Consider the following 57671-nt stretch of genomic DNA (forward strand, 5'->3'; position numbering starts at 1 on the left):
ACACGCCGAAAAGGGGGATCGGCTTTCGCGCGGGTGCAAGCACCGTCCGGCGCCCAAGAAGATCAGGGGATCTCCAGCCGAACCGGAGGGATCTCCGGCGTCTCGCTGGAGGAAAGATCAGATCGGCCGTGCCCGGCCGGATGCTCGAACCTGTGCGGCTCGGAAGAGGCCGGCTGTTTCGCGGGGCGGGGGGATGCCCTCACGTCGGCCGGACCATGTGTAACGACCACCGGCCCGCCAACATTCCGGGCCCCGGGGCCCGCCATCGCGTCGGGGCGGCATCGCCTTGGCGCTCGCCCGCCGGGGGGGGGGGGGCCTGGCGTGTGGCCTTGCTCGGTCGTACGCAGGGTGTAACGACCCCACCCCCGCCACGATTCCGCCCCCACGATGCCCCCGACCACACCCCCAAACCGGACACCACCAGCCAACCGAACCTGCACACCGCCAGACCCGACCAAGCCATCCGGACACCCCGCCACGACACCGGACACCCCGCGCATTCGGATGCGGCGGCGACTCGCCGCAGATCTTGGTAGATACCGGCCCCTGGAGGGGCACGTTCCTACCAAGATCTTCCCGGACCCGGACCCCGACCCGTCGCAGCCGTCCGACGCCCGCACCCGCCGACACGACACGCGCCCGCGCAACCCACCCGAGCGGCGTAGCGCAACCGTGAAGAGGACAGGGGTGACCGCCGTCACATAAGATACGAGCCGGTTCCGTATCGATAATCGCCCGCCTACGCTCACACCCGGATTACGAGTCTGGCCCGTATCGAAACGGGGCCGGGGGGAGAACGCTGATGCCGCCGCACGAGCACACGGGACACCCGAGGAGGTGGGCGATCCTCGGGGTGCTGGTGATCAGCCTGCTCGTGGTCGTCCTGGACAACACGATCCTCAACGTCGCGCTGCGTACGCTCGCCGACCCGGTGCACGGCCTCGGCGCGAGCCAGGGCGAGCTGGAGTGGTCGATCAACTCCTACACGCTGGTCTTCGCCGGCCTGCTGTTCACCTTCGGCGTCCTCGGCGACCGCGCCGGGCGCAAGCGCTTCCTGCTGATCGGTCTGGTGCTCTTCGGGCTGGCGTCGGTGCTGTCGGCGTACGCGCAGAGCCCCGCGCAACTGATCGCGGCCCGCGCGCTGATGGGCGTCGGCGGTGCGGCCATCATGCCGGTGACGCTCTCGATCATCTCCAACGTGTTCGACCCCCGCGAGCGGGGCCGGGCGATCGGCGTCTGGGCCGGCGCGGTCGGACTGGCCGTGGCCATCGGCCCGATCCTCGGCGGCGCCCTGCTGGAGCACTACTGGTGGGGCTCGGTGTTCCTGATCAACGCGCCGGTGGTGGCGCTCGGTGTGGTGCTGGTGGCGCTGCTCGTGCCGGAGTCGCGGGACCCGGATCCGGGCCGCGTCGACGTCGTCGGCGTACTGCTGTCGGTGGTCGGGCTCGTGGCGTTGACGTACGGCATCATCGACGGCGGCGAGCACGGCTTCGGCCGCCCGGTGGTCTGGGCCGCGATCCTCGGCGGGCTGGCGGTGCTGGCCTGGTTCGTGGCGTACGAGCGGCGCAGCGACCACCCGTCGTTGGACGTATGGCTGTTCCGGGTGCCCCGCTTCGCCGCTCCGGTGGCCATCGTCGGGCTGATCTTCTTCGCCGCGACGGGCGTCATGTTCTTCAGCTCGTTCTACCTGCAACTGGTGCGCGGGTTCAGCCCCCTGGAGACCGGCCTGCTCTACCTGCCCTTCGCCGCGGCCCAGCTCATCTTCGCCCCGAGCAGCGCGGCGATGGTCCGCCGCTACGGCGGCCGGGCGGTCGCGACGGTGGGGCTGGCACTGACCGTGGCCGCGCTCGGCGTGTTCGCCTTCGTCGACGCGACCACCCCGATCTGGGTGGTGCTCGTCGTCTTCTTCCTCCAGGGCACCGGGATGGCCAACATCATGCCTCCGGCCACGGAATCGATCATGTCCGCGCTGCCCCGGGAGAAGGCCGGCGTCGGCTCGGCGGTCAGCAACACGATCCGGCAGGTGGCCGGCGCGCTCGGCGTGGCGGTGCTCGGGTCGGTGCTCTCCGCGGTCTACCGGGCCGATGTCGAGTCCGCCCTGCGGGACCTGCCCGCCGGGGCGAGCGAGGCGGCCGGCGAGTCCATCTCCGGCGCGTACGCCGCCGCGGGTCAGCTCGGGCCGGCGGCGCCGCAGCTGATCGCGGTCGCCGACGACGCCTTCCTGGCCGCGATGCACTGGGCGGCGGGCCTCGCCGCCGCTACCGCCGCCCTCGGCATCGTGGTGGTGCTGCGCTGGATGCCCGGCCGTCCCGCCGCGCGGCCGGGGGAGCCGGCGCCGGTGGGGGAGGCCGAGTTGGCCGGCACCGCCTAGCCTCGCCACAATGTCCGACATGACTTCCCCCGCCGACGCTCCCCGGCCCCCCGGGCGGCCGAGGAGCGTCCGCGCGGACGAGGCGATCGTCGAGGCCACCCTCGACCTGCTGGCCGACGGCAGCACGATCGAGGCGATCTCGATCGAGGCGATCGCCGCCCGCGCCGGGGTCGGCAAGGCCACCATCTACCGCCGCTGGCCCGGCAAGGAAGCGCTGCTGCGCGACGCCCTGCGGAGGCTCAAGGGCACCCCGCCGGAGCCCGCCGGCCACTCGGTGCGCGACGACCTGATCCTGCTGGTCGGGGCGGTCGGTCACCACATCGACCCGCGGGCGGCGCGGATCATGCCCTGCCTGGTGCCGGAGGTCAACCGCAGCCCCGAGCAGTACCAGCTCTACCAGAACATCATCGAGCCCCGGCGCGAGATGATGCGCGAGGTGCTGCGGCGCGGCGTGCGCTGCGGCGAGCTGCGCGCCGATCTCGACGTCGAGGTGGTCATGGCGATGCTGACCGGCCCGATGCTGGTGCAGCGCGTCATGCGGTGGCACCCCGACCTCGACGAGCCGACCCTGCCGCAGCGCATCGTCGACGGCGTACTGGACGGCATCCGCGCCCGCTGACGGGCCGCCGCGCGGCGAGGCGGCCGGCGCTCAGGTGGGCCGGCGGTCAGGCGCCGCCGGCGGGTGTCAGGCGGCGGGTGGTCAGGCGGCGGGCGTACGCAGGCGGTGCAGGCGCAGGGCCAGCTGCACCTCCAGCGCCCGCTCCGGCTTCTGCCAGTCCGCGCCGAGCAGCTGCCCGACCCGCTCCAGCCGCTGGGTGACGGTGTTGACGTGCACGTGCAGCAGCTCGGCGGCGCGCGCCAGGCTGCCGCCCACCCCGAAGTACGCCTCCAGCGTCTTCACCAGCGCGGTGCCCCGCCGGGCGTCGTAGTCGACGACCGGCCCGACGGTGGCGGTCAGGAACCGGTTGACGTCCTTGTCGCCCCCGTCGCCGACCGCGCCCAGCAGCAGCCCGACGAAGCCCAGCTCGGCCGTGCTCGCCCCCTGACCCGAGCGGCCCAGCGCACCGAGGGCGGTCAGGCACCGCTCCGCCTCGGCGAACGTCGCGGCCAGCGACGCCGGGCCCGTCGACGGGCCGCTCGCCCCGGCGGTCACCGGCCGCCCGGTCACCCGCGACAGGTCCCGGGCCACCGCCCGCGCACTGCCGCCCGCGTCCTGACCGGGCAGCATCAGCACCACCCGCCCGTCGCGGGCCGCCGCCAGCCCGCCGCGCGTCGAGGCGTACGTGGTGGCCCAGGAGAGCACCCGCTGCCGGGCCGAGCCGGTCGCGGCGATCGCGTCGTCGCCGACCGCCACCAGCACGTGCGGGGCGTCCAGGTCCACCCCGAGGCGGCGGGCCCGGCTACGCAGCGCGTCCGTGTCCCGCAGCGGCCGGGCGATCAGGTCGTCGAGCAGCTCGCCCCGGACCCGCCCCTCCGCCTCGGCGACGGTACGCCGGAACAGCAGCAGCAGCGCCGTCACCAGCGACGCCCGCTCCAGGATCCGCTGGTCGGCGTCGACCAGCTCGTCGTCGGGGCGCAGCACCAGCGCGCCCAGGTTCTCCGCCCCCGCCACCACGGCCGCGTACCAGAGCCGGCCCCGGCGCACGCTGCGGCCCTCCGTACGCGACGCGGCCACGGCCTCCACCATGTCCGCCCGGTCCGGCTCCTCGATCTCGCCGACCCGGGCCAGCAGCCGGCCCTCCGCGTCGAGCGCCAGCAGCGCCCCGCCGAGCACGTCGGTGACCGCCGAGGCGACGTCCTCCACGCCGCCGCCGCGCAGCACCAGCGCGGTCATCCGGTCGTGCGCCGCCGCGGCCCGCTCCACCGAGCTGCTGTGCGCGCGGATCGTGGTGTTCGCCGCCGACAGCTCCTCCAGCGCCGCCCGCGTCTCCGCGAGCAGCCGTGCGGTGTCGATCGCCACCGCCGCGTGCGCGGCGAGGGACACCAGCAGCGCCACCTCCTCCCGGACGAACGGCCGGGCGGAGCGGTTGGCCGCGTAGAGCACCCCGATCGACGTCGAGCCGAGCCGCAGCGGCACCCCGAGGATGGCCACCAGGCCCTCCTCGCCCACCCCGGCGTCGATCTCGCCGGTGTGGTGGAAGCGGTCGTCCTCCGGGTAGTTCGCGGTGACGTACGGGGCGCCGGACTGGGCCACCAGGCCGCCGAGGCCGGCGCCCATCGGCAGCCGCAGCTGCTGGAAGCGGGCGGAGACCGAGCCGTCGGTGACCCGCATGTAGGTGTCGCCGCGTTCGTCGTCGTCGAGGGTCATGTAGGCGACGTCCGCGCCGAGCAGGTTGCGCGCCCGGTGCACGATCGCGCGCAGCACGTCGTCCAGGTCGCGCAGCCCGGCCAGGTCGCTGACCGTGTCGTACAGCCCGGAGAGCTCGACCTCCCGGCGGCGGCGACGCTCCAGCAGCGCGCGGACCCGCAGCGCCACCGTCTTGGCCTGCTCCAGCTCGGCGAGCCGATCCGGCGGCACGCCGGCGGCGCGCGCGGCGATGAGCGGCCCCTCGAACTCCACCGCGGCGGCCTCGCGGGCGAGCAGCTCCAGGAACTCCACCGGTGACGACATGACCGACATTGTGCGGCTTGCCACTAGTTGGCCGTCCAGCCCCCGTCGAGCGCGATGGACGCGCCCGTGATGAACGCCGCCGGCGGGGAGCAGAGGTACGCCACCAGCTCGGACACCTCCTCCGGCTCGATCAGCCGCTTGATCGCCGCCCGCGCCAGCATGATCTTCTCGACCACCTCGGCCTCCGGGATGCCGTGGCTGGCGGCCTGGTCGGCGATCTGGCTCTCCACCAGCGCCGTGCGCACGTACGCCGGATTGACACAGTTGGCGGTGACGCCGTGCGGGGCGCCCTCCAGCGCGACCACCTTCGACAGCCCCTCCAGCGCGTGCTTGGCGGAGACGTACGCCGACTTGTACGGCGAGGCGCGCAGCCCGTGCACCGAGGAGATGTTCACGATGCGGCCCCAGCCCCGGGCGTACATGTGCGGCAGGGCCCGGCGGATGATCAGGAACGGCGCCTCCACCATCACCCGGTGCAGGTGGGCGAAGCGCTCCGCCGGGAACTCCTGCACCGGCGCCACGTGTTGCAGGCCCGCGTTGTTCACCACGATGTCCACGTCGGCGTCGAGCCGGTCCACCGCGTCCGGGTCGGCCAGGTCCACGCCCTCGGCCCGCCCGCCGGCCTCCGCCGCCACCGCCTTGGCCGCCTCGATGTTGCGGTCCACCACCAGGACGTCGGCGCCGGCGGCGGCCAGCCGCAGGGCGCACGCCCGGCCGATGCCGCTGCCGCCCCCGGTCACCAGGGCGGTACGACCAGCGAGGTCGACGTGTACGACGTGGGGGACCGCCACGGGTTCTGCCGTCATGGCGCATGAAGTTACGAGCTGTGTGTGCGGGCGCACATGGGCCGGCGACACATACTCGGCGGCCGGAGTGTGTGGCTGCCGCGCTCCCCGGGCGGCGTGTCGGCGCGCCCGGCGTGTCCCCGGCGGCGGGGTGTCGCCCGGCTCGGTAGGGTGTCGAACACACGTACTGCTGGCGGCTGGGGGAGGAGGCGGCGTGCGGGTGCTGGGCGTCGACCCGGGGCTGACCCGGTGCGGGGTCGGCGTGGTCGAGGGCGTGCCGGGGCGACCCTGCACGCTGGTCGCCTACTACGTCGTCTACACCGACCCGGCCGACGAGCTGCCGCTGCGCCTGCTGCACCTGGACCGCTCGCTCACCGACCTGGTCGCCGAGCACCGGCCCGACAGCGTCGCGGTGGAGCGGGTCTTCAGCCAGCACAACGTCCGCACGGTGATGGGCACCGCCCAGGCCAGCGGGATCGCCGTGCTCGCGGGCGCCCGTGCCGGACTGCCCGTGCAGACCTACACGCCCAGCGAGGTGAAGGCGGCCGTGACCGGTTCCGGCCAGGCCGACAAGGCGCAGATGACCGCCATGGTGACCCGGCTGCTGCGGCTGGCCGAGCCGCCGAAGCCGGCCGACGCCGCCGACGCCCTCGCCCTGGCCATCTGTCACGTGTGGCGCGGCGGGACGCGCTCCAAGCTGGCCGCCGCGGCCGACCGGGTACGACGAGGAGGAGCCAGATGATCGCCAGCGTGCGCGGGGTGGTGACCGCGACCGGTCCGGACCACGCCGTGGTGGAGGTCGGCGGGGTGGGCCTGGCGGTGCAGTGCGCCCCCGGCACCCTCGCCGACCTGCGGATCGGCCAGCCCGCCCGGCTGGCCACCAGCCTGGTCGTGCGGGAGGACTCGCTGACCCTCTACGGCTTCGCCGACGACGACGCCAAGCAGCTGTTCGAGCTGCTCCAGACCGCCAGCGGCGTCGGCCCCCGGCTGGCCCAGGCGGTGCTCGCCGTGCACACCCCCGACGCGGTGCGCAAGGCGATCGCCAACGCCGACACCGCCGCGCTGACCCGGGTGCCCGGCATCGGCAAGAAGGGCGCGGAGCGCCTGGTGCTGGAGCTGCGCGACCGCGTCGGCCCGGTGCCGGTCGGCGCCGACGGCGCGGCCGGGGTCACCGGCGGGGCCTGGCCCGAGCAGGTCCGGCAGGCGCTGGTCGGGCTCGGCTGGACGGCCGGGCAGGCCGACCAGGCGGTGGCCGCGGTGGCGGAGACCGTCGACGGTGACGTCCCGCCGGTGCCGGTCCTGCTCAAGCAGGCCATCCGGCTGCTGGGTCGCACCCGGTGACGGGCCCCGACGGCGGGCTGGTCTCCGCGTACGTGCACGACGCCGACCTGGACGCGGAGGCCACCGTACGGCCGAAGCGGCTGGAGGAGTTCATCGCCCAGCACCGCGTGCGCGACCAGCTCGACCTGCTGCTGCAGGGCGCGATGCGGCGCGGCTCCCCGCCCGACCACATCCTCCTGTCGGGGCCGCCCGGCCTGGGCAAGACGACCCTGGCCAACATCGTCGCCGCCGAGTTGGGCTCGGGCATCCGGGTGACCAGTGGCCCGGCGATCGAGCGTTCGGGCGACCTGGCGGCGATCCTGACCAGCCTCGCCGAGGGCGACGTCCTCTTCATCGACGAGATCCACCGCATCGCCAAGCCGGCCGAGGAACTGCTCTACAGCGCGATGGAGGACTTCCGGGTCGACGTGATCGTCGGCAAGGGCCCGGGCGCGACGGCGATCCCGCTCGACGTCGAGCCGTTCACCCTGGTCGGCGCGACCACCCGCTCCGGCCTGCTGACCGGCCCGATGCGCGACCGGTTCGGCTTCGTCGCGCACCTCGACTTCTATTCGCCGGCCGACCTGGAGGTGCTGCTGCGCCGCTCGGCCCGGATCCTCGGCGTGCCGATCACCGACGACGGCGCCGCCGAGGTGGCCGGCCGCTCCCGGGGCACGCCCCGCATCGCCAACCGGCTGCTGCGGCGGGTCCGTGACTTCGCCGAGGTCCGGGCCGACGGCGTGGTCACCCTGGAGACCGCCCGGGCCGCCCTCACGGTGTACGACGTCGACGCGCTGGGGCTGGACCGGCTGGACCGGGCGGTGCTGACCGCGCTGGTCGACTCGTTCCGGGGCGGGCCGGTCGGCCTGTCCACCCTGGCGGTGGCGGTGGGCGAGCAGCCCGACACGGTGGAGGAGGTCTGCGAGCCGTTCCTGGTCCGGGCCGGCCTGCTGGCCCGTACGCCCCGGGGCCGGGTCGCGACCGAGGCCGCCTGGCGGCACCTGGGCCGTACGCCCCCGAATGGTACATTTGGCACTGATGCCCCCCCCGTGCCCGATCTGTTCTCGGTGGACGCCGATCAGCCGTGATGTGAACGTGATCTGTGCCGCATTCGGCGTTCCCAGGTGCAGGGATTAGACTCGCGCCGGTCTGTACAGGACGTGAGAATCCGCCTCCGCTCCGGCGCGCCCGCGCCGGGACGGCGGCCAATGGGAAGGTCTTTCACCGTGCTTTACGCAGCAGAGGGCGGCGGGGGTGCCGGCAGCCTGACGCCGATCCTCATGATCGCTCTGCTCTTCGGCGTCATGTACTTCATGATGATCCGCCCCCAGCAGAAGCGCCGCCGTGAGGCGGAGTCCATGCAGTCCGCCCTCGCCCCGGGCGACGAGGTGGTCACGATCGGTGGGCTCTACGGCACGGTCACCGGCGTGGACGACGACACCGTCCTGCTCGAGGTCGCGCCCGGTGTGCAGACCCGCTACGCCCGTCCGGCCATCGCCCGGGTCGTCAGCCAGGCGGAGCGCCCGGCCGACGAGCCGGTCACCGAGGACGCGGACGTCGTCAAGGAGTGACGGTCGCTCCCGCCCGCACGGGGGTGGTGGTCGCCGCACTCCGGTGACGACTTTCCCCGACGGGGCAGCGGAGGCGACGTGAAAACTGGATAGTTGGGCCCGACGCCGGAAGCCGGCTCGTCCCGTTCCGCCCGGCGCCCCCGCGCCGAGCCCCGGAGCCGGATGCCGGCCTCCGACGCCGGCCCGTCGGACCCGCCGGCCGGACCGGCCGACACCCGCCGCACCAGCGGCGCGACCGTACAGGGAGACAGGACAGCCGTGGCACCACCTCAGGGACAGATGCGCCCCGGACGGCAACTGGCCGTGCTCGGGCTCATCTTCGTCGTCCTCTATCTTTTGGTGTTCTTCGCGGGCGGCGCCAGCGGCGGCTTGAAGGACCGGCTCGAGCCCAAGCTCGGCCTGGACCTCGTCGGCGGCACCCGGCTGACGCTGGAGGCGACCAACAGCGTCGACGGCCAGCCCCCCACGGCGGAGAACCTCGAAGAGGCCCGCCAGATCATCGAGAGCCGCGTCAACGCCTTCGGCGTCGCCGAGGCCGAGGTGGTCACCGAGGGCAACCGCAACATCGTGATCTCCCTGCCCGGTGAGAACCGCGACCTGACCGAGGTGGGCAGCGCCGCCGAGCTGCGCTTCCGCAAGGTCCTCAAGGCCGCCGACGGCAGCGGCGCGGCCACCGCCCCGCCGCCCGCCGCCACCCCGGCCCCCTCCGGAAGCGCCACCCCGGCCCCGTCGGGCAGCGCGAAGCCCTCCGGCAGCGCCGCCCCGTCGGGCAGCGCCGCGCCGAAGGCGACCGCGTCGCCGAGCGGCGGTCAGGGCGGCATGGCGCCGGCCCCGAGCGCCAGCGCGTCGGCCGCGCCGAGCACCACCCCCTCGGCCGGCGCCGCCACCCCGACGCCGAGCGCCAGCGGCGAGCCCGTGCCGCAGAGCGTCGAGGAGCAGCGCAAGGCCGTCCAGCAGAAGGTCGGCGCCGCCGCCTGGGCCGCCGCCAGCGGTCTCCAGGCCCCGGCCGACCTGACCGCCGACCCGTCGCTGGCGGAGAAGCTCAAGCCGTTCGCGGGCCTCGACGCGCGTGAGGTCGCGGTGCTGCCGGCGACGATGCAGTTCAACGTGCCGCAGATCGGCTGCGCCCAGCTCGACAAGCGCCCGCCGGCCTCCATCTCCGCCCCCGACCAGCAGGTGGTGGCCTGCGAGGACGGCGCCGCGAAGTACCTGCTCGACCAGGCGAAGGTGCTCGGCACCGACGTCGAGGACGCCAGCGCGGTGCTGGACCAGACCAGCCAGTGGGTCGTCAGCCTCGACTTCAGCGGGGCCGGCCAGGACAAGTGGACCAACCTGACCCGCGAGGCGTTCAACAACGAGGGCCAGGCCTGCGACGCCACCGCCCTCGGCCAGGACGGCAAGTGCCGCGTCGCCGTCGTGCTCGACAACGAGATCGTCTCCTCGCCCGAGATCCAGGGCGTGCTGACGGGCAACTCGCAGATCACCGGCAACTTCACCCAGAAGGACGCCAGCACCCTGGCCGGCCAGCTGCGCTACGGCGCGCTGCCGGTGACCTTCGAGCCGCAGGAGCAGCAGAACGTCACCGCCACCCTGGGCGCCAGCCACCTGCGGGCCGGTCTGCTCGCGGCGGGCATCGGCATGGCGCTGGTCATCATCTACTCGTTCTTCTACTACCGCCTGCTCGGCTCGGTCATCTTCCTGAGCCTGATCCTCTCGGCGCTGCTGGTCTTCGGCGCGCTGGTGGTGCTGGGCCGGCAGATCGGCTTCACCCTCACCCTCGCCGGCATCGCCGGCATGATCGTCTCGCTGGGTGTGGCGGCGGACTCGTTCGTCATCTACTTCGAGCGACTCAAGGACGAGATCCGGGAGGGCCGCAGCCCGCGCAGCGCGGTGCCGCGCGCGTGGATCCGGGCCCGCCGCACGATCATCTCGGCCAACGCGATCACGCTGATGTCGGCGGTGGTGCTCTACGTGGTCTCGGTCGGCGCGGTGAAGGGCTTCGCCTTCGCCCTCGGCCTGGCCACGGTGCTGGACCTGGTCGTGGTCTTCCTCTTCCGGCACCCGATCATGACGATGTTCGCCCGCACCTCCGCGTTCCTGTCCCCACGGGTCAGCGGCCTCGGTCGGGCGCTCCCGCCGCGGACGGCCGAGCCGGCCAAGCCCCGCAACCAGCGCGTGAAGGAGGCCTGAGATGGCAAAGAGTGGTCTCGCGAGCCGCCTCTACCGCGGCGAGGCCGGCCTCGACATCATCGGCCGGCGCAAGGTCTGGTTCAGCGTGGCGCTCGCGCTGGTCCTGCTGTCGGCGCTCAGCTTCGGGCTGCGCGGCTTCAGCCTCGGCATCGAGTTCGCCGGCGGCAACTCGTTCCAGATCCCGGCCAGCGTCGGCACGCTGGAGCAGACCGAGGTGAAGGTCCAGGAGGCCTTGGCCGCGGCCGGTGGCGACGCCAAGGTCGTCACCACGCAGAAGGTCGGCGGCACCGGCGGCGAGTTCTACGAGGTGCGCACCACCCAGCTCGACACCGAGCAGGCCAACGCCGTCAAGACCGAGATCGCCGACGAGTTCGGCATCGACGCCGCCACCATCAGCGGCAACCAGGTCAGCGAGGCGTGGGGCAGCCAGGTCACCTCCCGGGCGCTGCTCGGTCTGGTCATCTTCATCGCGGTGGTGATGATCTACCTGATCCTGCGCTTCGAGTGGCGGATGGCGGTCGCCGCCGTCACCTCGCTGATCATGAACCTGATCCTGACCGCCGGCATCTACTCGCTGGTCGGCTTCGAGGTCACCCCGTCGACGGTCATCGGCTTCCTCACGATCCTGGGCTTCGCGCTCTACGACGTGGTGGTGGTCTTCGACAAGGTGCAGGAGAACACGCGCGGCATCACCGCCAACAACAACCAGACGTACGGCGAGGCGGCCAACCTGGCCATCAACCAGAGCCTCATGCGGTCGCTGAACACCTCGGTGGTCGCGCTGCTGCCGGTCGGCGGTCTGCTCTTCATCGGTGCCGGCCTGCTCGGCGCGGGCACCCTGAAGGACCTCGGCCTGGTGCTCTTCGTCGGTATGGCGGTGGCGTTCCTGACCTCGATCCTGCTGGCCACGCCGCTGCTGGTGCTGCTCAAGAACTACGAGCCGCGCATCCAGGCGCACAACAAGCGGGTGCTGGCCCGCCGGGGTGCCGTCGCCCGTGGCGAGGTCACCCCGAGGGGCGCCGCCCCGCGCACCGCGGAGGCCGACGACGAGCCGGTCGACCCGGAGTCGGCCGAGCTGGCCGGTGCCGCGCCGCGAGTGGGTGCCCGACCGGCCGGGAAGCGCCCGACCGGCGCCCGGGGCGGCCGGCCGGCCGGCGGCGGTGGCAACCGCCCGGGTGGCGGCAAGCGGCGCTGAGCCGGGCCGGGCAGACCCGGTAGGAACCGATCCGACGGCGTCCTTCATGCTGTGCGAGCAGCATGCAGGACGCCGTCGTCGTGAAGGGAAACGGAACTGCCGTGACGGAGACCCACAGCACCGGGGTACGGGGAGACAGCGGCCCTAGCGCCGCCGCGCTGGTCGCCAGCCGGGTGCTCGACGTGCCCGACTTCCCGAAGCCCGGCGTCATGTTCAAGGACCTGATGCCGCTGTTCGCCGACGGCGACGTGTTCCGCGAGGTGATCGACGGGATCGTGGCGTACCACGGGCGGGACTCGTTCGACGTCGTCGTCGGCATCGAGGCGCGCGGGTTCGTGGTCGCGGCGGCCATCGCGTACGCCAGCGGGGTCGGGGTGGTGCCCGTGCGCAAGGCCGGCAAGCTGCCCCGCCCGGCGCACTCGGCCTCCTACGCCCTCGAGTACGGCGAGGCCACGCTGGAGGTGCACGAGGACGCCTTCACCGCCGGGCACCGGGTGCTGGTGGTCGACGACGTGCTGGCCACGGGCGGTACGGCCGAGGCGACGCTGGACCTGGTGGAGCGGGCCGGCGGGACGGTGGCCGGTTTCACCGTCCTGCTGGAGCTCGGCTTCCTCGGCGGCCGGGAGCGGCTGGCGCCGCGTCCGGTGCATGCCCTGTTGACCGTTTGAGCCGGCCGACCGTCGGGCCGACCCGGCGCGGACCGTCCGGCGGAGCGGCGGGGCACCGTGCGTGCGGGTAGCATTGCCCTTTGCTGACCGGGCGGGACCCGTCCGGGCGGCGCGAGACCAGGCCGGCCGGCTCACGGTCGGTGACTTCCCGGCGAGCGGTGAGGAGGCCGGTGTCCCACGATGTCGCCCCTCCGGTGGAGGGCACGGTGCACCCGACAGGCGACGCGGACGGCTCGGTGACCGCACGGAACGGTGACGCGCAGGCCCCGGAGAAGACGTCCGGCGCGACCGGCGCGGTCGATCCCGTACGCCCCGACACGCCGCTCGCGGCGGGCGGCGACGCGGGCGCGGCGACCGAGGGGGTCGTGCTCCCGTTCCCCGCCGACGTCATCGGCGACCACATTCCGAGCGCCGGCTTCGCGCTCTCCACCGCGCCCACCGGCCGCCGGGTCCGGGCGCGGCTGGCGCGGTTCAACGCGCCCTGGCAGTCCTCGCAGGTCAGCGAGGTGCTGGAGCCGCTGATCTCGACCCACCGCGACGCCCACCCCAAGGCGGACGCGCGGCTGCTCCAGCGCGCCTTCGACACGGCGGCCCGCTGGCACTCCGGGCAGTACCGCAAGTCCGGCGACCCCTACATCACCCACCCGCTCGCGGTCGCCACGATCCTGGCCAACCTGGGCATGGACACCACCACCCTGGTCGCCGCGCTCCTGCACGACACGATCGAGGACACGGAATACACCCTCGACCAGATGCGCGCCGACTTCGGCGGCGAGGTGGCGCTGCTGGTCGACGGGGTGACCAAGCTCGACAAGGTCAAGCTGGGCGACGCGGCCAAGGCCGAGACCATCCGCAAGATGGTCGTCGCGATGGCCAAGGACCCGCGGGTGCTGGTGATCAAGCTGGCCGACCGGCTGCACAACATGCGTACCCTCACCTTCCTGCCCCGCCCGAAGCAGGAGCAGAAGGCGAAGGAGACGCTGGAGATCCTGGCCCCACTGGCCCACCGGCTGGGCATGAACACGATCAAGTGGGAGCTGGAGGATCTCGCGTTCGGCACGCTCTTCCCGAAGCGCTACGAGGAGATCAACCGCCTCATCGGGGAGCACCAGCCGCAACGCGAGGCGCTGCTGCGCCAGGTCACCCAGAAGGTGCAGACGGACCTGAAGGCCGCCAAGATCAAGGCGGAGACGACCGGGCGGCCGAAGCACCTCTACTCGATCTACCAGAAGATGATCGTGCGGGGTCGCGACTTCAACGACATCTACGACCTGGTCGGGGTGCGGATCCTGGTCGACACGGTGCGCGACTGCTACGCGGCGCTTGGCGTGATCCACGCCAACTGGCAGCCGGTGCCGGGCCGGTTCAAGGACTACATCGCGATGCCCAAGTTCAACATGTACCAGTCGTTGCACACGACGGTCATCGGGCCCACCGGCAAGCCGGTCGAGATGCAGATCCGCACGTACGCGATGCACCGCACCGCCGAGTTCGGCATCGCCGCGCACTGGAAGTACAAGGAGCACAAGGGCACCCAGATCGTCGGCCCGCCGGCGCACATCGACGAGATGACGTGGCTGCGCCAACTGCTGGACTGGCAGCGGGAGGCGGCCGATCCGAGCGAGTTCCTCGACGCGCTGCGCTTCGACCTGTCCAGCCAGGAGGTGTACGTCTTCACCCCGAAGGGCGACGTCATCCCGCTGCCGACGGGTTCGACGCCGGTGGACTTCGCGTACGCGGTGCACACCGAGGTGGGACACAAGTGCATCGGGGCGCGGGTCAACGGCAAGCTGGTGCCGCTGGAGTCGACGCTGTCCAACGGCGACGTGATCGAGATCTTCACCTCGAAGTCCGACACGGCCGGCCCGACGCAGGACTGGCTGGGCTTCGTCAAGAGCCCGCGGGCGCGTACGAAGATCCGGCAGTACTTCAACAAGGAGCGGCGCGAGGAGGCGATCGAGGCCGGCAAGGACGCGATCGTCAAGGCGATGCGCAAGCAGGGCATGCCGTTGCAGCGGATGCTCACCTCCGACGCGCTGATGGCGATCGCCCGCGACCTGCACCTCGCCGACGTCGCCTCGCTCTACGCCGCCGTCGGCGACAGCCAGGTCTCCGCCCAGTCGGTGGTGCAGAAGCTGATGGCCGCGTACGGCGGCGAGGAGGGCGCGGCGGAGGACATCGCCGAGACCGCCGTCGCCACCCGGCCGCCGCGCAGCCGGCAGAGCAGCGCCGACCCGGGCGTGGTGGTGCGCGGGGTCAGCGACGTCTGGATCAAGCTGGCGCGCTGCTGCACGCCGGTGCCGCCGGACTCGGTCTTCGGCTTCGTCACCCGCTCCGGCGGAGTCAGCGTGCACCGCGACGACTGCGCCAACGCCGAGGACCTGCGGGCGCAGGCCGAGCGGGTGGTGGAGGTTAGCTGGAAGCTCACCTCGGCGTCGACCTTCCTGGTCGCCATCCAGGTCGAGGCGCTGGACCGGCACAAGCTGCTGGCCGACGTGACCCGGGTGCTCTCCGAGGAGCGGGTGAACATCCTCTCCGCCACGGTCACCACCACGCGCGACCGGGTGGCGGTGAGCCGGTTCAGCTTCGAGATGGCCGACCCGAAGCACCTGGGCCACCTGCTGGCCGCGGTCCGCAAGGTCGACGGCGTCTTCGACGCCTACCGCGTCACCTCCGGCGCCTGACCCGCCCTCCCGCCCGCCTACCGCGGGAGGGACAGCGCAACGACGAGCGCCCGCCGGCACTGCCGGCGGGCGCTCGTCGTACGGCTGGGGTGTGGTTCAGCCCTGGGGGGCGCTCATGGTGAGCTTCTTGATGGTGACTTCCTTCTTCGGGTGGCCGCCACCGGCCTGCTTCGCGAACGCCTTGTCGTCGCCCGCCGCCGCGACCTGCTTGACGAGGTCCATGCCGCCGGTGATGGTGCCCAGGACGGTGTACTTCGGCTCCAGCGGCGAGTCGCCGTAGACGATGAAGAACTGGCTGCCCGTGCTGCCCGGCTGGCCCGAGTTGGCCATCGCGATCACGCCCTCCGGGTACGGGGGCCGCTTGTCGGTGGGCAGGTTCTCCTCGGCGAGCCGGTAGCTCGGGCCGCCGGTGCCGTCGGTCTGGCGCCAGCCCTTGCCCGTCGCGCTCGGGTCACCGCACTGGAGCACCTTGATGCCCTCGGTCACCAGCCGGTGGCACTTGCTGTTGTCGAAGAAGTTCTTCTCCGCCAGGTGGGTGAAGCTGCCCGCGGTGCAGGGCACCGCCGCCCGGTCGATCGTGGCGGTGATCGGGCCCAGGTCGGTGTCGATCGTCATCGTCTGGGTGCCCGTGGCCGACTGCTGCACGGGCGGCAGCCCGACGTCCTTGATCTGCGGGGACCGCTGGTCGGTGGGGACCTCGGTCCAGGCGCACTGCACGTTGCCGGCCGCCGGGCCGGCGGTGTCGGTCTTGTCGTCGTCACCGAGGGCGGTGACGAGCCAGACCGTGCCGGCGACGACGAGGACCAGGACCGAAGCGGCCCCCACGATCGCCTGGGTCTGCCGGCGCTTGCGGGCCCTGGCCGCGCGCTCGGCCATCTCCTTCTCGAGCCGGGCGCGCGCCGCCGCGCGCTGCCGCTCTCTGGTGGACGTCACGCCTGGATCCTCCTGGGCTGTCTGTGGGCGGTCGGTGCCGCTGAGGTTGGTGGGGCGGCCGGGTCAGCCGGCGCTCGGGCTGGCCGCCGGAGCGCCCGAGGCGGGCGGCGTCGGCGCCGAGGCCGCCTGCGCCACGGGCTCACCGACGGTCAGGCTCTGCACGACCACGTCGTCGTCCTTGGGCTTGACCTTGGCCCCGGTCCCATTGTCCACGGTCGGCTTGGCACCGATCTTCGCCAGCACGTCGATCCCGCCGGTGACCCGGCCGATGATCGGGTACTTCGGGTCGGCGGTCGTGAAGTCCTTGAAGAACATCAGGAACTGGCTGCCGTTGGCGCCCGGCGGGTTGGCGACCATCGCGACCGTGCCCTTCGGGTAGGTCGCGGGCTGGCCGGCCGCCGGGCTCGCCGACGGCGACGGCGCGGTGGGGACGTTCTCGTCGTAGAACGAGTAGGTGGGGCCGCCGAGCCCGGTGCCGCTGGGGTCGCCGCAGCGCACCGCGCCCTCGGCGGTGATCTCGTGGCACTTGGTGTTGTCGTAGAACGACCGGCTGGCCAGGTGGGCGATACTCGCCGCCGCGCAGGGGGCGCCGGCCAGGTCCAGCTCGACGGTGATCGGCGCGCCCTGGTTGGTGGTGACGGTCATCGGGCGTACGCCGTCGGTGGGCAGCCCCTGGGTCGCCGGGGTGCCGACGTCCTTGAGGTTGGTGTTCGCGGTGGCGTCCTGCGGGGTCCACAGGCAGACGTCCTCGGTGGCCGTGTTCTCCTTCGGCTCGTCGTCGAAGGCGCCCAGCGCCCACGCCGAGCCGGCCACGATGAGCACGAGCACGACGGCGACGCCGACACCGGCCTGGATCTGCCGGCGGCGTCTGACGGCGGCGGCCCGGCGGGCGAGTTGCCGGTCGAGCTTGGCCCGCGCCAGTTTGCGCTGCCGGTCCCTGCTGGAAGCCACCCGTGCTCCCCTTCCTCTACCCTGGTCGTCACCGGTGGTCGGGCGTCCTGCGCCCGTTCGACGGCGGGTGCGCCACGCCACACGCCCGCCAGAGTGTACGGCTACCGGCTGGGAAAGTGGTGTACGAGGTCCGGGCCGGGTTTATCGGAACGCGTCACTGCGCCCGGTGGGGCCCACGGGACGCACGCGATCGCCGCCGCACCCGGTGCCCGGGACGGGGCCCGGGTCGGCGCCACGCGGGACGCCCCGGACGCACGCGCAGAACCCGGTCGCCCCGCCCGATAGGCTGCTGACAGGCAACGGATTCGACGGAAGGGGAGCGGACGTGCTCGTGGCCGGCTTTCCCGCGGACGCCTTCGGCACCAACTGCTACGTGGTGGCCGCCGCGCCGGGGGAGCAGTGCGTGGTGGTCGACCCCGGCATCGGGGTGCTCGACCGGCTCGACGCCCTGCTGGCCGAGCATCGGCTGCACCCGGCCGCCGTCCTGCTCACCCACGGCCACCTCGACCACACGTTCTCGGTGGCGCCGGTCTGCGGCGCGCGCGGCATCACCGCGTACGTGCACCCCGGCGACCGGGAGATGCTCGCCGACCCCGCCAAGGGGCTGTCGGCGGATCTCAGGGCGCTCTTCGGCGGGCGGCTGCCGTACACCGAGCCGGAGGACGTGGCCGAGCTGACCGACGGCGCCACGCTCGCCCTCGCCGGGCTGGAGATCACCGTCGACCACGCCCCGGGCCATACCGGCGGGTCGGTGCTCTTCCGACTGCCGGCCGCTGGCTCGTCCTGGGAGGCGGATCAGCTCTGCCTCTCCGGCGACGTCCTGTTCGCCGGCTCCATCGGCCGCACCGACCTGCCGGGCGGCAGCATGACGAGGATGGTCACCAGCCTCCGGGACAAGATCCTCCCGCTGGCCGACGACACCGTCGTGCTGCCCGGCCACGGCCCCGCGACCACCATCGGCCGCGAGCGCGCGACCAACCCGTACCTCGTCGAGGTGGCGGGTGGCGGCGCGCGACCGGCGGCCCCCGCCCGCGGCCTCTGACCGGCCGCACCGACTCCCGCGGCCGTGGCCGGCCGCGCCGACTCTTCGCCCGCGCCGAGAAGCGCGGGACCGCGAACGGAGCATCATGAGCAAGCCCACGCCCATCTCCGGCTTCCCGGAGTGGACGCCCGCGCAGCGGATGATCGAGCAGTACGTCCTCGACAAGATCCGCGACACCTTCGAGTTGTACGGCTTCGCCCCGCTGGAGACCCGCGCGGTGGAGCCGCTGGACCAGCTGTTGCGCAAGGGGGAGACCTCCAAGGAGGTCTACCTGATCCGGCGCCTTCAGGCCGACACCGACGGCCCGGCCGGCGACGACGCGCTCGGCCTGCACTTCGACCTGACCGTGCCGTTCGCCCGCTACGTGCTGGAGAACGCCGGCAAGCTCCAGTTCCCGTTCCGCCGCTACCAGATCCAGAAGGTGTGGCGGGGTGAGCGGCCGCAGGAGGGGCGCTACCGCGAGTTCCTCCAGGCTGACATCGACATCGTCGACCGGGACACCCTCGCGGCGCACCACGAGGCCGAGATGCCGCTGGTGATCGGCGACGCGCTGCGCTCGCTGCCGATCCCGCCGGTGAAGATCCAGGTCAACAACCGCAAGATCTGCGAGGGCTTCTACCGGGGCATCGGGCTGACCGACCCCGAGGCGGCCCTGCGCGCGGTGGACAAGCTCGACAAGATCGGCCCGGCGAAGGTGGCCGAGCTGCTGGCGCAGACCGCCGGGGCGAGCGAGGCACAGGCGAAGGGGTGTCTGGCGCTGGCGGAGATCTCCGCGCCGGACGCCTCCTTCGCGGACGCCGTACGCGCCCTGGGCGTCAGCGACCCGCTGCTCGACGAGGGCGTCGAGGAGCTGGTCCGGGTCGTCGAGACGGCCGCCGCGCACTCGCCGGGGTTGTGCGTGGCCGACCTGCGCATCGCCCGTGGCCTGGACTACTACACCGGCACCGTCTACGAGACGCAGCTCGTCGGCTACGAGCGCTTCGGCTCGATCTGCTCCGGCGGCCGGTACGACAACCTGGCCAGCGCCGGCGCCACCCGCTTCCCGGGGGTGGGCATCTCGATCGGGGTGACCCGGCTGCTCGGGCTGCTCTTCGGCGCCGGGGCGCTGTCGGTGTCGCGCGACGTGCCGACCTGCGTCCTCGTCGCGGTGACCAGCGAGGAGCGGCGTGCCGCCAGCAACCGGGTGGCCGAGGCGCTGCGCTCGCGGGGCGTACCGACCGAGGTGTCGCCGAGCGCGGCGAAGTTCGGCAAGCAGATCCGCTACGCCGAGCGGCGGGGCATCCCGTACGTGTGGTTCCCCGGGGCGGACGGCGCGGCCGACGAGGTGAAGGACATCCGTTCCGGCGAACAGGTCGCCGCGGCGGCGGGGGAGTGGACGCCGCCCCGGGCGGACCTCAGGCCGCTGATCAGCTGAGACATTACTGGCGCGTACGCGCGATCGGACCTACGGTGGCGTAAGTTACGCCACCGTAGGGAGATCGTCGTGACCGCACTCAGCCAGACCGCCCTGCTCCTCGAACTGGAACCCGTCGTCGAGAAGAACCTCGACCGGCACCTGGCCGTCGCCAAGGAGTGGTTCCCGCACGAGTACGTGCCGTGGAGCGAGGGGCGCACCTTCAACGGCCCGCTGGGCGGCGAGGCGTGGTCGGAGTCCGACTCGACGATCCCCGACGTGGCCCGTACCGCGCTGATCGTCAACCTGCTGACCGAGGACAACCTGCCCTCGTACCACCACGAGATCGCCACCCTGTTCGGCCGCGACGGCGCCTGGGGCACGTGGGTGCACCGGTGGACCGCCGAGGAGGGCCGCCACGGCACCGCCATCCGCGACTACCTCACCGTCACCCGGGCGGTGGACCCGGTGGCGCTGGAGCGGGCCCGGATGACGCACATGTCCGCCGGCTACGCCAACGTGCACGACGACGAGGTGCTGCACTCCCTGGCGTACGTCTCGTTCCAGGAGCTGGCCACCCGTATCTCGCACCGCAACACCGGTCGGGTCACCGGGGATCCGGCGTGCGAGGCGCTGCTGGCCCGGGTCGCGGCCGACGAGAACCTGCACATGGTCTTCTACCGCAACCTGCTGGCCGCCGCCTTCGAGCTGGCGCCGAGCCAGGCGATGCGGGCGGTGGCCGACGTGGTGGCCGACTTCCAGATGCCCGGCAACGGCATCGACGGCTTCGCCCGCAAGTCCGTGGCGATCGCCCTCGCCGGCATCTACGACCTGCGCCAGCACCGCGACGACGTGGTGGCGCCGGTGCTGCGCCAGTGGGACGTCTTCAACGTGACGGGGCTCGACGCCGGCGGCGAGGCCGCCCGCGACCAGATCGCGGCGCACCTGGACGACCTGGAGCGCGCCGCGTCCCGCTTCGAGGAGAAGCGCGACGCCCGCGCCGCCCGCCTCGCCTCCCGCTGACCCCGACCCTCGCGACAGGGCCGTCGATCACGCAGTTGTGGCGGGGGACGGAACACCTGGACCACCAGGATTCCGGCACCACAACTGCATGATTCGACTACTCGGTGGGCGGGGTCTCCAGGGGGAAGAGGAGGCAGGTCGAGGTGGCGTGGGCGACCAGGCGCGACTTCGCGTCGAGCAGCTTCGCCTCGGCCAGGGCCGTGCGGCGGCCGCTCTGCAGGACGGTGCCCTCGCAGCGCAGGGTGCCGCTCGCGACGGTGACCGGGCGGAGGAACTTCACGTTCAGGTCCAGCGAGGTATAGCCGACCCCGGCCGGCAGGGTGGTGTGCACCGCGCACGCCGCGGCGGTGTCCAGCAGGGTGGAGATGACCCCGCCGTGCACGGTGCCCAGCGGGTTGTAGTGGAACTCCTGCGGGACGAGTTCGACGGCCACCCACCCCTCGTCGGCCTCCATGCGGGACATGTCGACCAGGTGCATGATGGGCGGCGCCGCCAGCTCGCCGGCGATCATCGCGCGGAGCAGTTCCAGGCCGCCGCGCCGGCCGACGTGCGCGGCGTTGATGCCGGGGTCGGACCACGAGAAGGTACGGCTGCGCGCCGGATCCTGCGTCTGTGTCATGGACTCAGCCTGGCAGCGCGTTGCTGAGTCTGTCAATCAGACCTAGCCTGGGGCGCATGAGACCCGCGGCACTGGACTGGTCGGTGGAGAACTGCACCATCGCCCGCGCGATGGAGATTCTCGGCGAGCGGTGGACCCTCGTGGTCCTGCGCGAGGTCTTCAACGGCGTCCGCCGCTTCGACGACATGCGGGTGCGCACCGGCGTGCCCCGGCAGGTGCTGGCCAACCGGCTGGCGATGCTGGTGGAGCGCGGCGTCCTGCGGCGCGAGCCCTACCGGGAGCCCGGCAGCCGCGAGCGCCACGAGTACCGGCTGACCGAGATGGGGCTCGACCTGTGGCCGGTGCTGGTCGCCGTCCTCGGCTGGGGGGACCGCTACCTGGCCGATCCGGAGGGCTCGCCGTTGACGGCCGCGCACCGCGACTGCGGCGCCGAGGTCCGCGTCGAGCTGCGCTGCGAGCGCGGCCACGAGATCGTCCGGCCGCGCGACGTGGTGCCGCGACCGGGGCCAGGGGCGCGCCGCCGCGCCGGCTGAACCGCCGGCGGGCCCGTGTCGCGACGCGCGGACGGCGGTCGCCGCCCGCGCGTCGGTCGGGCCCGCTACCAGCCGAAACCGGCGGCGTACGAGACGCTCGCCAGCACCCGCTGCCCCGAGGCGTTCGGGTGGAAGTAGTCCCAGCTGGAGAGCTGGCCGAGGGTGAACGGGTAGCCGAACACGGCGTTGTCGTCGAAGTCGCAGTTCGGCCCGTACGCGGCGCAGGCCTGGGCGAGCTGGGCGTTGTAGTCGACGACCCGCTGGCGTACGCGGCTGCGCCGGTCCACGTCCGCCTGCGCCGTGGAGGTCGGGTTGGCCAGCATCGACTGGCAGATGCCGAACAGCGACCAGGCGCTGCGGGCGCTGCCGCTGTCCTTGCCGACGGCCCAGAGCCGGTGGATGTCCGGCACGCTGATCAGCTGCACCCGGGCCGTGGGCAGCCCGGCCTTGAGGCGACCGAGCGCGGCGTCGATGTTGGCGCGGTAGGTGGCCACCGGCGTCATCGCCGCCTCCGTGCTGGTGCAGGCGTCGTTGGCGCCGATCAGCATGGTGACGTAGTCGACGCCCTGGCTGACGGCGGTGCCGGCCTGACCGTACATGTCGGCGGACTTCGCGCCGCTGCGCGCGTCGTTGTGGTTGCGCCCGTCGATGGCCGTGTTGGTCGCGCGGATGCGCAGGTACTGGCTGTCCACGGTGGAGTTGTCGCCGGTGCTGAAGGACCGGGAGGTGCAGTCGGTGTACCAGCCGCAGGCGTTGAAGCCGCGGGTGATCGAGTCGCCGAGGCTTGCCATCGAGTTCGGGGGCGGGCCGGGGTCGGCGGCGGCCGGGCTGGCGGCCAGCAGGACGAGGGCGGTGAGGGCGGCGAGGGGAGCGAGGAGTCGTCGGGCGGACTTCATGGTGGCCTCCGGATCGCGCGTACCGGATGGTGGGACGGTGGGTCGAGCGTATAGACGTACGTCAGTGTCCACAATGTTTCGGGCCGATGGCCGCGGCAGCCGGGGCGAAAAGGACAAAGTCGGGTCTTGCCTACTTACTCAAGTATGTGAATACTTCACTCAGCTCGCCTGGTTCCCCCAGGCCGGACGGGCTGATCCAGGCCCTTGTCGCCCCGACGAGGGCCCGAGACCCCCTCCCTGGAGGTTTGTTACATGCGACCCACGAGGTCCTCGCTCCGTCGTGCCGCCGTCGTCGCCGCGGCCGGCGCCATGGTCGCCGGCTCGCTGATCGGCGCGCCCGCCCAGGCCGCACCCTCGTTCGCCTCGCCCGACGCCGCCGCCGGCCTGGCCGAGCGCCTCGGCGACCGCTCCGCCGGCACGTACGCCGACGCCAGCGGCAAGATGGTCGTCACCGTGACCGACGCGCTCGCCGCCCGCCAGGTCAGCGCCGCCGGCGCCACCCCGAAGCTGGTCAAGCGCGGCGCCAGCGAGCTGGCCCGGGCCACCTCGGAGCTGGACCGCTCCGCCAAGATCCCCGGCACCGCGTGGTGGACCGACCCGGCCACCAACCAGGTCGTCGTCTCCGTCGACAGCACGGTCACCGGTGCCAAGCTGGAGCGGGTGAAGGCCGCCGCCGCGAAGATGAACGGCGCGATCCGCATCGAGTCCGAGGCCGGCGTGCTCGGCACCCGGATCTCCGGCGGCCAGGCCATCTACGCCGGTGGCGGCGGTCGCTGCTCCCTCGGCTTCAACGTCCGCAGCGGCAGCACCTACTACTTCCTGACCGCTGGGCACTGCACCAACATCTCGTCGAGCTGGTACAGCAACTCCGCCCAGACCAACCTGCTGGGCAGCCGCACCGGCACCAGCTTCCCGGGCAACGACTACGGCATCGTGCGGCACAACAACTCCGCCAACGCCGCCGGCAACGTCTACCTCTACAACGGCAGCTACCGGGACATCACCGCGGCCGGGAACGCCTACGTCGGCCAGTCGGTGCAGCGCTCCGGCAGCACCACCGGCCTGCGCAGCGGCTCGGTCACCGCGCTCAACGCCACGGTGAACTACGCCGAGGGCTCGGTCTCCGGCCTGATCCGCACCAACGTCTGCGCCGAGCCGGGCGACAGCGGCGGCTCGCTGTTCAGCGGCTCGACCGCCCTGGGCCTGACCTCCGGTGGCAGCGGCAACTGCCGCACCGGCGGCACGACCTACTTCCAGCCGGTCGGTGAGGCGCTGAGCCGCTACGGCGTCAGCATCTTCTGATCGATCGCACCGCAGCGGGCCGCCGGGTGATCCCGGCGGCCCGTCCGCGTGCCGCGACCGGTTCGCCGGACTGGACCCCGCAGGTCGGGGTACGTTCCGGCCGGTGAGCGCCTCCGTGACCCCGCCCGCCGTCGACGCCCCCACGTCCGCCTGGGCCCCGCTGCGGCTCGCCGCGTTCCGCAGCCTCTGGCTGGCGGTGCTGGCCAGCAACGTGGGCACCTGGATGCAGACCGTCGGCGCCCAGTGGCTGCTCGTCAACGAGGCCAACGCCTCGACCCTGGTGTCGCTGGTGCAGACCGCCAGCATGCTGCCCGTCCTGCTGCTCGCCCTGCCCGCCGGCGCGCTGGCGGACACCCTCGACCGCCGCCGGCTGCTGATCGGGGTGCAGTGCTTCCTGGCCACCGTCGGCGTACTGCTGACCGGCCTCACCGTCGCCGGCCGGATGCCGCCGGCGCTGCTGCTCACCCTGACCTTCGCGCTCGGCGTCGGCCAGGCGCTGACCCTGCCGGCCTGGCAGGCGGTCATCCCCGACCTGGTGCCCCGGTCGCAGATCGTCTCGGCCTCGGCGCTCGGGTCGATCAGCGTGAACCTGGCCCGCGCGGTCGGACCCGCGGTGGCCGGTGTGCTGGTCGCCCGCGCCGGCGTCGCCACCGTCTTCGCGGTCAACGCGGTGTCGTTCGCCGTCTTCGCCCTGGCGCTGCTGCGCTGGCGGCCGGAACGAACCGGCGGCGACGACCTGCCCGAGCGGTTCACCGCCGCGCTGCGCGCCGGCGGCCGGTACGTACGGCACTCCCCGGTCGTCCGCCGGATCCTGCTGCGCGCGGCGCTGTTCGTGGTGCCCGGCAGCGCACTGTGGGCGCTGCTGCCCCTGGTCGCGAGCCGCCGCCTGCACCTGGGCGCGGGCGGATACGGCGTGCTGCTCGCCGCGCTCGGCATCGGCGCGGTGGCCGGCGCCCTCGTGCTGCCCCGGATCCGGCTGGCGCTCAGCACCAACCGGCTCCTGCTGCTGGCCGGCCTGGTCTACGCCGCCGTCCTGGTGGTACTCGCCCTGGCACCGGGCCCCGTGCCGGTCGCCCTGGCCCTGGTGCCCGCCGGCATGGCGTGGATGACCGTGCTGTCCAGCGTCAACGCCGCCATGCAGCTCTTCCTGCCCGGCTGGGTACGTGCCCGCGGCCTCTCGGTCTACCAGATGGTCTTCGCCGGCGGGCAGGCGCTCGGCGCGCTCACCTGGGGTGCGCTCGGCGAGCTGACCAGCCTCGTCGTGGCCCTCTGCGTGGCGGCCGGGGCGATGGCGGTCGGCGCGGCGAGCGTGCCGCTCTGGCCGCTGCGCGAGACCCGGGGCCTCGACCGGGACCCGGCGGTCTGGTGGCCCGAGCCGCACCTGACGCTGCCGGCGGACCCGCGGACCGGGCCGGTGCTGGTGACCGTCTCCTACACGGTGCCGCCGGAGCGGCAGGCGGAGTTCGTCGCGGCGATGCGCCTGGTGGGCAGGTCCCGACGGCGTACGGGGGCGATGCGCTGGGGCCTGTTCCGCACGGGCGAACGGGCGGACGGCTACGTCGAGGTCTACCAGGTGCCCTCCTGGGAGGAGCACCTGCGCCAGCACGGCGGCCGGCTCACCGGCGCCGACCGGGGGGTCGAGGAGCGGGCCCGGGCGCTGACCGTCGGGGAGATCGTGGTCAACCACCTCCTGCCGGCAGACCCACGCGACTGACCCGGCGTCAGCCGGCGGTGACGCTCGCGCCCGTGAACACGACCGCACCATCCGGGAACTCACACTGGATCCGCAGTACGAGTTCGTCGGCGCCCTCCACGTCCGCGACGAGGTCGCGGGGGGCGGTCATCCGTGCCTCGAACTGCTGCCCCCGTACGACGCGGGTGACGGTGTCGTCCTTCTCGCGGATCGTCACCTGCGCGTAGACGAGGACCGCACCGTCGCGGTCGTCCGCTGACGGGAAATACGGCCGGACGGTCGCGGTCAGGTCGAGAAAGCGTCGCTGCAACCGGTACGTGACTTCCCGCTGCTTGTCCGATCCGGTGTTTCTCGGGCAATTGATGACGATCGACCGATCGTATTCCGGGTGGCCGGCCAGTTGCCGCGGCAGTTTGACGAGATTGGCCGCACCGGCCTCGACCGGCAGCGTGTCCAGTCGGACCGCGGTTGGCGATCCGGCCGGCGCGACCTTGGCGGGCCCGGAGCCGGGGGGGTTCACCGGGCCGGCCTCCGGCGTACGTGTCGGTGTGGCGGAGCGGTCTGCCTTTCCCCACCCGAGGTCCCAGCCGGAGACGTCCCGCGCGAGAGTGAGCGCGGTGAACAGCACACCCAGCGCGGTGAATATCAGGGTCACCCGCACGAAGGGGTTCGCCGCCCGACTCTGGCCCGAGTCTTCCATGTCTCGCATCGTCCCTTCGCCATGGCCGTGGCCGTGTCGGTCCAACGCAGATGCCTGTCGGAGTATTGTCACCTTCGCGCTGTCGAAGATTACTCCGCCCGGGGTGTCACGCATTCCTGATAACGTGCGGGCTCAAGCCGGTGAGCACTGGCGGCCCGGCGATGTCGAATCGACCTCTGCCATTGCAGGAGGTGGTAGGTGTGAACCAGCCCGACCCCCCGCAGGAGCCATCCACGCAGCCTCCGGCGACGCCGCACCAGCCCGGCACGACGCCTCCCTCCCCGCCTGTCGGCGGCACCGAGGTCCCGTGGGCGTCGAGCGCGACGCGTCCCCCGTCCGCGCCCGCACCGGGCGGTTCCCGGCGCAACCGGTTCGGCGCGGTGGTGCTCGGCATCGCGGTGCTGGCCCTGCTGGCGTCGTTCGGTTCCGCCGTCGTCTCCTGGCGGGCGCTCGACCAGGCACGCACGGCGCGGGACATCGCGTCGGCCCGCTCGCCGATCGTCGTGCCCACCGCCACACCCGCCGGTTCCGAGGCGTCTTCCCTGCCGTCGCCGAGCGATCCGGTGGACGCACCTGACGGCGGAACCGGGCCGGGGGAGGCGCCGCGCTCACCGGGGCAGCCTCCGGTGCTCAACGAGCGGACCGTCTACCAGGCGGAGTACGAGGCGCAGAGTCTGACGCTCAACCCGGCGAAGTGCTTCGCCGAGATGTACGTCGACCTCGACGAGCCGCGGGCGAACGTCGGTCTCGGCAGCTCCGATCTGACGTTCAGTCCGGACTGCCAGGCGGGGGCGCCGTACGTGCAGTTGGGCGCGGGCGTTGACGGCAGCGAGACGGCGCGCGCCGGCATGCGGCCGCAGGAGTGCGCGGACGCGATCCGCGCCGCGCCGATCGCCGAGAACGCGGAGGTGCCGCTGCGCAAGGGCAGCTGGCTCTGCGTCAGCACCAGCTACTCCAAGGCCAGAGAGCGGCGCGACGACTGGCGGATGGTGCTGATCGAGGTCGTCTCGATCAGCAACGAGCGCTCGGTCGTCCTCCGGGCCACCGCCTGGAACATCCCGGAGGACTGAGGCTGCGGGCGCACCGCCGTCGTCGGCGGAGCCGACGGGCCACTCGACGCGGAGCATGACCCTCGACGGGTGGCGCGGACCCACGCCCGGCAGGACTGACAGAATGCCAGGGGTAACGGTGTACCGCAGATGAGGAGACGCTAGTCGTGATCCGTACCCATGACGCCGGCAGCCTGCGCGCGACGGACGCCGGCACCACGGTGACGCTCGCCGGGTGGGTGGCCCGCCGGCGCGACCACGGCGGCGTGATCTTCGTCGACCTGCGCGACGGGTCCGGCGTGGTCCAGGTGGTGTTCCGCGAGGAGGACGCGCACGCGCTGCGCAACGAGTTCTGCGTCCGGGTGACCGGCGAGGTGACCCGCCGCCCCGAGGGCAACGAGAACCCGGAGCTGCCGACCGGCGAGATCGAGGTGACCGCCGCCGAGCTGGAGGTGCTCTCGGAGGCCGCGCCGCTGCCCCTGCCGGTGGACGACCAGGTCGAGGCCGGCGACGACATCCGGCTTCGCTACCGCTACCTCGACCTGCGCCGCAGCGGCCCGGCGAAGGCGATGCGGCTGCGCTCGCGGGCCAACCAGCTCGCCCGGACGGTGCTGCACGAGCGGGACTTCCTGGAGATCGAGACCCCGACGCTGACGCGGTCCACCCCGGAGGGCGCCCGCGACTTCCTGGTGCCGGTGCGGCTCCAGCCCGGCAGCTGGTACGCGCTGCCGCAGTCGCCGCAGCTGTTCAAGCAGCTGCTGATGGTCGGCGGCATGGAGCGGTACTACCAGATCGCCCGCTGCTACCGCGACGAGGACTTCCGCGCCGACCGGCAGCCGGAGTTCACGCAGCTCGACATCGAGATGTCCTTCGTCACCGAGGACGACGTCATCGACCTCGGCGAGGCGATCGTCTCGGCGCTGTGGAAGGACCTGGCCGGCCACGAGATCTCCCGGCCGATCCCGCGCATCACCTGGCACGACGCGATGGCCCGCTACGGCTCCGACAAGCCCGACCTGCGCTACGGCGTCGAGCTGACCGAGCTGACCGACTACCTGCGCGGCACCGCGTTCCGGGTCTTCGCCGGCGCGATCGACGCGGGCGGCTACGTCGGCGCCGTCGTCATGCCGGGTGGCGCGGCGCAGAGCCGCAAGGAACTCGACGGCTGGCAGGACTGGGCGAAGGCGCGCGGCGCGCGCGGCCTGGCGTACGTGGTGCTCGACGCCGAGACCGGCGAGGCGCGCGGGCCGGTGGCGAAGAACCTCTCCGCCGAGCACCTGGGCGGGCTCGCCGACGCGGTCGGCGCCAAGCCGGGCGACGCGGTCTTCTTCGCCGCCAGCGCCAACACCCGCGAGGCGCAGGAACTGCTCGGCGCGGCCCGCATCGAGATCGCCAAGCGGGCCGGGCTGGTCGACGAGAGCGCCTGGGCGTTCTGCTGGGTGGTCGACGCGCCGATGTTCGAGCGTACGGACGAGGGCGGCTGGACGGCCGTGCACCACCCGTTCACCTCGCCGAACGCCGAGTGGGTCGACCGGTTCGAGGAGGCGCCGGACCGCGCGCTGGCGTACGCGTACGACATCGTCTGCAACGGCAACGAGATCGGTGGCGGCTCCATCCGTATCCACCGGGGCGACGTGCAGAAGCGGGTCTTCGACCTGCTCGGCATCACCCCCGAGGAGGCGCAGGACAAGTTCGGCTTCCTGCTGGAGGCATTCAAGTACGGCGCCCCGCCGCACGGCGGCATCGCGTTCGGCTGGGACCGGGTCTGCATGCTGCTCGCCGGCGCGGACTCGATCCGCGAGGTCATCGCCTTCCCGAAGACCCGGGGCGGCTTCGACCCGCTGACCGGCGCGCCGACGCCGATCACCGCCCAGCAGCGCGCCGAGGCCGGCATCGACGCCAAGCCCAAGCCGCAGGCCGCCCCGCACACCGGCACGGCCGGCCCGGCCGCCCCGGTCGCCGACCCCACCTGACCCGGCCCACCGGCCCTGGTGAGTCGACCATGAAGTTGCCGGCGTGCCACGACGGCACCTTCATGGTCGACGCTGGAGGTGGGGCGGGATGAGACTGCTCGTGGTCGGGGGCAGTGGGTTTATGGGTGCGGAGGTGTGCCGGCAGGCGGTGCGTGCCGGGTGGTCGGTGGTGGGGACGTACCACTCGGGGGCGATCGGAGCGCCGGGGGTGGCGGCGCGTCGCCTGGACGTGACCGACCGCGTCGCGGTCCGCGCGCTGGTCGCCGAGGTACGCCCCGACGCGGTCGTCGGCACCCCCTACCGGTACGGCGACTGGGCGGTCACCGCGGACGGCGCGGCGCACGTCGCGTACGCCGCTGCCGAGGCGGGAGCCCGGCTGGTGCACATCTCCAGCGACGCGCTGCACGCCGGCCGCCCCGAGCCCTACGGCGACGACGAGCCACCCAGCCCGGTGTTTCCGTACGGGGCGGCCAAGGCGGCGGCCGAGACGGCGGTCCGTGTCCTCGACCCGCGCGCGGCGCTGGTGCGTACTTCGTTGATCGTCGGGGCGGGGAGCAAGCAGATCCAGCTCTGCCACGACGCGCTCGCCGGCCGGGCGAGCCTGTTCACCGACGAGTTCCGCTGTCCGATCGACGTCACCGACCTGGCCGCCGCCGTACTGGAACTCATCGGCACCGACTACGCCGGTCCGCTCAACGTGGCCGGTCCGGACGCGGTCAGCCGCGCGGAACTGGGCCTGCTGGTCGCCGCGCACACCGGCATCGACCCGGCCGGCATGAAGACCACCACCGGGGTCGCCGCCGGCATGCTCCGCCCCGCGGAGGTGCGCCTCGACGCCACCCGCGCCGCCGGGCTGCTCCGCACCCGCCTGCGCGGGGTGCGCGAACTGCTGACCCGCTGACCGCTCGGAACCGCGCGCACACGCTTCCAGCCGTGCACACTTTCTATGCACAACCCTTGTGCATAGAAAGTGTGCACATTTATTGTGCAGGGATGGAGAATTCTTCTGCGGCCCGTGAGCCGGCTCGCGAGGTCCGGATCGACCACCGGCAGGTGCGGGTACTGGCGCACCCGCTGCGGATGCGACTGCTCGGCGCGCTACGGATCAAGGGCCCGTCGACCGCCACCCGCCTCGCCGAACTGCTCGGCACCAACACCGGGGCCACCAGCTACCACCTGCGTCAGCTCGCCGAGGTCGGCCTCGTCGTGGAGGATCCGGACCTCGGCACCGGGCGGCAGCGGTTCTGGCGTGCCGCGCACGACGTCACCAACTGGGAGCCCAGCGACTTCGACGACGACCCGGACGCCCGGGCGGCCATCGAGTGGATCGAGGGCGACCAGGTCCGGTGGTTTGTCCAGCACGCCGAGCACTGGTTCGCCGTCCGCCACAAGTACTCGCCGGCGTGGCGTGACGCCCTCGGCATGGGCGACATCTTCATGACCGTCCCGCCGGACCGGCTCGCGGCGCTGACAGCCGAGCTGTGGCGGGTCCTGGAGCGGTTCCACGGCGAGGCTGACCCGGCCGAGCCGGGTGCGGAGCAGGTGCAGATCTACCTGGCCGCCTTCCCGCTGCTGGCGGACATGCGGCTCGCGGACCCGTCAGGCGAGGAGGACCGGTGAGCACGCTGTCCGTACGCCAGATCCGGCGTCGCTACCTCGTGCTCTACGGCCTGCGCTGGCTGCCTGCCGGCCTGCTCATCCCCGTGATGATCCTGTTGATGCAGGAACGCGGCCTTTCGCTCTCCCAGATCGGTCTGGTCGCCACCGCACAGGGTCTGATCGTCCTCGCGCTGGAACTGCCCACCGGCGGGTTCGCCGACGCGCTCGGCCGCAAGCCCGTGCTCGTCGCCGCCTGGGTGACCTGCGTGATCTCGCTCGCCGTCTTCGTGGTGGCCGACTCGTTCTGGCTCTTCTTCCTGTCCTGGGCGCTGCAGGGCGTCTACCGGGCGCTGGACAGCGGCCCGCTGGAGTCCTGGTACGTCGACGCCAGCCTCGCCGCCGACCCGGAGGCCGAGTACGAGCGTGGCCTCGGCTACGCCGGCACCGTGATCGGTGTCGCCATCGGTGCCGGCGCGCTGCTCAGCGGCGGTCTGGTCGCGCTCGGCCCGATCGGGTCGGTGAGCGCGCTGACCCTGCCGGTGCTCGCCGCCATCGCCCTTCAGACGGTGGCGTTGGTAACGCTGCTGATTCTGCTGGTGGAATCCCGCTCAGCCAGGAGCGCCGGCGCGCTGCGCGCCTCGATCACCGAGGCGCCCCGGATGGTGGGGCAGGCGTTCGGGCTGCTGCGCCGCTCCCGGGTGCTGCTGGCCCTGGTGGCCGTGGAGCTGTTCTGGGGCTTCGGCATGGTCGCCTTCGAGGGGTTGCTGCCAGTCCGGCTCGCGGAGGTCGTCGGCGACGCCGACCGGGCGGCGGCGCTGCTCGGCCCAGCCACCTCCGTGGCCTGGCTGGCGAACGCGGCCGGCGCCGCGCTGACCCCGCTGATGCTGAGCCGGCTGGGCGCCGCACCGAGCGCCGCGCTGCTGCGCGTCCTGCAGGGCGTCACGGTCGTCGGGATGGGCCTCTTCGCCGGCCCCGTCGGGGTGCTGATCGCCTACCTGGCCTGCTACGCCGTGCACGGCGCGTCGAACCCGCTGCACATGGGACTGCTGCACCGTCAGGTCGACGGTCCCTACCGGACCAGTGTCATCTCGCTGAACTCGATGATGGCCGGGGGAGCCGGAGCGCTCGGCGCCGTCGTACTGACCGCCCTGGCCGATCGCACCAGTATCAGCCTCGGGATGTTCGTGGGCGCTGTGGTGCTCGCCGTCGCCGCCCCGCTCTACCTGCCCGCCTGGCGGGCCGAACGTCGGGCGCGGTCCGGCCCGGGCGAGCACGCCACCGCCGATCCGGCGCGGCCCGTGGACCGCGCCGCTGACCTGGCCCTGACGAGCGGGAACGCCGACGGCGGTGGGGGAGCGCCGGCCTGACTTCCGCCAGGGCGACGGGCGGTTGCCCCGGCGGTGCGGGCCGGGACCCTGCAGGCCGCAACGATGCGCGAGAAACGCTCCCCGGGCCGAGCCGGCCCGCACCGCGCGGCTCAGCCGAGCTGCACCGAGCTGCGGGCCAGGCTCGCGGCGAAGCCGAGCCGCCGGTAGAGCCGGATGGCCCCGACGTTGACGCTGTAGACGCCGAGGGCCACGGTGTCGTGGCGGGCGAGCAGGGCCCGGGTCATCGCGGCGGTCAGCGCCGCGCCCAGGCCTCGGCCCCGCCGGTCGGGGGCGACGGTCAGGCCCGCGAGGAAGCCGATGTCGCCCCGGCTGCGGTCGGCGCCGCAGGCGACGATCCGGTCGCCGTCGCGGATGCCGTACCAGTCGACGATCCTCGGGTCGCCCGGGCGGGAGGTGGTGGTGGGGAACGCCTCGTCGATCAGGGCGGTCAGCGCCGGATGGTCGGCCTCGGTGAGCCGGACCACCCGCTCCTCGTCGGGCTGGCGCGGCGACGCCTGGGTGGTCCAGAGGAAGTCCCACTCGTCGTGGCGGGCCACGGCCAGCCGGCCGGGCAGCGCCGCCGGGTCGAGTCGCGGCAGGTGCAGCCACTGACCCGGCCGCAGGGCGTCGCGCGCGAGCAGGCCGGCGAAGAGTTCGACCGCCGGTCCGGGGGCGCCGAGCGCGCCGCCGCGCGGGCCGTGCTCCGCCGGCAGCAGCCAGCCCACCGCCTCGCCGCGCCGCCAGCCGCGCGGCACCTCGCCGTGGGTGAGCGCGTGCCGGGCGTACGGGTGGTGGCCGGCGGCCGTCAGGATGGCGTCGCGCCCCTCCAGGGCCCGGTCGGCGATGATCATGCCTCCAGCCTAGGAGGCGCCGGGGCCGCCGGCGGGCGTACCCCGGTCCCCGGCAGTCGGCAGGGCCGCCCGGAGAGCGGGTCGCTCCACGCTGGAGATTGACGAGCGGACCGATTGGGTACATCCCGCGCCGACCCACTGGGAACCCCCACCGGAGGAACGTCATGCTCGCCATTCTCGCGGCGGTCGTTTTCGGCTTCGCCCTGCTCATCGACCTGCTGGACACCAACTTCGGTGCCCCGGACCTGTTCAACTGGAACACCCTCGTGCTCATCGGCCTGCTGCTGCTCTCCCTGTACCTGGCCGGGGTCGGCCGGGGCCCGCGCGGCGGTGGCGGCGGGGGCGGCGGCCGGTGGTACCGGGGCCGGCGCCCCGGCCGCGGCTGACCGCAACCGATCATCGCGGGTCCGGCCCGACGGCGCGCTTCCGGCGCCGTCGGCCGGGCCCGGTACTGTTCCCGTGATGGAGTCCGACGCCCTCTTCTCCCTCGGTGAGCCCGCCGCGGCGCCCCCCGCGCCCGCGGGTTCCGTCGGCGTGGACGGGTTCACGGCGGTGGGGGAGGACTCGCCGCTGCCCGTCCGGATGCGCCCGCGCAGCATCGACGAGCTGGTCGGGCAGGACCACCTGCTCGCGCCCGGCGCCCCGCTGCGCCAACTGGTCTCGGCCACCGCGCCGATGTCGGTCATCCTCTGGGGCCCGCCCGGCAGCGGCAAGACGACCATCGCGCACCTGGTGGCCCGCGCCACCGACCGCCGCTTCGTCGCCATGTCCGCGCTCACCGCCGGCGTCAAGGACGTGCGCGCGGTGATCGACACCGCCCGACGTCAGCGCCGCTCCGGCGGCCCGCAGACGGTGCTCTTCATCGACGAGGTGCACCGGTTCAGCAAGACCCAGCAGGATTCGCTGCTCGCCGCCGTCGAGGACCGCACGGTCACGCTGCTCGCGGCGACCACCGAGAACCCGTACTTCTCGGTCATCTCGCCCCTGCTGTCGCGGTGCGTGCTGCTCACCCTCCAGCCGCTGGATGACACGGCGGTGCGCGACCTGCTGCGCCGCGCGGTCGCCGACGAGCGCGGGCTCGGCGGCGCGCTCACCCTCGAGACCGAGGCCGAGGACCATCTCGTACGCCTCGCGGCCGGCGACGTGCGCAAGGCGCTGACGGCGCTGGAGGCGGCGGCGGCCTCCGCCACGGCCCTCGGCGCCGGGCGGATCGACCTCGCCACCGCCGAGCAGGCGGTCGACGTGGCGGCCGTGCGCTACGACCGGGCCGGCGACGCCCACTACGACGTCACCAGCGCCTTCATCAAGAGCATGCGCGGCTCCGACGTGGACGCCGCGCTGCACTGGCTGGCCCGGATGCTGGTCGCCGGCGAGGACGCCCGGTTCATCGCCCGTCGCCTGGTCATCTTTGCCAGCGAGGACGTCGGCATGGCCGACCCGACAGCGCTGAGCGTGGCCACCGCCGCCGCCCACGCCGTGGAGTACGTCGGGCTGCCCGAGGTGCAGCTCAACCTCGCCCAGGCCGTGATCCACCTGGCGACCGCCCCGAAGTCCAACTCGGCGACCACCGCCATCGGCGCGGCCATCGCCGACGTACGCGCCGGCCGGGGCGGGCCGGTGCCGCGCGGGCTGCGCGACGCGCACTACTCGGGCGCCAAGGGGCTGGGGCACGGCACCGGCTACCGCTACCCCCACGACGACCAGCGCGGCGTGGTCACCCAGCAGTACGCCCCCGACGACCTCGCCGGCACCGACTACTACCGGCCCAGCCAGCACGGCGCGGAGCGCGCGGTCGCCACCCGGCTGCCGCTGCTGCGCCGTATCGTCCGGGGGCTGCCCGCACCGGCCGCGCCCCCGGAGACACCGGCGGCGGTCGGAGACGGATCGGCCGGCAACGGCCGCCGACAGACGGAAACGGGCGGCGCCGACGCGACGCGAGAGGGCGGCAGAGACGCCGCCGGGGAGGGTCACCAGTGAGATCGCGTGGTTCGGAGCGACCGGAGGACGGCCCGGACGAGCGGCGCGACTCCCGCGCCAAGGGGCGCCGCTGGGGGCGGGGCAAGGCCGAGGCCGAGCCCGAGGAGCCGATCAGCGGCGAGGAGTTCGGCTGGATCGACGACCTGCGCTCGGCCAAGCAGCAGCGCACCGAGCTGGGCCCCGACGGGGTGGAGCCCGCCTCGCCTCCCGGCCCCCGCCCGGGTGAGCCGACGACTGCGGGCCCGGCCGGGCCCGCGCCCCATCGCGGCCCCGGCCCGACCGCCACGCCCCCGGTACGCCGCGGCGAGGCCGAGCCGCCGCGCCCCCGCCCGGTGGACGGGCCCTGGCCGGGCGCGCCGGAGCCGCCCCGGCCAGCCGGCCCCGCAGCCTCCGGGCCGGTCCCGACGCACCAGCCCGGCCCCCGGCCCTCGGCCGCCGGCCGCCCCCAACCCGGTCCGGACGGCCCGGACCGGCGGCCGCGCCCCACCCCCGGCGCCCCGACGGGGCCGCAGGTCGCAGCCTCGTCGCCTCCGTCTGCCGGCGCCCCGACGGGCCCGCAGCCGAACACCCCGGCCGGCCCGCAGGGAGTCGCGCCGGATCCGCGTGGCTTCCCGGCGTACCCGCAGGCCGACCCCCGGGCCCGCCCGCAGCCCGGACCGGCCGTCGGACCGCAGCCAGGCACGCCCCCGCACCCCCACGCGGGTGCGCCGGGCGGACCCCGCCCCGGTGCGGCGGTGCCCCCGTACCCGGAGGCGCCGCACCCCGCCGGGGCGCCCCCGGGCCGACGTCCCGACGGGCGGGCGGCGGTGCCGGACGGCCCGCCGCCGGCCGCCGCGCGACCGGGTGGTGCCGTGGGCGCCGCCCGGGTCGGCGTCCCGCCGCCCGGCACTGTCCAACCGCCGACCGGCGAGCTGCGCGGGGCGCCGGCCGAGGGCCGTGACCCCCGCTCCGGCCGGATGCGGCGAGGTCCGGCCGACACCGGCGCACCCGCCCCGGCCGACGGCACCGGATCCCTGCCGACGGCAGCCCCGCCGGTGACCGGCGCCGCGCCGGCCGGTGCGGGGTCCGACCGGGACCGACGCCCCGCGCCGCCGACCGGTCGACGCCGCGCCGCCGAGGAAGCGGCCCCCCCGGTGCCCCGCTCCGGCAACGCGCCGCCGGTGCCGCTCTCGGGCAACGCGCCGCCCGTACCGGCTTCGGGCAACGCCCCGCCGCTGCCGCCTCCCGGCATCGCGCCCGCCGCGCCGACCGGCGCCGGGGCGACCCCGCCCGCCGGCCCCGCCGCCCGGGGCCGCCGCGCCGCGCCCGACGGCGAAATCGCGGGCCGGCGCGCCGTGCCCGACGGCGAAATCGCAGGCCGGGGCCAGCGGGCGGCCGGCGACGACGAGACCTCCGGCCGGGCCGGACGCGCCACGGTGGGCGGTCCGCCGCCCGCGTACCGTACGCCTGACGGGGCGTCCCGCCCGGCGGAACCGGGCGTGGCGGAGGAGCCCGCGCACGCGCCGCGCCCCGCCGACGGGGAGTCGGGGCGCCGGCGTCAGCCCGGTGAGTCCCGCGCCGGCCGACCGGAGCGCCCGGCCGACTGGCTGCGGCAGGCGGGCCGTGCCCACCACACCGATCCGGCACTGCCGACGATCAAGCGGCCGGTACCGCCGCCCGCTCCGGGTGCTCCGGCGGCGGTGCCGCCCGGCCCGGCGCCGCGCGGGGCCGAGACCGGCGCGGTCCCCGCAGGCCGGGCGCGGCCGGGCACGCAGCCGCCGCGACCCGACGACGCCGCCGAGGCCGGGCCCCCGGCAGGTCGGGGCCGACCCGGCGCCGAGCCTCATCCCGGCCCGCCCGCCCGGGGCGCCGCCCGCCCCGCGCCGGCCGGCCCACCGCCGCCCGGCACCCCGACCCCGGCCGGTCGGGCGCGCCCCGGCGCGGCCCCGCTCGACCCCGCGCGTCCCGACGCCGGTCCGGCGGGTCCTGCCCGGGGTGCCGCGCGTCCGGACGCCGGTCCGGCGGGTCCTGCCCGGGGTGCCGCGCGTCCCGACGCCGGCCCGGCGGGCCCCGTGCGGGGTGCCGCTAGCCCGGGCGTCGGTCCGTCCGGTGCCGTGCGGGCCGTCGCGCCGCGCCCCGGCACCGCCGCCGTGCCGCCGCCGCCCGACGCCGGACCGGGCGCGCCGCCCGGTCCGCGCCGCCCCGGCCCGGCCGACCCGCACGGCCCCGAGGCCCCGTCGGGCCCCCCGGGCCCGGGAAGGAAGGCGCCCGGTCCGGGCCGGACCGACCAGACCGGCCCGGTCCGCCCCGCCGCTACCGCGCCGGCCCCGGCGGGCCCCGGGGTGGTCCCCGGCGCCGTCCGACCCCCGGTCGCCGGGCGGGACCGACCCGAGCCGACGTCCGGCGCGGGCCCCCGCCCCGGCCCGGTCGGTCCGCCGGGGGTGGCCCGGGCGGCCGCCCCGGCGCCCCGCCCCGGGCCCGAGGACCGCGCCGCCGGGCGGGCCCTTCCGCCGCATCGCGAGCCCGGGCGGCCGGAGCCGTCGGGTGTCGCGCCCGTACCGCCGCCGGCGGGCGAACCCGTGGTGGCACGGGCCGCCGCGGCGGTCGTACCGCCTGCCGAGCCGACCGACGGACCGGCGCTGCGCCGGCCCGCGGAGCCGGAGTCGCCGGACGACGACGCGGCCGGCCCGGGCGGGCTGCGCGGCGCCCGGTCCGAACTGCGCCGTCAGATGCGCGAGCGGCGCCGGCTGCGGATGGGCATCCTCGCCCTGGTCAGCGTCGTGCTGCTCGGCGCGATCCCGCTCTACTTCGGCATCCGTACGCTCAGCCGCGATCCGGTCTTCGACACCCTCGACGAGCTGGATGTGCCGGGCTGGGCGGCGGTCCAGCCCGTCGACGACGTCAGTGGCAGCCGGTGGTGCCTGCTCGACTGCCGACTGCGCGAACGTACGGCCACGTCCGAGCGGCCGCCCGCGGAGACGGCCCAGGTCTACGAGCGGGCGCTGACCGACGACGGCTGGCGGCCGTGGAAGGTGAGCCGCTGCCCGGAGCAGCCGGCCAAGGGCAGCTACACGTGCTGGCGCCGGGACGAGCTGACCCTCGACCTGTGGGTACGCGAGCCCGCCTGCGTGCCACCGCCGGTGGACGGGGAGCCGGCCGTCGTGCCGTCGCCCGACCCGGCGACCGCTGCGCAGGAGTGCTCCGGCTCGTTGGTGTCGGTGAAGGTCCGTAACGCGATCGACGATGAGCGGACCCGGCCCCAGCCCACCACCGACCCGTCACTCACCGGGGAGGACCCCTTCCCGACGCTCACCGAGGATCCGCTCGCGACACCGACACCCTCACCGTCCTGAGCCGGTTTCCATCACGGACGGTAGGGTCTGGGGCTGGCGGACCGCCAGCCCCCGTCCGACCCCTCCGGGTCGCCGAGCGGCGGGGTGGGTAGGACGGTCGCGCGTTGCGGGGACGTCGGGTTCCCGGAACTCTGCTTGAGGAGGACAGGCGTGGGCTTTTTCGAGGTCGCGGCGCTGATCGCGGCGATCGCGTTCGCGATGCTGGTGTTGATCCTGACGCTGCCCATCCTGCGGCTGCGGCACACCGTGGACGCCACCACCCGGATGATCAACGACCTCAACGACCGGACCGCGCCGCTGCTCGGCGACGTGAACACCACGGTGAAGAACGTCAACACCGCCCTGGAGCAGGTGCAGACCTCCCTGGACGGGGTCAACCTCCAGCTCGCCAAGGTCGACACCATGACCAGCCACGCGCAGAACGTCACCGCCAACGTCGCGAACCTGGCGACCGTCGTCTCCGCCGCCGCCGCCAACCCGTTGGTCAAGGTGGCCGCCTTCGGCTACGGCGTCCGCAAGGCCGCCTCCGCGCGGCGGCACGCCGAGACCGAGCGTGAGGTGCGCGACACCATCAAGCAGCAGCGGCGGGCCGCCAAGCGCGGCAACCGCTGATCCGGCACGACCAGGAGGAGCTCGGAGATGAGGCGGTTGTTCTGGCTCGGCATCGGGCTGGCCGTCGGCGTGGTGGTGGTTCGCAAGGCCACCCGCACCGCACAGGCGTACACCCCGGCCGGCATCGCCAGCACGGTGACCGAGTCCGCTGGCGGGCTGGCGGAGTCGCTGCGTAGCTTCGTGGAGGACGTCCGGATCGCGATGGCCGAGCGCGAGCAGGAGATCCACGAGGCGTTCGCCCATGGCGAGGCGTTCGACGACCAGTTCGCCGAGCTGCGGGAGGACCCGCGCATCGGCGACCGAGAGATCTTTCCGGAGGAACACCAGCGATGAAGACGGCGGAGATCAAGCGGCGGTACCTCGCCCACTTCGAGGCGAACGGCCACACCGTGGTGCCGTCCGCTCCGCTGCCCGCCATCAGCGACCCGAACCTGCTGTTCGTCAACGCCGGCATGGTGCAGTTCGTGCCCTATTTCCTGGGGCAGCAGACCCCGCCGTACCGGCGGGCGGTCAGCGTGCAGAAGTGCATCCGTACGCCCGACATCGACGAGGTCGGCAAGACCAGCCGGCACGGCACGTTCTTCCAGATGAACGGCAACTTCTCCTTCGGTGACTACTTCAAGGACGGGGCGATCCCGCTCGCCTGGGACCTGGTCACCAAGTCCCAGGAGCAGGGCGGGTTCGGCCTGGACCCGGAGCGGATCTGGCCGACGGTCTACCTCGACGACGACGAGGCGTTCGAGATCTGGCGCGCGGTCGGCGTGCCGACCGAGCGGATCGTGCGCCGGGGCAAGGCGGACAACTTCTGGTCGATGGGCATCCCCGGCCCGTGCGGCCCGTGCTCCGAACTGTTCTACGACCGTGGCCCGGAGTACGGCCGCGAGGGCGGCCCGGCGGTCGACGAGGACCGCTACATGGAGTTCTGGAACCTCGTCTTCATGCAGTTCGAGCGCGGCCCGGGCACCGGCAAGGAGGACTACCCGATCCTCGGTGACCTGCCGGCGAAGAACATCGACACCGGCATGGGCCTGGAGCGGATGGCCTCCATCCTCCAGGGCGTCGACAACCTCTACGAGATCGACGAGGTCCGGCCGATCCTCGACAAGGCCGCCGAGCTGACCGGCAAGCGCTACGGCGCCCGGTCCGGGCACGTGGCCAGCGAGTCGCACCCGGACGACGTGCGGCTGCGGGTGATCGCCGACCACGTGCGTACGGCGCTGATGCTGATCGGCGACGGGGTCACCCCGAGCAACGAGGGGCGCGGCTACGTGCTGCGCCGCATCATGCGCCGGGCGATCCGGTCGGTGCGGCTGCTGGGCTGGCAGGAGCGGGCGCTGCCCGAGCTGCTGCCGGTGGCCCGCGACTGCATGGCCCCGTCGTACCCGGAGCTGGCCGCCGACTTCGACCGGATCGCCGACTACGCGTACGCGGAGGAGGACGCCTTCCTGTCCACCCTGCGGGCCGGCACCACGATCCTGGACACGGCCATCGCGGAGACCCGCACGGCCGGCAAGCCGGCGCTGTCGGGTGAGAAGGCGTTCCAACTGCACGACACGTACGGCTTCCCGATCGACCTGACGCTGGAGATCGCGGCCGAGCAGGGCCTGGCGGTCGACGCGGAGGGCTTCCGCCGGCTGATGGCCGACCAGCGGGCGCGCGCCAAGGCCGACGCCCAGGCGCGTAAGACCGGGCACACCGACCTGTCGGCGTACCGGTCGGTGCTCGACTCGGGCGGGCCGGTTCGGTTCACCGGCTACGGCGAGGTGTCCCGGGAGTCGACGGTGCGGGCGGTGCTCGGCGTCGACGGCCCCCGCCAGGCGGCGGTCGAGGGCGACACGATCGAGCTGGTGCTCGACGCCACCCCGTTCTACGCCGAGGGCGGCGGTCAGCAGCCGGACCTCGGCATGATCACCGTCGGTGGTGGCCAGGTCGAGGTGCTCGACGTGCAGCAGCCGGTGCCCGGCCTGATCGTGCACCGCGCCCGGGTGCTCCGGGGCGAGGTGCGGGCGGGGGAGACCGGCTACGCCGAGATCGACACCACCCGCCGGCGGGCGATCTCCCGGTCGCACACGGCGACGCACCTGGTGCACCAGACGATGCGCAACTTCCTCGGCGAGTCCGCCACCCAGGCGGGTTCGCTGAACGCCCCGGGGCGGCTGCGCTTCGACTTCAACACCCCGACGGGGGTGGCGCCGAGCGTGCTGCGCGACGTCGAGCAGCAGGTCAACGAGGTGCTCCTGGCCGACCTGGAGGTGCACGCCTTCATCACCTCGCTGGAGGAGGCGCGGCGCATCGGCGCGATGGCGCTCTTCGGCGAGAAGTACGGCGAGGAGGTGCGGGTCGTCGAGGTCGGCGACTACGCCCGCGAGCTGTGCGGCGGCACCCACGTCTCCCGTTCCGGCCAGCTCGGCCTGGTGAAGATCCTCAACGAGTCGTCGATCGGCTCCGGGGTGCGCCGCGTCGAGGCCCTGGTCGGCATGGACGCCTTCAACTTCCTGGCCAGGGAGCACCTGCTGGTCTCCCGCCTCGCCGAGCTGTACCGGGTGCCCAGCGACCAGGTCGCCGACCGGGTCGAGCAGACCGTGACGCAGCTGCGCGACGCCGAGAAGGAGCTGGAGAAGCTGCGGGCCCAGCTGGTGCTCGGCGGCGCGGCGGCGCTCGCGGCGCAGGCCAAGGACGTGGGCGGGGTCGCGTACGTGGGCACCGAGGCGCCGGAGGGCGCGGCCGGCAACGACGTGCGGACCCTCGCCCAGGAGGTCCGCGGCAAGATCGACCCGGCGCGGCCGGCGGTCGTCGCGGTGGCGGCGCGGGCAGGAGGCAAGGCGTCGCTGGTCGTCGCGGTGAACCCGGCGGCGCGCAGCCGGGGCCTGGCCGCGTCCGACCTGGTCAAGGCGGCCTTCTCCGGGCGCGGCGGCGGCAGCCCCGACCTCGCCCAGGGCGGCGGCCTGCCGGCCGCCGAGGCGCCGAACCTGCTCCGCACGGTCGAGAAGGCGATCGCCGACGCGTGATACGTGCTCGCAGCGGCCAGGGCGGACCCGCGTGGTCCGCCCTGGTTCGCCGTTTCAGGGGGAGTCACCGACCGTGAGCGAATTGTCCCGAGGTGTCCGGCTCGGGGTGGACGTCGGGCAGGTCCGGGTGGGGGTGTCCCGCTCGGATCCGCACGGCGTGCTGGCCACCCCGCTGGTGACCCTCGCCCGCGACCTCACGGCCGCCCCGGACGCGGTGCCGGCCGACATCGCCGCGCTCGCCGCGCTGGTGGCCGAGCACGAGGTGGTGAAAGTCGTCGTGGGCCTTCCGGTCAATCTCGCCGGCAAGCACGGTCCCGCCGCCGTACACGTGAAGGCGTACGCTGACCGACTGGCCGATGTAATAGCGCCCGTTCCGGTGGCGCTCACCGACGAGAGGATGTCCACGGTCGTGGCGTCTCGTAGGCTTGCCGAGCGTGGTGTCCGAGGGAAACGGCAACGTGCGGTGGTCGACCAGGCTGCCGCGGTGGAGATTCTGCAGAGCTGGCTGGACGCGCAGCGGAGGCGGACGCGATGATGGACGATCTTGACCTCGGGTTCGACGAGCAGGACCGGGGGGAGAAGGGCAAGCACCGGCGCGGCGCGGTGCGCAAGCGCAAGGGCGGCTCCGGCGGTGGCGGGCGGGGCAAGACGGTCCTGGCCCTGCTGCTCGCCTTCGTCCTGCTGGGCACGATCGGCGGCGGCGCCTTCTACGGCTTCGACCGCGTCCAGAGCTACTTCGTGACGCCCGACTACGACGGCGCGGGCACCGGCGAGGTGACGGTCGAGATCAAGCAGGGCGCGCTGATCGCCGACATGGCCAACGCGCTGGTCGCCGCCGACGTGGTGAAGAGCGCCAAGGCGTTCATCGAGGCCGCCGAGGCGAACGCCCGCAGCAAGAACATCCAGCCGGGCACGTACAAGCTGCGCAAGCAGATGAGCGGCGAGAGCGCGGTCACCGCGATGCTCGACCTGAAGAACCGGATCGTCAACGGGGTCACCATCCCGGAGGGCCGGACGGCGAAGAACGTCTACAAGCTGCTCTCCGCGGAGACCAAGATCCCGGTGAAGGACTTCGAGGCGGCGGCGAAGGATCCGATCGCGCGGGGCGTGCCGGACTGGTGGTTCAAGCGCAGCGACGGCAAGAAGGTCAAGCCGTCGATCGAGGGCTTCCTCTACCCGGACACCTACGAGATCCCGCCGAAGGCGACCGCCGAGACCATCATCGAGCTGATGGTCGAGAACTTCCTCAGCGTGACCGGTGAGATGCAGTTCGCCGACCGGGTGCAGAAGGAGCGCGGCGGCATCAGCCCGTACGAGGCGCTGATCGTCGCGTCGCTGGCGCAGGCCGAGGCGGGGAACAAGGACGACCTGGGCAAGGTCGCCCGGGTGGCGTACAACCGCGTGTTCGGCGAGTTCCCGTGCAACTGCCTGGAAATGGACGTCACGGTCAACTACTACCTGGAGCTGACCGGGCAGAAGACCAAGACGTCCGGGCAGATGACGGCCGCCGACCTGGACAACCCGAAGAACCCGTACAACCGAAAGCTGCCCGGCCTCGTGCCCACCCCGATCAACAACCCGGGCAAGCAGGCCATGGAGGGCGCGATGGACCCGCCGGTCGGCAAGTGGCTCTTCTTCGTGGCGATCGACAAGGAGGGGCACTCCGAGTTCGCCGAGACCTACGAGGAACACCTGAAGAACGAGGCCAAGGCCAAGGAGGCCGGGATCATCTGATGACGGCCGTACGCCGGGCGGGGGTGCTCGGCACGCCGATCGCGCACTCCCTCTCCCCGGTGATCCACAACGCCGGCTACGCGGCGGCGGGGCTGGACGGGTGGTCGTACACCCGGATCGAGTGCGCGGCGGCGGAACTGCCGGACGTGGTCGCCGGCCTGGGCCCGGAGTGGGCCGGGCTGTCGGTGACCATGCCCGGCAAGGAGGCCGCGCTCGCGGTGGCCGACGAGGTCTCGCCGGTCGCCGCCGCCGTCGGCGCCGCCAACACGCTGGTACGCCGACCGGACGGCTCCTGGTACGCCGACAACACCGACGTGGTCGGCATGGTCGAGGTGCTCGCCGATGCCGGGGTGCGCCCCGGTGCCACGGTGACCGTGCTGGGCGCGGGCGGCACCGCGCGCGCGGCGGTGGCCGCGGCGGGGCGGCTCGGTGCCGGCGCGGTGACCGTGGTGGCCCGCCGCCCGGCGGCGGTCGAGGAGTTGCGCCCGGTGGCCCGCGCGGTCGGTGTGCCGATGACCGGCGCGCCCTGGACCGACGCGGCCGACCGCTGCCGCGCCGACCTGGTGGTCTCCACCGTGCCGAAGGGCGTGGCGGATCCGCTCGCCGAAGCGGTGGCCTGGCGGCCGGGGACGGTGCTCTTCGACGCGCTCTACGATCCGTGGCCGACGCCGCTGGCCGCGTCGGCCGAGGCGGCCGGCTGCCGGATCGTCTCCGGCCTCGACCTGCTCCTGGCCCAGGCGGTGGGCCAGTTCGAGCACTTCACCGGCGTTGCCGCGCCCCGGGCGGCGATGGCCGCCGCGTTGGCCGCCGCCCGCGCCGCCTGAGTGCTCAGACGGGGCGGGAGTGTCCCCTGTGGTCGTCCAGGGCATCCTTAGGCGACGGTTAAGACGCGCTTAGGTCCGGCTGTCATCCCCACGTCACGCCGTGGCCGTGGTTACGCTGCTGACCGTCACCGCCCGACACACAGGGAGTTCACCTTGGCTCGGCACGGACTGCACCGCCTCACCCGCCACCCCGGCCCGCGACGCAAGGCCGTCGTCCTCGGGGTGGCCGGCGCCACGGTGGTGGCCGGCATCGTGGCCACCACCATGCCGCTGCTGGCCGCCGACGACCTGTCGATCCCGGCGACCGCCGACACCACGGCGACCATGGTGACGCAGGACGGCGACAACGGGGCGAAGACGACGCTGGCGACCTGCGCGACCCGCTGTGACGGCAACCCCCGGGGCGGCCGGGAGGCGGTCGTCCAGTTCGCCGTGACCACCCTGCCGGCGACGGCGGTCAACGTGCGGGCCACGCTGCGGGTGCACGCGTGGCAGGAGTTCGCCGCGACCGTGAGCGCGCACGCCTCCGCGGTGGACGCCCGCGCGGCCCGGCCGACGCCGGCGCTGCCGGGGGCGGCCCTGGACACCGTCTCGAAGGTGGCCAAGGGCTTCAACGAGTGGGACGTCTCGGCCCTGGTGAAGGGCAACGGCACCTGGACGGTCTCGCTGGCGCAGACCGGCCTCGAGACGAGGATCTACTGGGCGTCGACGGAGAACCGCAACCCCGACCTGCGGCCGCGCCTGGAGATCCGCTACGACGTCGGCACCCGACCCACCCCGGTGGTGACCACCGCCGCGCCGTCGCCGAGCCGGACGGTCGCGCCGAGCCCCGCGCCGAGACCGACGCCCAGCGTGAGCCCCACCCGCGCCACCCCGAGCCCGTCGGCGAGCCCGTCGGGCGGTACGGACCGGTGCGGCGAGGTGTCGAGCAGGCTGGTGCCCTCCTGCGGCGCCTGGTGGGGGATGTACTCCCCGTCGAGCGCCGGCGACGGCTGGGACCACGGCGCGGCGGTCGCCGAGGTGGAGGCGCAGGTCGGGCGGAAGTTCGACATCGTGCACCGCTACCACGACTTCTCCAACGCCGGCAGCAACGGCGCCTTCCCCGACGCCTACCAGCGGCAGCAGATGCGCGAGGGGCGGCTGATGTTCTTCGCCTGGGAGTCGCGGATCTTCTCCTCCGGCACGGTGCTGACCTGGCAGGACGTCTACAGTGGCCGGTACGACGCCACCATCGACGCGGTCGCCGGCCGGATCCGCGACACCGGCGTGCCGGTGTTCATGGGCTTCGACCACGAGCCGGAGGACGAGCCGGCCAAGGGCAGCGACGCCGACTTCGTCCGCGCCTGGCGGCACGTGCACGACCGGTTCGCCGCGGCGGGCGCCGAGAACGCGGTCTGGGTCTGGACGATGATGGGCTGGTCGGGCCACTACGACCGCTACACCGGTCTCTATCCCGGTGACCGGTACGTCGACTGGGTCGGTTACGACCCGTACAACTTCCACGTCTGCAACGGCAGCAAGGTCTGGAAGAGCCCGGCCACCACTATCGGCGGCTTCTACCGCTGGCTGGACGAGAACCGTCTCGGGGTCGGCAAGCCGCGGATGCTCGCGGAGTTCGGCACCAACTTCGACGCGGCCGACCCGGACGCGAAGCGGCGCTGGTTCGAGGAGTTCCCGGCGGCGCTGAAGGCGCACCCGAAGATCAAGGCGGCGATCTACTTCAACTCCCCGGGCATGACCCGCCGGTCGAGCACCTGTGACATGACCATGAACCACGACGCCTCGTCGGTGGCGGGCTTCGCCCGCGCCGGGCGCGACAGTTACCTGCGGCAGCCCACCGGGGGCGCCCGCTGACGCCGCGCGTTCACAGTCTGACCCCGAGTGATACGGGCGAGTCGGACATCCGACTTGCTGTGTGCGGTGTCATGTTGCTGATGCAGTGACCGCCCAATCGGCGGATATCGCCAGACAGGGTCGACCAGGCACGCTACGCGGGTTCTCTCCCGACATGGAGGCGTAGCGTGCCCGACATCCCGCTCTCTCGGCGATCCGCCGGATTCCGCACCCGGGCGGCGGTGATCGCCCTCGTGACCGCCGCCGCCGTGCTGGCCGTCCCGACCGGGACGTCCGCCGCCGTGGTGCCGGCGCCCGAACCGGCGACCCTGGTCTCGGCCAATCCGGCCGACGCCACACCGCACGCCAGGGACGGCGAGACCCGCGCCTTCGCGCAGGTCGGTTCCACGGTGTTCGTCGGCGGCAGCTTCACCCAGATCCGGCAGACCGCCAGCGCGGCGTGGACCACCCAGCGCTACCTCTTCGCGTACGACCGGGCCACCGGCACCATCTCGACCAGCTTCCTGCCGGTGCTGGACGGCGCGGTCAACACGCTGGTCGCCGGGCCGGGCGGCACGCTGATCGTCGGCGGCACCTTCAAGACCGTCAACGGCGTCTCCCGCAAGAACCTGGTGGCGCTCAACCCCGCCACGGGCGCGATCGTCGACAGCTGGGTCGGCCGCTCCGACGGCGGCACCGTGCGGGACCTGGCGCTGCACGGCAACTGGCTCTACGTGGCCGGGGCGTTCAACTGGCTCAACGGCACCGCCCACGCCGGCCTCGGCCGGCTCAACGCCACGACCGGCGCGATCGACCCGACGTTCAACGTCAATGCCACCGTCGGGCGCCATCAGACCACCTCGTACGTGTGGACGATCGACGTCTCCCCGGACGGCGGCACCCTGGCCGTCGGCGGCAACTTCACGCTCGTCAACGACCTGCCGCGTAACCAGATGGCGCTGGTCGACCTCACCGGCACCCCGACGGTGCTGGACTGGAGCACGGAGAAGTTCGTGCCGCCGTGTGCGGCGCCGGCGACCTTCGTGCACTACGTGCAGGACGTCAAGTTCGGCGGCGACGGGAGCTGGTTCGTCGTCGGCACCAACGGCGGCGCCGGCTGGCCGGCCGCCTACTGCGACGCGCTGGTGCGCTTCGAGACCGCCGCCCGGGGCACCGGGCAGCTCGGCACCTGGGTCGACTACACCGGCAACGACACCATCACCTCCGTCGAGGTCGCCGACAACGTCATCTACCTCGGCGGGCACTTCCGCTGGCTGAACAACCCGAACGCCAGCGACACCGCCGGCAACGGCGCGATCGACCGGCTCGGCATCGCAGCGGTCACCCCGGCCACCGGCCTGCCGGTCAACTGGAACCCCCGCCGCAGCGGCAGCGCGTCGATGCCGGCCGGCACCAGCAACTGGGGCTCCTCCGTGCCGGTGCTCTGGCGCGGCAGCGACGGGCTCTACTTCGGCCACAACTCCGACGGGATGGGCAACGAGTACCACGGCCGCCTCGGGATGTTCCCGCTGACCGGCGGGCGCACCATCACCCCGAAGAACGCGCCGACCGCGACCACCGGCAACCTCTACGTCGGCACCGGCGCGGGCGAGTTGGCCAAGGTGCCGTTCGACGGGGCCAGCCTGGGCACCCCGACCACGGTCAGCCAGCCCAACTACACGGCGGCCGGCGCGACCTGGCGGGTGGCCGACCGGATCTACTGGTCGCACACCGTCGCCGGCACCCCCACGGGCAGCCGGATCGACATCTCGCTGTTCAACGGCGGCGCGATCGGGGCGCCGTGGGAGGCCTCCGGCTACAACGACTGGTTCAACCCGGCGCTGATGACGGGCGCGTTCTACCTCGACGGGCGCCTCTACTACACCCGCTCGGGGGCCAGCGGCCTCTACTACCGCTACTTCGAGATCGACGGCAACTACCTCGGCGCCACCGAGTTCACGCTGCCCACCACCGGGGTGACCTGGTCGACCGTGCGGGGCATGGCCTGGGTCGCCGGACGGATCGTGTACGGTGCCACCGACGGAACACTGCGCAGCGTGCCGTTCGACCCGACGGCCGCCCCGGCGGTCGACGGAACGACGGCGACGGTGGTCCCGGCTGCCGCCGGCGTGTCGTGGTCAACGCCGTCGACCTTCTTCTCCGTGCAGTGACGGTCGACTGTTCGTAACGGAACATCGGTAGATTGTTCACGTTGGGCCGGCGACGGATCAGCCGTCGCCGGCCCGCACGACGTGGGGAGGGTCGTTGGTCGGCGCGGGTGGCAACCGCAGAGGGCTCGCGGTGCGGGCCGTCTTCGCGGTCAAGCGCGGCTGGTACACGCTGCGCTATCCCCGGCTGACGCTGGGTCGGGGCGTGGAGATCCGCGGCCGGATCCGGTTGCGCCGGGGCGTACGGGTGAGCATCGGCGACCGCACGCGGATCAACAAGCTGGTCCGCTTCGCCGGGCCCGGCGAGGTGCGGGTCGGCGCCGACTGCCTGTTGAACGCCACCTGGATCGGCACCTGGACGTCGGTCACGATCGGCGACCGGTGCCTGCTCTCGGACTGCGAGCTGCTGGACAACGACTTCCACAACCTGCCACCAGAGCAGCGGCACGACCCGCCCGTCCCGGCCACCCGCGCCCCGATCACGATCGAGGACAACGTGTGGGTCGGGGCGCACGCCCTCGTGATGAAGGGCGTGCGGATCGGCCGGGACAGTGTCGTGGGCGCCGCCACGGTCGTCCGTACGGACGTGCCGCCGCGGGTCGTGGTCGCCGGAAATCCACAACAGACGGTGAAGAAGTTCCATGACTGACGCTTCCCCCGGTTCCTGGCCCTCGGACGTTCCCGCCGGTGGCGGCACACCGGGCCGCACCGTCACGCTGACCGACCTGCTGCGCGTACCGCTGCACCGCATCCGACTCGTCGGCGCCGTCGCCGCGGTCGGCCTGCTCGCCGCGATCGGCTACGTGGTGCTCGTCCCTGCCGCCGTCACCGCCAGCGCGGTCGTGGCGGTGCGTCCCGTCGTCACCGACGCGTTCACGCCCAGCGGGGCCGCCGCCGACCGGGCGGTGAACATGAACGTGGAGAGCGGCATCGCCACGGGCACCGACGTGGTGCAGCGGCTGGCCGACTCGGGCGACATGGACCCGCGCGAGGTGCGCGACGCCCTCGAGGTCGAGGTGCCCACCGGCGGGCAGATCCTGCGCTTCGTCTACCAGGCGCCCACCGCCGAGCAGGCCGTCGAGGGCGTCAACCTCGCCGCCCAGGCCTACCTGGACGTGCGCCGGACGATGTACGAGAAGCAGCGCGAGGAGATGCTGCGCTCGTACGACGAGAGCATCGCCAAGGTCGCCGCCCAGCAGGCCGCCCTCCAGAAGCGGATCAACAACGCCCGCGAGGGCAGCGTCGACGCGGCGGTGACCGAGCTGACCGGCATCAACAACCAGCTCACCCAGCTCAACGCCGCCCGCACCGAGATCGCCGCCGTCGACGTCAACCCCGGCTGGGTCACCCAGAGCGCCGAGCGGGCCCTGGCCTCCACCGCCGGCAACGGCCCGCTCTACCTGCTCGCCGGCCTGCTCGGCGGGACGCTGCTCGGCGTGGTGCTCGCGTACGCCTGGGAGTCGATGGACCGGCGGATCCGGTCGGTCGACGACGGCCGCGACGCCACCGGGCTGCCCCTGCTCGGCACGGTCCGCAGCCGCCGGTGGCGCGGCGGCAAGGAGGCGGTCGACGCCGACATCCGGTACGTGGCGATGGCCATCGCCGAGCGGGTGCGCCAGCCCGCCCGGGTGTCGCTGCTGACCGCCCGGGAGGAGGACCCGACGGCCATCACCGCCGGCCTCGCGGTGGCGCTGGCCGCCGTCGGCCGGGAGGTCTTCGTCGCCGACGACAGCGGGCGCGCCGAGCGACTGCGGACCACCGTGCTCGGCGACCGGGAGCGGCTGCCCGCCGCGGCCGACCCGTCCCGCCCGGTCGTCCCGAAGCCCCGGCCCGCCGGCTCGACGACGGAGGGCAAGAGCGGTGGCACGCCGGAGCCGGCAGCGGCCCGTCGCCCGTCGCCGCACCCGATCGGCGCCCGCCCGTCCACCGACCCGGACGCCACGCTGACCCTGCCCCGGGTCGCCTCGGCGGCGAGCGCCGGAAACGGCAAGGTGACCAGCACCGACCCCGTGTCCGTGGGTGCGGGCAGCGTCCGGTTCGGCACGTGGCGGCAGGGCGCCGACCACACCCTGGTGCTGTTCAACGCGCCGCCCGCGGAGTCCGACGAGCGCGGCGTCGCCGTCGCCCGGCAGGGCACGGCGGTCGTGGTGGTCGAGCAGGACCGCACCCGGCAGGGCGACCTGCGCCGGCTCGTGGAGCGGCTGCGCGCCGCCGGCGTCACCCCGCTCGGCTTCGTGTTGACCCGTAGCGGCCGAGGCTGAACCGTGCCGGTCACCCGCGCCCCGGCGACGACCGAGCCCGCCGGCGGCCCGGGCGGCGCCGCGTCGCTGCCCCTGCCGCCGCCCCCGCCGCGGCTGCCGATCTGGCCGCTGGCGTTGATGTTCGGCATGGTGCCGGTGTGGTGGCTGGCCGGCGCGTTCTACCTCGGGTGGCCGCTGCTCGGGGCGCTGCTGTTCGCGCTGCTGGTCATCCGGGGCCGGGTGCCGCTGCCCCCGGCCGCCGGGATCTGGCTGCTGTTCCTGGCCGTCGTGGTGGTCAGCGCCACCCAGCTGCAGACGCCGGCCTCGGTGCTGACGTTCGCGCTGCGGCTCGCCTTCTACCTCACCGCGCTCGTGGTCGGCGTCTACGTCTACGCGGTCGCCCGCGAGCGCCCCGACCAGGCCGCGGTCCTCGTACCGCTCTGCGCCTTCTGGTTCGCGCTGGTCGCGCTGGGCTGGCTGGGCGTGCTGGCGCCCCGCTTCGCGCTGACCACCCCGGTGGAGGTGCTGCTGCCCGGCGGGGTGGCCAGCACCCCGTTCATCCAGGACATGGTCCACCTGACCACCGCTGAATACAGCGCCCGGTCGCTGAACCCGATCTACCGGCCGGCCGCGCCGTTCGCGTACACCAACAACTACGGCAGCGCGTACGCGATGACCCTGCCCTGCGTGGTGGCCTTCACCATGCTGCGGCGGCGTGGCGTGCTGCGCTGGGCGCTGCTGGCGTCGCTGCCGCTGTCGCTGGCGCCGGCCTTCCTCACGCTCAACCGGGCGATGTTCCTCAGCCTCGGCACCGGGCTGGCGGTGCTCGGCATCCGGGCCGCCCTGCGCGGCAACGTCCGGGTGGCCGCGTCGATCGTCGGGGTGGTGGTCATCGGGAGCCTCACCACCCTGTTCATCCCGGTCACCGAGCTGATCGGCAACCGGGTGGAGTCCAGCGACACCAACACCGACCGCCTCTCCCTCTACGTCGAGGTGATCCGGCGGGTACGGGAGTCGCCCTGGCTCGGCTACGGCGCGCCGGTGAACGTCGACACCGTCAGCGCCCAGGCGCCGATCGGCACCCAGGGGCAGCTGTGGATGGTGCTGTTCAGCCACGGCGTCCCCGCGCTGCTGTGCTTCCTCGCCTGGTTCGTGGTCGCCGCGCTGATCTGCGCCCGCGCCACGTCCGCCGCCGGGCAGTGGCTGGCCGTGGTGCCGGTCGTCTGCCTGGTGCAGATCCCCTTCTACGGCATGGCCAACCAGAACCTCGCGGTCGCCTTCTTCGCGGTCGCCTTCGCGATGGCGCTCACCGAACGGGAGACCTCGGCCCGGCTCCACCGCCCCCGACCCCTGCGCCCGGAAGCGGTACCCGCATGACCGCCACCACCCGAGGGCCGTCCGGCCCCCACCCGGCCGCCGCGCCCGCCGCGTCGGGCCCGGGCGGAGCGCCGCCCGCCGACGACACGGAGACCCGGCGCAGCGTCCGCAGCGGCGTCGCCGGGCTGGTCGGCGCGGCCACCAGCGGGCTCTTCGGCTTCCTGCTCGCGGTCGTCATCACGCGCGGCTACGGCACGGTCGGCTCCGGGGCGTTCTTCGCCGCGATCGGGGTGGTCACCGTCGCCACCGCCGTGTGCACCCTCGGCGCGGAGACCGGGCTGATGTGGGCGCTGCCGCGCCGGCGCCTCGGCGCCCGGGGCGACGCCGCCCGGGTGCTCCCGGTGGCGCTGGTCCCGCCGCTGCTGGTGGCGGTAGTCGTCGCCGTGGGCGGGGTGCTCGCCGCCGACGCGCTCGCCCCGCGCCTGCTCGGCGGCTCCGGCGTCGACGGTACGGCCCTGCTGACGGTCAGCTTCGCCGCGGTGCCGGTGGTGGTGGCCATGACGCTGCTGCTCGCCGCGCTGCGCTGCGTACGCCCGATCCGGGCGTACGTCGGGGTGCAGTTCTTCCTGCTGCCGGTGGCCCGGCCGGTGCTGGTCGGCGCGGCGGCCCTGGCCGGCGGGGGTCTGCTGGCCGGCATGACCGGCTGGCTGGTGCCGGCGGCGCTCGCCCTGCTGGCGTGCCTGACGCTGGTGGCCGGCCCGCTCGGCGTCGGCCGGGGCGCGGCGCTGCGACCCGCGCCCGGCGACTGGTCGGCGTTCTGGCGCTTCGCGCTGCCCCGGGCCGCGTCGGCAGCCATCGACGCCGGCAACATGTGGGTGGGCGTGCTGCTCACGTCGGTGCTCGCCGGGCCGGCCGACGCCGGCGTCTTCGGCGCGGTCGGGCGCTACATCCTCGCCGGCCAGCTGGCCATGCAGGGGCTGCGGGTGGCGGTGTCGCCGCAGCTGTCCCGGCTGCTCGGGCGCGGGGACCGGGCCGCGGCGGCGGCCGTGCACCGGCAGCTGACCACCTGGGGGCTGGTGCTGTCCTGGCCGGTCTACCTGCTGCTGGCCGTCTTCGGGTTGGCCTTCCTGCAGCTCTTCGGGTCCGAGTTCACCGCCGGCGCCCCCGCGATGACCGTGCTCGCGCTGGCCATGCTGGTCAACACCGGAGTCGGCAACGTACAGAGCCTGCTGCTGATGGGCGGGCGCAGCGGACTGCACCTGGCCGCCACGCTGGCCGGGCTGCTGGTCACCGTCTCGCTCGGCCTGTGGCTGATCCCGGCACACGGCGCGACGGGGGCGGCGCTGGCCTGGGCGCTCGGCATCGCCACCGAGAACCTCACCGCCGTGGCCTGCGCCCGGGCCGTCGTCGGCCAGCCCCTGGTCGACGCGGCGATGCTGCGCGCCGGGGCGGCCACCGTCGCCGGGGTCGGGGCCGCGGCGGGGATCGGGGTGCTGGCCGGCGGCCGGGGGATCGGCGGCCTGGCCGTGGCCCTGGGCGTGCTGGCCGCCGGCTGCGTCGGCTTGTTGACGTTGCCCCGGGTGCGGCGCCGCATCCGGGTGACCATGGTGCAGGTCCGTGGGCGGCAGGAGGCGGCCCCGGCCGCCACCGGGCCCGCCCCGGAGGAGACGAAGGGCAGGTGAGGTCGTCGTGCCGTCCATCCGAGACCGGGTGAAGCAGCTCGTACCGACCCAGGTGACGGAGCGGGTGCGGGAGTCACTCGTCGACTACGGGGTACGGACCAGCGACCGGCGACCGCTGCCGGACTTCCTCATCATCGGCACCAAACGGGGCGGCACCACCTCGCTGTGGAACTACCTCATCCAGCACCCGCTGGTGCCCCGGCTCTTCCCGGCCTGGAACACCAAGTCCTCCCACTACTTCGAGGAGCACTGGCGTCGCGGCGAGGCCTGGTACCGCTCGCACTTTCCCACCCAGCGTCACCGGGAGGCGCTGGAGAAGCGGCACGGCGGGCCGGTACGGGTCGGCGAGGCGGCGCCGCTCTACATGTTCCACCCCCTCGCGGCGCAGCGGGTCGCCGCGCTGATGCCGTCGGTGCGGCTCATCGTGCTGCTGCGCGACCCGGTGGAGCGGGCGTACTCGCACTGGAAGGAGCGGCGTACGCACGGCATCGAGCCGCTCGACTTCGCCGCCGCGCTGGCCGCCGAGGGCGAGCGTACGGCGGGGGAGCGGGAACGGCTGATCGCCGAGCCGGAGTACTTCAGCGAGCCGTACGACTGGTACACCTACCGGGCCCGGGGCCGCTACCTGGAGCACCTGGAACCCTGGCTGGAGCGCTTCGACCGGGAGCAGATCCTCTTCCTGCCCAGCGAGGACCTCTACCGCGACGCCCGGTCCACCTACCGCCGGACGCTGGACTTCCTCGGCCTGCCGCCGCACGACCTGCCCGACTTCAAGGTCTACAACGACCGGCGCTCGGCGCCGCTGGAGCCGGCCGTACGCGCCGAGCTGACCGAGTACTACCGCCCGCACAACGACGCGTTGCGGCAGCGGCTGGGGCTGGAACTCGACTGGCCGGACCGGGCCGCGTGACGGCGCGTACGACCGACGCCGCCGACCCCCGCTCCCGCAGCGACGGGCTGGGCTGGGTCACCCGGGCCGTGTTCGGCGACGAGCGGATCGCCCTGACCGTGGGCGCCCCGCCGCCGCCCGGGCACCGCGAGGTCGCCCGGTACGCGGTCGTCCCGTCGCTCGCCCGGGCCCGGTTCCTGCTGCCGCTCGGCGCGCCCCGCGCCACGGCCGCCTCGCTGCTGGCGTACAACGCGCTGCGCCCGCCGAAGGTGCGGGCGGTGCGGGCCGCGCTCGGCGTGCTGGCGCGGGTCGGCGCGGTCGACCTGGCCCCGTTCCCCCGGCTGACGGTGTCGCTGCCCGATCCGGTCACCGCCGACGAGGCGCTGCTGGCCGGGCGGCTGGGCGCCGCGCTCGGGAGACCGGCGGTGTACGCGGCCTGCGGGGTCCGCCCGCCGGACCCGAACCACAAGCCCACCCTGCAACTGTTCGCCCCCGACGGCCGGGCCCTCGGCTACGCGAAGATCGGCTGGAACGGCGCCACCCGGGCGCTGGTGACCACCGAGGCGGCGGCCCTGCGCGAGCTGCCGACGGTGACCGGCGCGCCCGACCACCCGGCGGCGCCCCGCCTGCTGGCCGAGACCACGGCCGCCGGGCAGGTCGTCGCGCTGGTCGAGCCGCTGCCGCCGGACGTGCGGGGGGTGCCGGTCGACGACCCGCCGCGGATCGCGGCCCTGCTGGCCGTGGCCCGCCGGGGTGACCCGCCGGCGCCGCCGCTCCCGCTGGCGGCGTCGGCGTTCCTGGCCCGGCTCACCGCCGAGGCCGGGCGCGCCGCCGCCGGCACGCCGGACGGGGCCCGGGCGGTCGCCGCGGTCGCCGCCCTGGCGGACCGGCACGGCGGCACCGCCGTCGAGTTCGGGCACTGGCACGGCGACTGGGTGCCCTGGAACCTCGGCGTGCACGCCGGCCGCCTCGTCGCCTGGGACTGGGAGCACAGCGGGCCGGACGTGCCGCTCGGCTTCGACCTGGCGCACGACGCGTTCCAGCGGGCCCTGGTGCTGCGGGGCGAGCCGGCCGCCGTGGCGGCGCGGGCCGTCGACGCCCACCTCGACCGGCACGGCGCCGGGCTGGGGCTCGGGCCGGCGGCCGGGCGGCTGGTGGCCGACGCCTACCTGCTGGAGATGTGGTTGCGCACCTGGCGGCTGGCCGACGCCGGCGCCGGCTGGAACGCGGCGCTGCATCCCGCCCTGCTGGACGTCATCGAGAAACGACATAGCGGCTGATCCGCCGAAATCGCCGGAGCCAGCGGCCCGCCGCCGGCTCCGGACGGTGACGGAGAAACTCCAGGTCGTCACGATCGTCGATGTCGGCCATCGGTACGGCGCACCAGATCCGCCACCCGCGGAGATCGACTTGTCGCCCGGTCACCCTATTTCACCAGCCGGGGGACGTGTGATCTGCTGTCGCGTGGCGGCCACCGAACATCCAAGCGAACGTGTGGGGAGTCGCGTGGAAACGACAACCGAGGACGCCGGCGAGCCCGGAGTCCTGCTCCTGGTGGGCTCCAGCGGCGGCCACCTGGCCCAGCTGCTCGCCCTGCGCCCGTGGTACGAACGCTGGCGACGGTGCTGGGTCACCTTCGACACACCCGAGGCGCTGTCGCTGCTCGACGGCGAGGAACTGGTCCCGGCACACCACCCGACCACCCGCAACGTGCCGAACCTGCTGCGCAACGCCGTCCTGGCCTGGCGGGTGCTGCGCTCGCGGCGGGTCGCCGCCGTGGTGACCACCGGCGCCGGGGTGGCCGTCCCGTTCGTGGTGCTCGCCCGGCTCCGGCGCGTGCCGACCGTCTACATCGAGGTGTACGACCGCATCGACACCCCGACCCTGACCGCCCGGCTCTGCCGGCCGTTCCTCTCCGCGATGCTCGTGCAGTGGGACGAGCAGCGCCGGCAGTACCCGGAGGCCACCGTCGTGGGGACCCTGCTATGAACGCCGAGAGCACCGGAACCGCCCCCGCGCACCGGGTCGCCCCGGGCCGGCCCCGCCCGGCGCCCGCCGGCCGCGTGCCCCGCCCGCGCGACCCCGGCGAACTCGCCCGGGCCCGACTGCTGGTCGCCGTCGGCACCGACAAGCACCCGTTCGACCGGCTGGTCGGCTGGCTCGCGGAGTGGCACCCCACGGTCGGCGAGAACGTCGGGCTGACCGTCCAGCACGGACACACCCGGGCCCCCGGAGTGCCCGGGGCGGTGCCCTTCCTCGGCCACGACGAACTCCAGACCGCGATGGCCGAGGCCGACCTCGTGGTCTGCCACGGCGGCCCGGCCACCATCCTGGAGGCCCGCCGCCACGGCCACCTGCCGATCGTCGTGCCCCGGGACCCGACCCGGGGCGAGCACGTCGACGACCACCAGCAACTGTTCGCCCGCCGCCTGGGCGCGGCCGGCATGGTGGCGCTCGCCGAGACCCGGGAGGCGCTGTTCGAGGCGCTCACCGCCGGCCTCGCCGACCCGTCCCGGTACGCCGTCGCGGCCGACCCGGACGCGTCCGAGGCGCGCCGCGCGGCGGTCGAGCAGGTGGGGCGGATCGTGGAGGACCTGGTGGCCGCGTCGACCGGACGACGGCGGGGGACGAGGTGGCGGCCGTGGGCGCGGTCGGGCCGGAACGGAGAGCGGCGATGACCGAACATCCGAGCGTGAGCGCGGTGGTCCCCACCCGGGACCGTCCGGAGCTGCTCCG

48 protein-coding genes and 1 pseudogene (1 of these 49 running past the window's edge) are annotated in these 57671 nt (G+C 73.9%); 41 read left to right on the forward strand and 8 right to left on the reverse strand.

Features of this window, described 5'->3' with window-relative positions; translation table 11 throughout:
• The first annotated feature begins 802 nt into the window (after positions 1–802).
• Positions 803–2371, forward strand: a complete 1569-nt coding sequence (locus ACTMS2_RS22920) for an MFS transporter (RefSeq protein WP_441177240.1) — start codon at positions 803–805, stop codon at positions 2369–2371.
• A 10-nt stretch (positions 2372–2381) separates the two neighbouring features.
• Positions 2382–2990, forward strand: coding sequence for a TetR/AcrR family transcriptional regulator (locus ACTMS2_RS22925; protein ID WP_101409189.1), 609 nt, complete (start codon positions 2382–2384; stop codon positions 2988–2990).
• A gap of 81 nt (positions 2991–3071) precedes the next feature.
• Here the strand turns inward: ACTMS2_RS22925 and ACTMS2_RS22930 are convergent, their stop codons facing one another.
• Positions 3072–4991 (reverse strand): helix-turn-helix domain-containing protein, encoded by a 1920-nt coding sequence (locus ACTMS2_RS22930; RefSeq protein ID WP_441177241.1) that lies wholly within the window; start codon positions 4989–4991, stop codon positions 3072–3074.
• A gap of 14 nt (positions 4992–5005) precedes the next feature.
• Positions 5006–5788: a 3-hydroxybutyrate dehydrogenase gene (locus ACTMS2_RS22935; protein ID WP_363902274.1), complete on the reverse strand. Its 783-nt coding sequence runs from the start codon at positions 5786–5788 to the stop codon at positions 5006–5008.
• 193 nt (positions 5789–5981) lie between these two features.
• On the opposite strand from ACTMS2_RS22935, the gene ruvC reads away from it, so the two are divergent.
• From ruvC to ACTMS2_RS22975, 8 genes and pseudogenes are all read left to right on the forward strand, one after another.
• A complete protein-coding gene (ruvC, locus tag ACTMS2_RS22940; RefSeq protein WP_089001018.1) occupies positions 5982–6509 on the forward strand; it encodes a crossover junction endodeoxyribonuclease RuvC in 528 nt (175 codons plus the stop codon).
• Positions 6506–7108, forward strand: coding sequence for a Holliday junction branch migration protein RuvA (gene ruvA, locus ACTMS2_RS22945; protein ID WP_089001017.1), 603 nt, complete (start codon positions 6506–6508; stop codon positions 7106–7108). The genes ruvC and ruvA overlap by 4 nt, the downstream gene beginning before the upstream one ends.
• Entirely contained in the window at positions 7105–8175 is a 1071-nt protein-coding gene (ruvB, locus tag ACTMS2_RS22950) for a Holliday junction branch migration DNA helicase RuvB (protein ID WP_441177242.1), read from the forward strand. The genes ruvA and ruvB overlap by 4 nt, the downstream gene beginning before the upstream one ends.
• Before the next feature lie 138 nt (positions 8176–8313).
• Positions 8314–8658: a preprotein translocase subunit YajC gene (gene yajC, locus ACTMS2_RS22955; RefSeq protein WP_172896543.1), complete on the forward strand. Its 345-nt coding sequence runs from the start codon at positions 8314–8316 to the stop codon at positions 8656–8658.
• A gap of 258 nt (positions 8659–8916) precedes the next feature.
• Positions 8917–10848, forward strand: coding sequence for a protein translocase subunit SecD (gene secD / locus ACTMS2_RS22960; RefSeq protein ID WP_441177243.1), 1932 nt, complete (start codon positions 8917–8919; stop codon positions 10846–10848).
• A gap of 1 nt (position 10849) precedes the next feature.
• The gene (gene secF / locus ACTMS2_RS22965; RefSeq protein WP_441177244.1) at positions 10850–12043 is read left to right on the forward strand and encodes a protein translocase subunit SecF; all 1194 of its coding nucleotides are present in this window, start codon (positions 10850–10852) and stop codon (positions 12041–12043) included.
• A gap of 101 nt (positions 12044–12144) precedes the next feature.
• Positions 12145–12711, forward strand: a complete 567-nt coding sequence (locus ACTMS2_RS22970) for an adenine phosphoribosyltransferase (protein ID WP_441177245.1) — start codon at positions 12145–12147, stop codon at positions 12709–12711.
• A 353-nt stretch (positions 12712–13064) separates the two neighbouring features.
• Positions 13065–15395, forward strand: a pseudogene (locus ACTMS2_RS22975) (RelA/SpoT family protein); the annotation flags it as partial.
• A 96-nt stretch (positions 15396–15491) separates the two neighbouring features.
• On the opposite strand, the gene ACTMS2_RS22980 reads toward ACTMS2_RS22975, so the two are convergent.
• Positions 15492–16328 carry a peptidylprolyl isomerase gene (locus ACTMS2_RS22980; protein WP_441177246.1) on the reverse strand — a complete coding sequence of 279 codons (837 nt, stop codon included), beginning with the start codon at positions 16326–16328 and terminating at the stop codon, positions 15492–15494.
• Positions 16329–16391: 63 nt separating this feature from the next.
• Positions 16392–17279: a peptidylprolyl isomerase gene (locus ACTMS2_RS22985; protein ID WP_441177247.1), complete on the reverse strand. Its 888-nt coding sequence runs from the start codon at positions 17277–17279 to the stop codon at positions 16392–16394.
• A gap of 325 nt (positions 17280–17604) precedes the next feature.
• Here ACTMS2_RS22985 and ACTMS2_RS22990 point away from each other — a divergent pair, with 325 nt between their 5' ends.
• The 3 genes from ACTMS2_RS22990 to ACTMS2_RS23000 all read left to right on the forward strand — a co-directional run bounded on the left by ACTMS2_RS22990 (position 17605) and on the right by ACTMS2_RS23000 (position 20737).
• Positions 17605–18321 carry an MBL fold metallo-hydrolase gene (locus ACTMS2_RS22990; RefSeq protein WP_089001006.1) on the forward strand — a complete coding sequence of 239 codons (717 nt, stop codon included), beginning with the start codon at positions 17605–17607 and terminating at the stop codon, positions 18319–18321.
• Between the two features lie 85 nt (positions 18322–18406).
• The gene (hisS, locus tag ACTMS2_RS22995; protein ID WP_441177248.1) at positions 18407–19735 is read left to right on the forward strand and encodes a histidine--tRNA ligase; all 1329 of its coding nucleotides are present in this window, start codon (positions 18407–18409) and stop codon (positions 19733–19735) included.
• A 69-nt stretch (positions 19736–19804) separates the two neighbouring features.
• Positions 19805–20737 carry an acyl-ACP desaturase gene (locus ACTMS2_RS23000; protein WP_441177249.1) on the forward strand — a complete coding sequence of 311 codons (933 nt, stop codon included), beginning with the start codon at positions 19805–19807 and terminating at the stop codon, positions 20735–20737.
• Positions 20738–20834: 97 nt separating this feature from the next.
• On the opposite strand, the gene ACTMS2_RS23005 is transcribed toward ACTMS2_RS23000, so the two are convergent.
• The gene (locus ACTMS2_RS23005; RefSeq protein WP_101409204.1) at positions 20835–21356 is read right to left on the reverse strand and encodes a PaaI family thioesterase; all 522 of its coding nucleotides are present in this window, start codon (positions 21354–21356) and stop codon (positions 20835–20837) included.
• Positions 21357–21412: 56 nt separating this feature from the next.
• On the opposite strand from ACTMS2_RS23005, the gene ACTMS2_RS23010 reads away from it, so the two are divergent.
• Positions 21413–21889, forward strand: coding sequence for a winged helix-turn-helix transcriptional regulator (locus ACTMS2_RS23010; protein ID WP_441177250.1), 477 nt, complete (start codon positions 21413–21415; stop codon positions 21887–21889).
• Positions 21890–21954: 65 nt separating this feature from the next.
• Here ACTMS2_RS23010 and ACTMS2_RS23015 read toward each other — a convergent pair whose 3' ends face one another.
• Positions 21955–22785: a GDSL-type esterase/lipase family protein gene (locus tag ACTMS2_RS23015; RefSeq protein ID WP_441177251.1), complete on the reverse strand. Its 831-nt coding sequence runs from the start codon at positions 22783–22785 to the stop codon at positions 21955–21957.
• Between the two features lie 252 nt (positions 22786–23037).
• On the opposite strand from ACTMS2_RS23015, the gene ACTMS2_RS23020 reads away from it, so the two are divergent.
• Positions 23038–24087 carry a S1 family peptidase gene (locus ACTMS2_RS23020; RefSeq protein ID WP_441177252.1) on the forward strand — a complete coding sequence of 350 codons (1050 nt, stop codon included), beginning with the start codon at positions 23038–23040 and terminating at the stop codon, positions 24085–24087.
• 103 nt (positions 24088–24190) lie between these two features.
• A complete protein-coding gene (locus ACTMS2_RS23025) occupies positions 24191–25801 on the forward strand; it encodes an MFS transporter (protein ID WP_441177253.1) in 1611 nt (536 codons plus the stop codon).
• Positions 25802–25808: 7 nt separating this feature from the next.
• On the opposite strand, the gene ACTMS2_RS23030 is transcribed toward ACTMS2_RS23025, so the two are convergent.
• Entirely contained in the window at positions 25809–26480 is a 672-nt protein-coding gene (locus ACTMS2_RS23030; RefSeq protein WP_441177254.1) for a hypothetical protein, read from the reverse strand.
• A gap of 200 nt (positions 26481–26680) precedes the next feature.
• Between ACTMS2_RS23030 and ACTMS2_RS23035 the strand changes: the two genes are divergently transcribed.
• The 5 genes from ACTMS2_RS23035 to ACTMS2_RS23055 all read left to right on the forward strand — a co-directional run bounded on the left by ACTMS2_RS23035 (position 26681) and on the right by ACTMS2_RS23055 (position 32468).
• Entirely contained in the window at positions 26681–27550 is an 870-nt protein-coding gene (locus ACTMS2_RS23035; protein ID WP_441177255.1) for a hypothetical protein, read from the forward strand.
• Positions 27551–27696: 146 nt separating this feature from the next.
• Positions 27697–29502 carry an aspartate--tRNA ligase gene (aspS, locus tag ACTMS2_RS23040; RefSeq protein WP_357973834.1) on the forward strand — a complete coding sequence of 602 codons (1806 nt, stop codon included), beginning with the start codon at positions 27697–27699 and terminating at the stop codon, positions 29500–29502.
• 88 nt (positions 29503–29590) lie between these two features.
• A complete protein-coding gene (locus ACTMS2_RS23045; protein ID WP_441177256.1) occupies positions 29591–30403 on the forward strand; it encodes a sugar nucleotide-binding protein in 813 nt (270 codons plus the stop codon).
• Positions 30404–30495: 92 nt separating this feature from the next.
• The gene (locus ACTMS2_RS23050; RefSeq protein WP_441177257.1) at positions 30496–31122 is read left to right on the forward strand and encodes a helix-turn-helix domain-containing protein; all 627 of its coding nucleotides are present in this window, start codon (positions 30496–30498) and stop codon (positions 31120–31122) included.
• The gene (locus ACTMS2_RS23055) at positions 31119–32468 is read left to right on the forward strand and encodes an MFS transporter (protein ID WP_441177258.1); all 1350 of its coding nucleotides are present in this window, start codon (positions 31119–31121) and stop codon (positions 32466–32468) included. Before ACTMS2_RS23050 ends, ACTMS2_RS23055 begins: the two co-directional genes overlap by 4 nt.
• Before the next feature lie 110 nt (positions 32469–32578).
• On the opposite strand, the gene ACTMS2_RS23060 is transcribed toward ACTMS2_RS23055, so the two are convergent.
• Positions 32579–33319, reverse strand: coding sequence for a GNAT family N-acetyltransferase (locus tag ACTMS2_RS23060; protein WP_441177259.1), 741 nt, complete (start codon positions 33317–33319; stop codon positions 32579–32581).
• 164 nt (positions 33320–33483) lie between these two features.
• On the opposite strand from ACTMS2_RS23060, the gene ACTMS2_RS23065 reads away from it, so the two are divergent.
• The 20 genes from ACTMS2_RS23065 to ACTMS2_RS23160 all read left to right on the forward strand — a co-directional run.
• Positions 33484–33705, forward strand: coding sequence for a hypothetical protein (locus ACTMS2_RS23065; RefSeq protein WP_089000992.1), 222 nt, complete (start codon positions 33484–33486; stop codon positions 33703–33705).
• 76 nt (positions 33706–33781) lie between these two features.
• Complete coding sequence (locus ACTMS2_RS23070; RefSeq protein ID WP_441177260.1) at positions 33782–35296, forward strand: replication-associated recombination protein A; 1515 nt, start codon at positions 33782–33784, stop codon at positions 35294–35296.
• A gap of 2708 nt (positions 35297–38004) precedes the next feature.
• Positions 38005–38628, forward strand: a complete 624-nt coding sequence (locus tag ACTMS2_RS23075; protein ID WP_441177320.1) for a hypothetical protein — start codon at positions 38005–38007, stop codon at positions 38626–38628.
• Positions 38629–38778: 150 nt separating this feature from the next.
• Positions 38779–39240: a DUF948 domain-containing protein gene (locus tag ACTMS2_RS23080; protein WP_089000990.1), complete on the forward strand. Its 462-nt coding sequence runs from the start codon at positions 38779–38781 to the stop codon at positions 39238–39240.
• Positions 39241–39267: 27 nt separating this feature from the next.
• The gene (locus tag ACTMS2_RS23085; protein WP_101409215.1) at positions 39268–39573 is read left to right on the forward strand and encodes a hypothetical protein; all 306 of its coding nucleotides are present in this window, start codon (positions 39268–39270) and stop codon (positions 39571–39573) included.
• Complete coding sequence (alaS, locus tag ACTMS2_RS23090; protein WP_441177261.1) at positions 39570–42248, forward strand: alanine--tRNA ligase; 2679 nt, start codon at positions 39570–39572, stop codon at positions 42246–42248. Before ACTMS2_RS23085 ends, alaS begins: the two co-directional genes overlap by 4 nt.
• Before the next feature lie 73 nt (positions 42249–42321).
• Positions 42322–42783, forward strand: a complete 462-nt coding sequence (gene ruvX, locus ACTMS2_RS23095; RefSeq protein ID WP_441177262.1) for a Holliday junction resolvase RuvX — start codon at positions 42322–42324, stop codon at positions 42781–42783.
• A complete protein-coding gene (mltG, locus tag ACTMS2_RS23100; RefSeq protein WP_441177263.1) occupies positions 42780–43982 on the forward strand; it encodes an endolytic transglycosylase MltG in 1203 nt (400 codons plus the stop codon). The genes ruvX and mltG overlap by 4 nt, the downstream gene beginning before the upstream one ends.
• Entirely contained in the window at positions 43982–44806 is an 825-nt protein-coding gene (locus ACTMS2_RS23105; protein ID WP_441177264.1) for a shikimate dehydrogenase, read from the forward strand. The genes mltG and ACTMS2_RS23105 overlap by 1 nt, the downstream gene beginning before the upstream one ends.
• Positions 44807–44959: 153 nt before the next feature.
• Positions 44960–46660 (forward strand): CBM96 family carbohydrate-binding protein, encoded by a 1701-nt coding sequence (locus tag ACTMS2_RS23110; RefSeq protein ID WP_441177265.1) that lies wholly within the window; start codon positions 44960–44962, stop codon positions 46658–46660.
• A 221-nt stretch (positions 46661–46881) separates the two neighbouring features.
• Positions 46882–48810: a hypothetical protein gene (locus ACTMS2_RS23115; protein WP_441177321.1), complete on the forward strand. Its 1929-nt coding sequence runs from the start codon at positions 46882–46884 to the stop codon at positions 48808–48810.
• Positions 48811–48904: 94 nt separating this feature from the next.
• The gene (locus ACTMS2_RS23120) at positions 48905–49456 is read left to right on the forward strand and encodes an acyltransferase (protein WP_089000983.1); all 552 of its coding nucleotides are present in this window, start codon (positions 48905–48907) and stop codon (positions 49454–49456) included.
• Positions 49449–51068: a lipopolysaccharide biosynthesis protein gene (locus ACTMS2_RS23125; protein ID WP_441177266.1), complete on the forward strand. Its 1620-nt coding sequence runs from the start codon at positions 49449–49451 to the stop codon at positions 51066–51068. Before ACTMS2_RS23120 ends, ACTMS2_RS23125 begins: the two co-directional genes overlap by 8 nt.
• A gap of 117 nt (positions 51069–51185) precedes the next feature.
• Positions 51186–52424, forward strand: coding sequence for an O-antigen ligase family protein (locus tag ACTMS2_RS23130; RefSeq protein WP_441177322.1), 1239 nt, complete (start codon positions 51186–51188; stop codon positions 52422–52424).
• Positions 52421–54046 carry a lipopolysaccharide biosynthesis protein gene (locus ACTMS2_RS23135; protein WP_441177267.1) on the forward strand — a complete coding sequence of 542 codons (1626 nt, stop codon included), beginning with the start codon at positions 52421–52423 and terminating at the stop codon, positions 54044–54046. Before ACTMS2_RS23130 ends, ACTMS2_RS23135 begins: the two co-directional genes overlap by 4 nt.
• Before the next feature lie 7 nt (positions 54047–54053).
• On the forward strand, positions 54054–54956 hold the full coding sequence (locus ACTMS2_RS23140) for a sulfotransferase domain-containing protein (RefSeq protein ID WP_441177268.1): 903 nt from the start codon (positions 54054–54056) through the stop codon (positions 54954–54956).
• Positions 54953–56215 (forward strand): hypothetical protein, encoded by a 1263-nt coding sequence (locus ACTMS2_RS23145; protein ID WP_441177269.1) that lies wholly within the window; start codon positions 54953–54955, stop codon positions 56213–56215. The genes ACTMS2_RS23140 and ACTMS2_RS23145 overlap by 4 nt, the downstream gene beginning before the upstream one ends.
• Positions 56216–56441: 226 nt before the next feature.
• Positions 56442–56924 (forward strand): UDP-N-acetylglucosamine--LPS N-acetylglucosamine transferase, encoded by a 483-nt coding sequence (locus tag ACTMS2_RS23150; RefSeq protein ID WP_089000977.1) that lies wholly within the window; start codon positions 56442–56444, stop codon positions 56922–56924.
• On the forward strand, positions 56921–57613 hold the full coding sequence (locus tag ACTMS2_RS23155; protein ID WP_441177270.1) for a glycosyltransferase: 693 nt from the start codon (positions 56921–56923) through the stop codon (positions 57611–57613). The genes ACTMS2_RS23150 and ACTMS2_RS23155 overlap by 4 nt, the downstream gene beginning before the upstream one ends.
• A protein-coding gene (locus tag ACTMS2_RS23160) for a glycosyltransferase family 2 protein (RefSeq protein ID WP_441177271.1) crosses the window boundary here: on the forward strand, positions 57610–57671 show its start. The gene runs 859 nt beyond the window's last position; the window shows 62 of its 921 coding nt (coding positions 1–62); the start codon lies at positions 57610–57612; the stop codon falls past the right edge of the window. The genes ACTMS2_RS23155 and ACTMS2_RS23160 overlap by 4 nt, the downstream gene beginning before the upstream one ends.

The organism is Micromonospora sp. SD12, from assembly GCF_052068495.1.
Lineage (GTDB): Bacteria > Actinomycetota > Actinomycetes > Mycobacteriales > Micromonosporaceae > Micromonospora > Micromonospora echinofusca.

Bases quoted from the DNA above. Each gene is read 5' to 3' on its own strand.
- ACTMS2_RS22920 (WP_441177240.1), top strand. From the start codon at position 803: ATGCCGCCGCACGAGCACACGGGACACCCGAGGAGGTGGGCGATCCTC.
- ACTMS2_RS22925 (WP_101409189.1), top strand. From the start codon at position 2,382: ATGTCCGACATGACTTCCCCCGCCGACGCTCCCCGGCCCCCCGGGCGG.
- ACTMS2_RS22930 (WP_441177241.1), bottom strand. From the start codon at position 4,991: ATGTCGGTCATGTCGTCACCGGTGGAGTTCCTGGAGCTGCTCGCCCGC.
- ACTMS2_RS22935 (WP_363902274.1), bottom strand. From the start codon at position 5,788: ATGACGGCAGAACCCGTGGCGGTCCCCCACGTCGTACACGTCGACCTC.
- ruvA (WP_089001017.1), top strand. From the start codon at position 6,506: ATGATCGCCAGCGTGCGCGGGGTGGTGACCGCGACCGGTCCGGACCAC.
- secF (WP_441177244.1), top strand. From the start codon at position 10,850: ATGGCAAAGAGTGGTCTCGCGAGCCGCCTCTACCGCGGCGAGGCCGGC.
- hisS (WP_441177248.1), top strand. From the start codon at position 18,407: ATGAGCAAGCCCACGCCCATCTCCGGCTTCCCGGAGTGGACGCCCGCG.
- ACTMS2_RS23005 (WP_101409204.1), bottom strand. From the start codon at position 21,356: ATGACACAGACGCAGGATCCGGCGCGCAGCCGTACCTTCTCGTGGTCC.
- ACTMS2_RS23010 (WP_441177250.1), top strand. From the start codon at position 21,413: ATGAGACCCGCGGCACTGGACTGGTCGGTGGAGAACTGCACCATCGCC.
- ACTMS2_RS23015 (WP_441177251.1), bottom strand. From the start codon at position 22,785: ATGAAGTCCGCCCGACGACTCCTCGCTCCCCTCGCCGCCCTCACCGCC.
- ACTMS2_RS23020 (WP_441177252.1), top strand. From the start codon at position 23,038: ATGCGACCCACGAGGTCCTCGCTCCGTCGTGCCGCCGTCGTCGCCGCG.
- ACTMS2_RS23030 (WP_441177254.1), bottom strand. From the start codon at position 26,480: ATGGAAGACTCGGGCCAGAGTCGGGCGGCGAACCCCTTCGTGCGGGTG.
- ACTMS2_RS23045 (WP_441177256.1), top strand. From the start codon at position 29,591: ATGAGACTGCTCGTGGTCGGGGGCAGTGGGTTTATGGGTGCGGAGGTG.
- ACTMS2_RS23050 (WP_441177257.1), top strand. From the start codon at position 30,496: ATGGAGAATTCTTCTGCGGCCCGTGAGCCGGCTCGCGAGGTCCGGATC.
- ACTMS2_RS23060 (WP_441177259.1), bottom strand. From the start codon at position 33,319: ATGATCATCGCCGACCGGGCCCTGGAGGGGCGCGACGCCATCCTGACG.
- ACTMS2_RS23065 (WP_089000992.1), top strand. From the start codon at position 33,484: ATGCTCGCCATTCTCGCGGCGGTCGTTTTCGGCTTCGCCCTGCTCATC.
- ACTMS2_RS23070 (WP_441177260.1), top strand. From the start codon at position 33,782: ATGGAGTCCGACGCCCTCTTCTCCCTCGGTGAGCCCGCCGCGGCGCCC.
- ACTMS2_RS23075 (WP_441177320.1), top strand. From the start codon at position 38,005: ATGCGCGAGCGGCGCCGGCTGCGGATGGGCATCCTCGCCCTGGTCAGC.
- ACTMS2_RS23085 (WP_101409215.1), top strand. From the start codon at position 39,268: ATGAGGCGGTTGTTCTGGCTCGGCATCGGGCTGGCCGTCGGCGTGGTG.
- alaS (WP_441177261.1), top strand. From the start codon at position 39,570: ATGAAGACGGCGGAGATCAAGCGGCGGTACCTCGCCCACTTCGAGGCG.
- mltG (WP_441177263.1), top strand. From the start codon at position 42,780: ATGATGGACGATCTTGACCTCGGGTTCGACGAGCAGGACCGGGGGGAG.
- ACTMS2_RS23105 (WP_441177264.1), top strand. From the start codon at position 43,982: ATGACGGCCGTACGCCGGGCGGGGGTGCTCGGCACGCCGATCGCGCAC.
- ACTMS2_RS23125 (WP_441177266.1), top strand. From the start codon at position 49,449: ATGACTGACGCTTCCCCCGGTTCCTGGCCCTCGGACGTTCCCGCCGGT.
- ACTMS2_RS23130 (WP_441177322.1), top strand. From the start codon at position 51,186: ATGTTCGGCATGGTGCCGGTGTGGTGGCTGGCCGGCGCGTTCTACCTC.
- ACTMS2_RS23135 (WP_441177267.1), top strand. From the start codon at position 52,421: ATGACCGCCACCACCCGAGGGCCGTCCGGCCCCCACCCGGCCGCCGCG.
- ACTMS2_RS23155 (WP_441177270.1), top strand. From the start codon at position 56,921: ATGAACGCCGAGAGCACCGGAACCGCCCCCGCGCACCGGGTCGCCCCG.